A 43227-nucleotide genomic window follows, 5' to 3' on the forward strand; every position below is an offset into this window, starting at 1 on the left:
AAAGCACTGACCCGCACGGTGTTGAGGAAACTCCACCACTCAGCGGGACGTCACCCGGCGCCCAGCGCTGCGAACAACCGGTCTGTCTCCCGCACAACACAACGTGCATCGATCGGGACACACTCCACCTAAATCGAAATCCGAACAAGCAGAGCTCGGGCGACGACGGACGACAGCCCGGAGGATCACCGGTTCATACCATAATTGGACAGCTGAAACCGAGCTGCCGACCCGCCCACGACGAAACGCACAAGCACAGGTCCGGCCTTCGCCCCACGCCCGAACGTCGGCATCGATGCACGGTCAGAACCCGGACAGTCCCCGTCCGCCCGGGCCTAAACGACGCCGTCCGGCACATACCCTCGGGTGTACGCCGGACGAGCTGGTGTCCCGACTCCTTCGCGGGTCTAGCTGCGAGTCACCACCGTGTGGCGATCACGGCCCTCACCGAAGGAGTGCGAGACGAACCCGCGATCCGCGACAACATCGTGAACGAGCTTTCGCTCGTAACTCGACATCGCCGGCAGCTCCGCGGTCTCCGCGCCGCTGTCGAGCTGAGCGATCGCGCTGTCCACAAGTCTTTCGAGCTCACGAAGCCGCTGCTGCCGGGAGCCATCGACGTCAAGGATCAGGCGTGAAAACTCACCGGTCTTCGACTGCACCGCGAGCCTGGTGAGCTCCTGCAACGCGTTCACGGTCTCCGGGGCCGAGAGCACGGCCAGGTTGCTCTCACCCTCCGCGGTCACCGAGATGTAGGAACGACCGTTGGTCACGGAAATCTCGAGGTCGCCGTCCAAATCAGCGATGTCGAGGAACTCCTCGATGAAGTCCGCCGCGATATCGCCCTCGTCAACCGAAGGGGTCGACGTTCCATCGATCGTGGGATCTGACATATCGACTACTTCCTCTCGCTACTGTTTCCGCCGGAGTTCGGCTTCGTGCCGGACTTCTTCGCCCTGGACTTGCTCATCGGCTGCTGCCGCTGCTGCTTCTCGACGACCACGACGGTCTCCTGGGCCGTCCCCTCGTCGACCACGAGCTTGCCCTTTCGTGCCAGGCGCTCCTCGCGCTTCTTCGCCGCCTCGCTGCCCGGCGTCGGCATGTTCCTGATGACGATGAACTGCTGCACCATCGTCCAGATGTTGCTGGTCAGCCAGTAGAACATCACACCGAGGGGGAAGGCGAATCCCGAGAACAGGAAGATGAACGGGAGGATGTACAGCATGATCCGCTGCTGCTTGAACATCGGGCTGGCCTTGGCCTCCTCCGACATGTTCTTCGACATGATCTGCAGCTGCGTGATGAACTGCGATGCGGTCATGAGCACGACCATCACCGCAGCGACGATCATGACGCCGACCTGCGGGGGAGTGGCCTCCATGGCCTTCTGGAAGCTCGTGTGCAGCGGGGCGAAACCACCGAACAACGCCGCATTGCCGAACTGCTCCGCAAGCTGTGAGTTCAGAGGCCCGACGCCCGCTTTACCGGCCTGAGCGGCGTTCAGAACCTGGAACAGCGAGAAGAAGATCGGCATCTGCACCAAGAGGGGCAGGCACGACGCCATCGGGTTGGTTCCGGTCTCGGAGTAGATCGCCATGGTCTCGCGGCGCATCGCCTCCTGGGACAGCTGATCACGCTTGCCGCGGTACTTGTCCTGGACCTTCTTCAGCCGTGGCGCGACCTCCATCATCCGACGCTGGTTCTTGATCTGCTTGACGAACAGCGGGATCAGAGCCGCACGCACCACGATGACGAGTCCGACGATCGACAGCACCCAGGTGAGCCCGCTCGCGGGATCCATCCCCGCGGCAGACAGCAGCCAGTGCCACCCGACAAGGAGTAGCTCGACGACCCATTTCAAGGGCCAGAGGATGATGGAGAAGATATCCATTGTGCGGGTTAGCCCTTCTGATGACCGGCGACGACGAAGCCGGCCGGGGTGATGAGGTAGCGGAAGCGTCGGCGGGGACGGACATCGTCGATTCCACCGGTCGCCCAGGGGTGGCATCGAAGCAGTCGGCGCGCCGTCCACCAGGAACCGACGAGGACACCGTGCAGCTGAACCGATTGCAGTGCGTACGCCGAGCAGCTCGGGTGGTACCGGCACACGTCACCGTAGAGCGGCGAGATGATCCGACGGTAGGCCACGAGGAACGCAACGACGGCGTTGCGGGGCAGAAGCAGCAGCGTACTCATGATCGTGAGGCCAGCGTCCGCGCGCGCGCAGCGGCAGCGGTGACGTCCGCCAACAGGACGTCGTAGCTCGCGGCCGCGGCCGCGGGTTGGGCGCGCACGACGATCTCTGTTCCTTCCGGGACGGAATCGAGAACCGAGTGGGTGGCTGCTTTCAGACGGCGCCGGACACGGTTGCGAACGACCGCACCGCCGACGGATTTCGCAGCGATGAACCCGAACCGTGCGTGGACAGGGTTCGGGTTCATCACGATGTGCGAGACCGTCACAGCACCGACGAGTCGCCGCCCTCGGCGAACGACCCGACGGTACTCGTCGGCTCGCGTCAGCTTGTGGGCTGCGTCGAGCACGACGAGTCGACGACTACGCGGAGAGCTCGGTGCGGCCCTTGCGGCGGCGGTTCGCCAGGATGGCGCGGCCGGCGCGGGTGCGCATACGGAGACGGAAGCCGTGCACCTTGGCACGACGACGGTTGTTCGGCTGGAAGGTTCGCTTGCTCATGATTACTCCACGGGTGAGGCTCCACCACCGACAGTCGGTGGGGACAACTGGGTGCCAAAAGGCATACGTCAACTGACTAAATCTACGACGGCAGCAGCGAACAAGCAAACCCACGAGGCGACCACTCAGGTTTATCCACAGGACCTGCTCCGTGCCTCTTCGCCGCACCGTCCCCCTCCTCGCCTGCGATCTTGCGGCTAGGCGAACAGATCGTTAGCGTGGCACGGCTGGTTATCCCCAAGCCGATCCCTACCCGCAACCGCGTTTCCCACATTCGCGCCTTGGTCGGTGGATAACCTTGTGAGTAAACATTGGGGAGCTATGAGCAACGGGCAAGACCACATCGAGACCATCTGGCAGGACATCGTCGGCGTTCTCGGCACCGACGACCGGATCACACCTCCGCTTCGAGGGTTCCTGAACCTCGTCGTCCCCAAAGGCATCATGGGGGGAACCCTCTACCTCGAGGTGCCGAACGAGTTCACGGCGGGTCAGCTCAACGCCAGGATGCGCGCCTCCCTGATCGAGGCGATCGGCACCATGAGCGAGCAGATCGAGGCCACGAACTACGCCGTCGTCGTCAACCCGGAGATCATCGAGGAGGACACGGCGCCTGTCCTCCCCACACCGGCCAGTACGCCGGCAGCCGGACAGACCGCGTCGACGCCCGTCGTCGCAGCCGAGCCTTCCTCGCCGTCACCCGCTCCACTGCCGTCGCGCGAGAACGACCCGCGGCTCAACAACAAGTACTCCTTCGACAACTTCGTGATCGGGCAGTCCAACCGCTTCTCGCACGCCGCTGCCGTCGCCGTCGCTGAGGCCCCCGCCAAGGCCTACAACCCGCTGTTCATCTACGGCGACTCGGGTCTCGGCAAGACTCACCTGCTGCACGCGATCGGTCACTACGCGATCAGCCTCTTCCCCGGAGTCCGCGTTCGATACGTCTCCAGCGAGGAGTTCACCAACGACTTCATCAACTCGATCGCGAACAACAGGGGCGCAGAGTTCCAGGCCCGCTACCGCGACGTCGACATTCTCCTCATCGACGACATCCAGTTCCTGCAGGGCAAGGCGGAGACGCAGGAGGCGTTCTTCCACACCTTCAACAACCTGCACGACCACAACAAGCAGGTCGTGATCACCAGCGACCTGCCTCCCAAGGCCCTCACTGGCTTCGAGGACCGGATGCGATCACGCTTCGAGTGGGGGCTCATCACCGACGTCCAGGTCCCCGACCTCGAGACCCGCATCGCGATTCTCCGCAAGAAGGCGCAGAGCGAGAAGCTCTCCATCCCGGACGAGGTGCTCGAGTTCATCGCCTCCAAGGTGTCCTCGAACATCCGCGAACTGGAGGGCACGCTCATCCGCGTCACCGCCTTCGCGAGCCTGGGACGCACGCCGATCGATATGTCGCTCGCTCAGACGGTGCTCAAGGACCTCATCACCCTCGACGAGGACAACGTGATCTCGCCGGTCGACATCATCAACACCACGGCCGCCTACTTCAAACTGTCCGTCGACGACCTCTACGGTTCGTCGCGCTCGCAGGCCATCGCGACGTCGCGGCAGATCGCCATGTACCTGTGTCGTGAGTTGACGAACCTCTCGCTGCCGAAGATCGGCCAGCTGTTCGGCAATCGCGACCACACGACCGTCATGTACGCCAACAAGAAGATCGGCGACCTCATGCAGGAGCGTCGCTCGATCTACAACCAGGTGACCGAGCTGACGAGCCGCATCAAGCAGGGACACCGCTTCAACCGGTGATCGAACCGATCGCGCCGCCGTGTTCGCACCCCAGCGCGACGTCCATGCCCGAGGGGTTGTCCACCGACGCCGCTCCTCTTATTAACAAGTACACAGGTGTGGACAAGTTGTGGAAAGCTGTGGAACGCGCCGCCCGAACGTGTTGATGAGCGCGAGATTCTTGTGGAGTCGAAGCCACGATCGGCGTCATGACGCGGCATGTTCACTCAACTCGGCTCACACGCTTCCCACAAGTGACAGGAATGTAGTTCCCTTGTGATTCCTGACGTCGTCGGAGTTATCCACACTCTCCACAACTGTTAAGACCATTACAGATCTTCTAAGAAAAATCCCGCGAGGCAACCTTGGGGGGCCACGCTCGAGGAACTACACGAACTTCGGCACGGGCTAGCATTGTTGTCATCCCGAGCCCACCTCCGACAGTCAGGGGATCACCGTGCGCTTCAGCGTGAATCGCGACGTCTTCAGCGACGCAGTCTCGTTCACCGTCAAGCTGCTTCCGCAGCGGACGACCCTCCCGATCCTGAGTGGTGTGCTGCTGTCAACCACCGAGAGCGGACTGAAGCTCTCGAGCTTCGACTACGAGGTGTCTGCTCAGACCGAAATCGATGCCGACGTCGAGGAGCAGGGAACGGTCCTCGTCTCGGGACGTCTTCTCGCAGAAATCGCGAACCGGCTGCCCAACGCGCCCGTCCAGTTCAGCACCGACGACAACAAGATCAGTGTCAGCTGCGGCCCCGCATCGTTCACGCTCCTCTCGATGCCAGTCGAGGAGTATCCGACGGTTCCGCACGTAGACGGTGAGAGCGGGTTGGTCAAGGCCGAGGACTTCTCGACCGCGGTGTCGCAGGTCGCGGTCGCCGCCTCGAAGGACGACGTCACCCCTGTGATCACGGGCGTGCAGCTTGAGGTCGCCGACAACACGCTCAGCCTCGTGGCCACCGACCGTTACCGCGTCGCCGTCCGTGACATCGAGTGGGACAACGGTGCCGGCTCGGGTGAACCGATCAGCGCTCTCATCCCTGCTCGCACGATCCAGGAGGTCGGCAAGACCTTCGGCCACTCCAGCACGATCTCGGTCGCGTTCACCAACAGCGACGATCGCGAACTCATCGCGTTCTCGGCCGACCGCAAGACGGTCACGTCCCTGCTGATCAAGGGAACGTTCCCCCCGGTCAGACGGCTGTTCCCCAGCGATGTCAGCAACTACGCGGTCATGAACACCGCTGACGTGATCGATTCGGTCCGCCGCGTCTCCCTCGTCCTCGAGCGTGAGGCAGCCCTGCGGTTCAGCTTCACCATCGATGGGCTCACCATGGACGCCGCCGGCTCCGAGAACGCCCAGGCGTCAGAAACGGTCGATGCTCTGCTCACCGGCAACGACATCGTCCTGTCGCTGAAGCCCCAGTTCCTCATCGATGCGCTCAACGCGGTGCGCAGCGAGTTCGTCCGTTTCTCGTTCACCACCTCGGAGAACAGCAACAAGCCCGGCCCCGTCCTCATCACGAGTCAGTCCTCGAAGGACCAGCCGGGGGCGGACAGCTTCAAATACCTGCTCCAGCCGAACCTTCTTCTTCGCTGAGCACACCCCCGCACACACCGCACAACTGGGAGAACACATGCACATCGGTCTTATCGGACTCGGCAAAATGGGCAACAACATGCGCACTCGTCTGCGCAACAACGGCATCGAGGTCACCGGTTACGACCGCAACCCCGACGTCAGCGACGTTGCCAACCTCGTCGAGCTCGCCGAGGCACTTCCCGCACCGCGGACGGTCTGGGTGATGGTCCCGGCCGGAGCCATCACCGACGCCGTCATCACCGAACTCAGCGACGTCCTCGACGCCGGCGACCTGATCATCGAGGGCGGGAACAGCCGCTTCACCGAGGACATCAAGCACAACGAGCTGCTGTCCGCGAAGGGCATCGACTACATCGACGCCGGTGTGTCTGGCGGCGTCTGGGGCGTCACCAACGGCTACGGCCTCATGGTCGGCGGACCCGAGGCGCAGGTCGAGCGAGTGATGCCCGTGTTCGATGCCCTCCGACCCGAGGGACCGCGGGCAGAGGGCTTCGTCCACGCCGGCGGCGTCGGTGCCGGTCACTACGCCAAGATGGTGCACAACGGCATCGAGTACGCGATGATGCAGGCGTACGCCGAGGGTTACGAGCTCCTCGAGAAGCGCAGTGACATCGTCAACGACGTTCCGGGGATCTTCGGAGCATGGCAGCGCGGCACCGTCGTGCGGTCCTGGCTGCTCGAGCTCCTCGTCCTCGCGCTCCAGCACGACCCGACTCTGGCCAACATCGAAGGCTACGTCGAGGACTCGGGCGAGGGACGGTGGACCATCGAAGAGGCCATCGACAACGCCGTTCCCGTCCCGACCATCTCGGCGTCGATCTTCGCCCGCTTCGTCTCGCGGCAGGAAGACTCCCCGGCGATGAAGGCCGTCGCGGCACTGCGAAACCAGTTCGGCGGCCACGCCGTCAAGTCAGCCGAGTAGACGGCTCCACCGTTCGGGGTGGTGCCGCACCACCCCGAACGGAGACCGCGATGATCGTCACGCACCTCAGCCTCAGGGACTTCCGCAACTACGCGGAGGCCGAGCTTGAGCTGCACGGCGGTACCAACCTCTTCATCGGACGGAACGGTCAGGGAAAGACGAACCTGGTCGAGTCGCTCGTCTTTCTCAGCACGCTCAGTTCGCACCGCGTAAGCGGTGACCAAGCGATGGTCCGCGCCGGATGCGAGGCCGCCATCGTGCGGACGACGTTCACCCACGGCGACCGCGAGCTCCTCGCCGAAGTGCAGATCAACCGCTCGGGGACGAACCGTGCCCAGATCAACCGCTCGGCAATCCGGCCGCGGGACCTGCCCTGGTACGTCCGAACGGTCCTCTTCGCTCCGGAGGACCTCGCCCTGGTTCGGGGCGAACCTTCTGGCCGACGTCGATTCATCGACCAACTCTCGATGATCCTCGCACCACGGTTCAGCGCGGTCCTGGCCGACTACGAACGCGTGCTCAAGCAACGGAACACTCTGCTCAAATCCCTGAGGGGCGGGCTGAGCGCCGCGCAGGAGCAGACACTCACGATCTGGGACGAGAAGCTCATCTCCCTCGGTACCGAGATCATCGCCCGACGGGCCGTTCTGGTCGAACAGATCCGCGACCCGCTGCGGCGCGCCTATGCGGCCGTCGTTGACGACGATCACGAACCGACGATCGATTTGAGCCTGAGCATCGACGGGTACGACGTCGATGCGGATGACACCGCGGACCGGGCCGCGAACAGCGCGGTTCCGGACTCGGCACGGATCGAGGCGGGCTTCCGGGCGGCCATGGAGCGCCGCCGACGCGCGGAACGCGAGCGGGGGCTCACCCTGGTCGGACCGCACAGGGACGATCTGCTGTTCGGACTCAACCGGCTGCCGGTCAAGGGATACGCCAGTCACGGTGAGTCGTGGTCGTTCGTCCTGGCGCTCAAGCTGGCGACGGCGGAGCTGTTGCGCAGGGACTCCGATCTCGGGGACCCGGTCCTCATCCTCGACGACGTGTTCGCGGAACTGGACCGTCAGCGACGGCGACGGCTGGCCGAGGCGGTCACGGGGTTCGAGCAGGTGCTGATCACGGCCGCCGTTCGCGAGGACATCCCGGAGGAGCTCCGCGCCGCTCCGATCTTCATCCGCGCCGGTCGCGTGGTCGACGAGGACGCTGTCGATGTCTGACATCGAGGCGGTGAATGAGGAGTGCTCGCGGGTGTACGAGCACATGAAGCTGGTCTTCGGGGGGATCAAGCCCGGTCGTCGCCGCGAGCAGAGGACGCCGCGTCCGGGGAGCGCTCCGTTCGCCCCCGGCCGGGACCCGCACGGCATCAGCGACGTGCTCGGCTCGCTCACCAACTCCCTCGGCTGGGAGACCCAGCTGGCCAAGAGCGACCTGGTCGCCCGCTGGGCCGACGTGGCCGGCGAGCAGACCGCAGCGCATTCGACTCCCGTGGACATCAGCGCGGGAGTCCTCACGGTCCAGTGCGAATCGACAGCCTGGGCCACCCAGCTGAGACTCATGCGCGTCGAACTCCAGACGCAGATCACCACGCGGTTCCCCGAAGCACAGGTCACCACGATCCGCTTTTTGGGACCCAACGTCCCTTCGTTCAAACGTGGCCCCAGATCGGTTCAGGGCCGTGGAGTGCGCGATACCTACGGTTGACTCGGCAAATCAGGTCGAACGGCAAGAAAAAGCCCGGCAAACGGCCGCTCAGCGCGGGGAAACCGTCGATCGCTTGGTAGGCTGAAGTGTCTATCCGTAGACGGTTTGGAGCCTCACAACATATGTCAGAAGAACCGAAGATCGGTCAGGGAAGCGGCGACTACGGTGCCGATCAGATTCAGGTTCTCGAGGGCCTTGAAGCGGTGCGGAAGCGACCGGGAATGTACATCGGGTCGACCGGTCCGCGCGGACTTCACCACCTGGTGTACGAGATCGTCGACAACTCCGTCGACGAGGCGCTGGCCGGCTACGCCGACAACATCGTCGTGACGATCCTGCCGGACGGCGCGGTTCGCGTCGTCGACAACGGGCGAGGGATCCCCGTTGACATCCACCCGATCGAGCAGAAGTCGACGGTCGAGGTCGTGCTGACGATCCTGCACGCGGGAGGAAAGTTCGGCGGCGGTGGATACGCGGTCTCCGGCGGCCTGCACGGCGTCGGCAGCTCCGTGGTCAACGCGCTCTCCCGTCGGCTCGAGGTCGAGGTCCGGCGCCAGGGCTTCGTGTGGCGCCAGCAGTTCAGCACGGGCGGGATCCCGGAGGGCCCCCTGCAGAAGGGCGAGGAGTCGGACGAGACCGGCACCACGATCACCTTCTGGCCCGACGACACTATCTTCGAGACCGTCGACTTCGACTACACGACGCTGCGGACCCGGTTCCAGCAGATGGCGTTCCTCAACAAGGGACTGCGGATCACACTGACCGACGAGCGGGAGAACGCCGAGCCGACCGCCGTGGACGGGGATGCCGTCGTCGATGCCGTCGCCGACGGCTCGTCCCAGGACGAGACCGCCAGGGCACGGCACGACGTGTTCTTCTACGAGCGGGGTCTGGTCGATTACGTCGAGTACCTCAACAGTGCCAAGCGTGCCGAGATCGTCAACGACGAGATCATCTCCTTCGAGTCGGAGGACACGGAACGCAAGATCGCACTCGAGGTCGCCATGCAGTGGACGACCGCCTACAGCGAGAGCGTCCACACCTACGCGAACACCATCAACACCCATGAGGGCGGCACCCACGAGGAGGGCTTCCGCGCGGCACTGACGACGCTCATCAACCGTTACGCGCGCGCGAAGAACCTGCTCAAGGACCGCGACGACAACCTCTCCGGCGACGACGTCCGCGAGGGTCTCACCGCGGTCATCTCCGTGAAGCTCGGCGAACCGCAGTTCGAGGGTCAGACCAAGACCAAGCTGGGCAACACCGAGGCGAAGGCCTTCGTCCAGAAGATCGTCGGCGACCAGCTCGGCGACTGGCTGGAGCGCAACCCGCTGCAGGCGAAGTCGATCATCATGAAGGCGATCGGCGCCGCCACGGCACGGCTCGCCGCACGCAAGGCCCGGGAGACGGCGCGCCGCAAGGGGCTGCTCGAGGGCGGCGGAATGCCGGGCAAGCTGAAGGACTGCCAGTCCAAGGACCCGTCGATCTCCGAGATCTTCATCGTCGAGGGCGACTCGGCCGGCGGCTCGGCCGTGCAGGGGCGCAACCCGGAGACCCAGGCGATCCTGCCGCTGCGCGGAAAGATCCTCAACGTCGAGAAGGCCCGGCTCGACAGGGCGATGGGCAACGCCGAGGTCCAGGCGATGATCACCGCCTTCGGAGCGGGCATCGGCGAGGACTTCAACCACGAGAAGGCCAGGTACCACAAGATCGTGCTCATGGCCGACGCCGACGTCGACGGCCAGCACATCACGACGCTGCTGCTCACGCTGCTGTTCCGCTACATGCGGCCGATGATCGAGCTCGGCTACGTTTACCTCGCCCAGCCGCCGCTCTACCGCATCAAGTGGTCCAACGCCGAGCACGACTACGTCTACAGCGACGCTGAGCGGGATGCCTACCTCACCGACGGCCTCGCCGCGGGCAAGCGCATCCCGAAGGACAACGGCATCCAGCGGTACAAGGGTCTCGGCGAGATGGACTACAAGGAGCTCTGGGAGACCACGATGGACCCGCAGACGCGCACGCTCCTGCAGGTCACCCTGGACGACGCCGCGATCGCGGACGAGATCTTCGCCACCCTCATGGGCGAGGACGTCGACGCGCGCAGGACCTTCATCCAGCAGAACGCGAAGGACGTGCGGTTCCTCGACATCTGATCCACGGACAGAGACGAGCGACCGACAGACAGGGATAAGAAGACATGGCAGACGACACCACAGGCGAGAACACTGAAACCTCGTCGCACCACGGCAAGATCGACCAGGTCGATCTCCAGCTGGAGATGCAGCGCAGCTACCTCGACTACGCGATGAGCGTGATCGTCGGGCGTGCGCTCCCCGAGGTCCGCGACGGTTTGAAGCCGGTGCACCGACGCGTCATCTACGCGATGTACGACGGTGGCTACCGTCCGGACAAGGCGTTCTCCAAGTGCGCCCGTGTCGTCGGAGACGTCATGGGACAGTTCCACCCGCACGGTGACAGCGCGATCTACGATGCGCTCGTCCGCCTGGTGCAGCCGTGGAGCCTGCGCTACCCGCTCGCGCTCGGCCAGGGCAACTTCGGGTCTCCGGGCAATGACGGCGCCGCGGCACCCCGGTACACCGAGACGAAGATGGCCCCGCTCGCGCTCGAGATGGTTCGGGACATCGACGAGGACACCGTCGACTTCCAGGACAACTACGACGGCCGCACCCAGGAGCCGTCGGTCCTGCCGAGCCGCTTCCCGAACCTGCTCGTCAACGGTTCGGTCGGTATCGCGGTCGGCATGGCCACCAACATCCCGCCGCACAACCTGCGCGAGGTCGCGGACGGCGCACTGTGGCATCTGGCCAACCCCGACGCGAGCCGAGAGGACCTGCTCGAGGCGCTGATCCAGAGGATCAAGGGACCGGACTTCCCGACCGGGGCGCAGATCCTCGGCGTCAAGGGCATCCAGGACGCCTACCGCACGGGCCGTGGCTCCATCACGATGCGTGCCGTCGTCAACGTCGAGGAGATCGCCGGACGCACCTGCCTCGTCGTGACGGAGCTGCCGTACCAGGTCAACCCCGATAACCTCGCCATCAAGATCGCTGACATGGTGAAGGAGGGCCGGCTCAACGGCATCGCCGACATTAGGGACGAGACGAGCGGTCGTACGGGTCAGCGGCTCGTGCTCGTGCTCAAGCGCGATGCCGTCGCGAAGGTCGTGCTCAACAACCTGTACAAGCACACCTCGCTGCAGGAGAACTTCGGCGCCAACATGCTCGCGATCGTTGATGGCGTGCCGCGGACCCTCGCGCTCGACGGCTTCATCACCGCATGGGTGGCGCACCAGATCGAGGTCATCGTCCGGCGCACCCAGTACCGCCTGGCCGAGAAGGAGGCCAGGGCGCACATCCTGCGCGGCTACCTGAAGGCGCTCGATGCTCTCGACGAGGTCATCGCGCTCATCCGTCGCTCGCCGAACGTCGAGCAGGCGCGGACCGGTCTGATGGAGCTGCTCGCCGTCGACGAGCTGCAGGCCAACGCGATCCTGGAGATGCAGCTGCGCCGCCTCGCCGCGCTGGAGCGTCAGAAGATCATCGACGAGCACGACCAGATCGAGGCGCAGATCCTCGACCTGAAGGACATCCTCGCCACACCGGCGCGTCAGCGCACGATCGTCGGCGATGAGCTCACCGCGATCGTCGACAAGTACGGCGACGACCGGCGCACCGAGATCATGTACGGCTACGACGGCGACATGAACATGGAGGACCTGATCCCCGAGGAGGAGATGGTCGTCACCGTCACGAGGGGCGGCTACATCAAGCGGACCCGGAGTGACAACTACCGTTCCCAGCACCGCGGCGGCCGCGGAGTGCGCGGTGCGCAACTGCGCGCCGACGACATCGTCGACCACTTCTTCGTCACGACGACGCACCACTGGCTCCTGTTCTTCACCGACCAGGGACGGGTGTACCGGGCCAAGGCCTACGAGGTGCAGGAGGCCGGCCGCGACGCGAAGGGTCAGCACGTCGCCAACCTGCTCGCCATGCAGCCGGACGAGCAGATCGCCGCGATCCTGGACATCAAGGACTATCAGGCGGCCACCTACCTCGCGTTGGCCACCCGCAAGGGCCTCATCAAGAAGACCGCGCTCAGCGAGTACGACACCAACCGCTCCGGCGGCATCATCGCCATCAACCTGCGCAACGGCGACGAGCTCGTCAACGCGTTGCTCGTCGAGGAGGACTCGGACATCTTCCTGGTCTCGCGTCAGGGCATGTCGTTGCGCTTCCAGGCCAGGAACGACGCGCTGCGGCCGCTCGGCCGTTCGACGTCAGGCGTCAGGGGCATGAGCTTCCGCGACGGTGACGAGCTGCTGTCCGCCTCCGTGATCCCCCACGACGACGACGAGGCCCACGGCTGGTACGTGTTCGCCGTCACGGAGGGCGGTTACGCGAAGCGGACCGCGGTCGACCAGTACCGCACGCAGAATCGCGCGGGGCTCGGCATCAAGGTCGCGAAGCTCAACGACGACCGGGGCGAGCTCGCCGGGTCCCTGATCGTCGGATCGGACGACGAGGTGCTCGTCGTTCTCGCCAGTGGCAAGGTGGTAAGGTCTGCCGTGTCCGAGGTTCCGGCCAAGGGCCGCGACACCATGGGGGTTGTGTTCGCTCGCTTCCCCGACAAGGACAAGATCCTGACCGTCGCCCGCAACAGCGAGCGCGCCGTCGCGGACGAGGTGGCTGAGGCTACCGCCGAGGATGCGCGTGACGACGACCCCACCACCCCGTCTTCGGAGTCCTCCCGGGAAGGAACCAACTAAATGAGTAGCGTCGCCGAGAAGCTCGCGAAGAAGTCCTCCAAGAAGTCCTCGACCAAGCAGGTCAGGCTCAAGCTGGTCTACGTCGACTTTTGGTCGGCGGTGAAGATGTCGTTCTTGGCTGCGGTCGCGATCGCCATCGTGACGGTCGTGTTCTTCTTCCTGGTGTTCACCGTTCTCGAGGCGGTCGGCGTGTTCGACAGCGTCAACAGTCTGTACAGCGAGGTCGCGGGGTCGAACCAGGACCTGGCCGGCATCTTCAACATCGGTCGGGTGATGGGTTTCGCCGTCGTCGTGGCAATCCTGAACCTCATCGTCGTGACGGTACTCGGTGCGATCTCGGCTGGACTGTACAACCTCGCCGTGAAGATCAGTGGTGGCCTGCTGGTCGGCTTCACCAACCAGTAGCGGTTGGCCGCCGACAGGCGGAGGGTGTCGATTTGGGACGCCGGAGCATTTCCGGTAATGTCATTCGTGCCCTAACGGGGCTATAGCTCAGGCGGTTAGAGCGCTTCGCTGATAACGAAGAGGTCCCAGGTTCAAGTCCTGGTAGCCCCACTCGAGTACTTCTCGAGGGGACGTAGCTCAATTGGCAGAGCACCTGCTTTGCAAGCAGGGGGTTAGGGGTTCGATTCCCCTCGTCTCCACATCGGCCGGCTCCTTTGGGGGCCGGTTCTGTGTTTAACGAGTGCGTCCGTGCTTCACGAGTGGTTGTGACCACCGATTCAGTGTTGTACGGCTGTTCTCGCTTCTGACGGTCCCCCGGGAGTCTGAACGGCTCTGTGCCGGAGGAGAGGCTCCGAGGGGTCGCTGCGCAGCGTCGCGTGGGCGGCTTGTCGCCACGACCGGAATGCGCGCCCCGGGTCACGAGTGCGATCGCGCGTGTGACTTCCCGGCCTGGGACCCGCTGACCGACAAGGCGCACCGTTAGGGTCCAGTGGTCAGTCGTGCTCCGTCGCCGCCCGGGACGGCGTCCGGGGCGGCTGTGGCAGTCCCCGACGTCTGCCGCCATGGGGCTGGACGACCGCTTGGCTGCGCACCGTCGTCGTCGGGCGGTGTCGTCTGCCGGCCGTGGTGTCTTCCCCTGTTCTGTCCGCTGCCTGCCCTGTCCGTCGGTTGTCGCGTCGATGAAGCTGACGGTTTATCGCCTCCATGAGGCTGACGGCAGAGGATCGACTCATTCCCACCGCGCTTCGCCTTTCGTGTCGCTCGTGCGCGGGCGTTCGACGTTCGCTCGGCGTGGGCCGGCGTCGATACGGAACGGCCACGGCCCCAATGGCTCCGTGGCCCGCCGTGTTTATGCGCTCGACGAGCGTGTGCCGCTCTTTTCCCGTCGGACCTCATAGACCCGGAACAGAAACGCAGATATATGGCTATATTCGAATATAAGTACACGCCGGGTCAGGGATGGCGAAACCGTACCCGTGGACCCTGCACAGGCGCTCCTGCCTCCTCGTTGACCACTCCCGAACGGGGGATGGGGCGTTTCTCGGGGACGCGGTTACAGTAGAGATTCTGTGAGCATGACTCACAATTTATCAGCTCCCCCCATTTGAGCTCGCACCCGAACTGACCCCTCGCTGCATCATGCGGCGACGACGAGTGGAACCCATGCGAATCACACGTGACGAGAGCGAACGCAGTATCGACGGGCTGGACGGCCAGCCCATTGGGCTGAACGGTCGGTGCTCCGCGGGGACGGCTGTCCGCGCGACGCGGAGAGCCGTCACCATCGCTGTCGCCGGCATCCTCGGGATCGCCGTCAGCTTCTCGGGAGCGGCGCCGGCCTCGGCCGACCCGGAAGCGGCGAACGCTCGTGCGGCAGGAGTGGCGACGTCAACGTCGAGCGACCGAGCTGATGGCTCCACTAGCACGGGCGCCGTGACAGCCGATGCGCTCCCTGCCCCGCAGATCGACGGTGTCGTCTGGGACCAGGTCGTCATCGGGGACACCGTCTACGCCGGCGGCAGCTTCACGACCGCCAGGCCGGCCGGTGCCCGCGCAGGCACGGACGAGACACGTCGGACGAATCTGCTGGCGTACTCGCTGAGCAGCGGGAAGCTGATCGAGAGCTTCGCTCCCGAATTGAACGGCCAGGTCAAGACGCTCGCGGCCTCACCCGACGGGACGACCCTCTACCTCGGTGGACAGTTCACCTCCGTCGACGGATCCAACCGCTACCGGATCGCCGCCATCGACGTGGCGACGTCACGGCTCACCTCCTGGCGGCCGACCGCGGATGCGACGGTGAACTCGATCGTCGCGACGGCGGACACCGTCTACGTGGGCGGGGTGTTCAGCAAGTTCCAGCTGCAGCCCCGGACCCGTGCTGCTGCGGTGGACGCACGTACCGGCGTCATCCGCGACTGGGCGCCGGTCGTGGCCGGTGGCACAGTGTCGACGATGGTGCTCTCGCCCGACGGCGACAAGCTCGTGATCGGCGGCAACTTCACCTCGGTGAACTCCGGTGTCAGTGCGACAGGGAGGTCGATCGGCGCGACCAGGGGGATGGCCGCGGTCGATTCCGACGTGGGCTCGAGCCTGGAGTGGAAGGCGAGCTCGGTGGTCAAGAACGGCGGCTCACGCGCATCGATCACCTCGCTCGGAGCAGACGAGAACTCCGTCTACGGATCGGGCTATGAGAACTCGGCGTCGCGTGACGGCAACCTTGAGGGAACCTTCCGCGCCAGCTGGTCGGACGGGAGCCTGCTCTGGCTCAGCGACTGCCACGGAGACAGCTACTCGATCGCGCCGGCAGGAGACACCGTCTACGTGGCGAGCCACGCGCACTACTGCGGCAACCTCTCCGGTGGGGGAATGAGCGACTACCAGCAGCCCGACAAGTACTACCGTGCGACGGCGATGACAACGGAGCCGACCGGCGTGCTCGCCAGGAACAGTGTTGGCACCGGGACCTACGCCAACTTCCAGGGACAGCCGTCGCCGTCGCTCCGCGAGTGGTTGCCGAAGATGAACACGGGCACGTTCACCGGTATGAATCAGGGGCCGTGGGACGTCACAGTGGCCGGCGACTACGTTCTCTACGCGGGTGAGTTCCGTCAGGTCAACGGGAAGGGGCAGCAAGGGCTCGTCCGCTTCAGCACCGATCCGGCATCGGGCAAGAGGGTCGGACCCGAGCTGTCGGGTACGGACATGGCCCCGAGCGTGACCGAGGTCGCCGGATCGGTCGTTTCGCTTTCCTGGCGGGCGAACTGGGACAGGGACGACGAGAGCCTGCGATACCAGGTGATCCGCGACGGCGACGTCGATAACCCTGTGGCCGAGGTCTCGGGTCGATCACACCTCTGGAACCGCCCGATGCTCACCGCCGTCGACCCGTCGGCCTCGCCCCGCACGACTTACGAATACCAGATCCGCACCGTCGACGGCGCGGGGAACGCCACCATGAGCGACAGCAGGAGTTTCACGACGACCACGGCGGGCGAGACGACGCTGACAAGCTACGACGCGGCAGTGCTCAACGCCCAGCCGAAGGACTACTGGTCGCTGAGCGAAGCGCGCGGGACCACCGCGGCGAACTGGGCACGGGGCACGAACCCAATCGCGCTGGGCGATCGAGTTGTGCGGCACGTCGCGGGGTCCGAGGTCAGTGGTGAGGGGCGGGCGACGCGCTTTGGGGCGGGAACGACCTCCACGGGGACCGGCACAGCAACGCTCAAGGAATCAGCGAGCCAGATCGCGATGACGGAACTCTGGGTTCGCACGGAGTCTGATGAGGGCGGGGTACTCGCGGCGTCGGTGTCGACGACGGGCTCGTTCTGGAACAAGCGGGAGGCGTTCGACCGCCTCGTCTCACTCGGGACTGACGGGCGGGTCCGCTTCGGCGGGTCGAAAGTCACGTCCGCCGGTTCAGATCTCGCGTCGTCGGTCGCTGTCAACGACGGTGAGTGGCATCACGTCGTCGCCGGAAGCAGAGACGGAACGGCCGTCCTCTTCGTCGACGGCGAGCTGGCCGACTCCGCACCAGCCGGCGCAGGCAGCGGAACCAGCGGCTCCATGCGTATCGGCGGGGAAACGGTCAGCGGAATCGCTTCCGTCGTCGAGGCTGACATCGACAACGTCGCGAACTACGCGACAGCGATATCCGACCGGATCATCGGAGAGCACTATCGGCTCGGAGCGGTGAAGCCCAATGTGCCCCCGAAAGCGGGGATGACGCTCTCCGCCGACGGTCTGACGCTCAACGCCGACGCGGGGGAGTCGTCCGACGGCGACGGAGAAATCGTCTCGTACACCTGGGATCTCGGGGATGGAGCATCGGCAATCGGAAGCTACATCACGCACGAGTACACCCGAGCCGGGAGCTACGACGTCACCCTCACGGTCACGGACGATGCGGGAGCGACGGCCGAAACGAGCGAACGCGTCACCGTCGCCGCTGATCACGTCCTCGCCGTCGACGAGTTCGACCGAGACACGGCGTCCGGGTGGGGGATCGCCGACGTCGGAGGGGCGTGGGCGACCCGCGGTGCGAGGGCCGATTACGCCGTCGACCTCGAGGGCGGAGCGCAGGTTCGGCTCGCGCCCGGCGCATCGCGGTCAGCGGTGCTGGGTGACGTGGTCTCCGGTGACGCGTCGCTCAGTACTTCCGTCACCTTGAGTGACGCGCCGAGCGGGGCGGGCGTGTACCCGACTCTGATCCTCAGGGAGTCGTCATCGGGTTCGTACACGGTCAGGGCATGGGTCAGGCCGAACGACGATGTCCAGTTGCAGGTGCTCCGGGGGTCCACGGTCGTCGCGCGCGCGAGTGTCGCGGGACTTCGTCCCGGGGCGGGGCAGGCCATGAACCTTCGGGCCACCATCGGAGGGACCGGGAACACGACGATCGCGGCCCGTGCCTGGATCGGCGATGACGAGCCGGAGGAGGGGCCCCTCGCGTTCACCGATTCCGCGGCGGCCGCCGGATCTGAGGGGCTCATCGGTCTCGGCGGCTATCAGTCGGGTTCGGCCACCGGCGAGCAGACGATTCGATTCGCCAGGGTGCAGGTCGACAGGCCTGAGCCCGTAGAGGTCTGCGATGCCACGGCAGGAGCCCGAGACGCGGCTGCGAAGACGGCTCGCGAGTTCACGGAGTCCGAACTCGGTTCGGATGCGAGTTCCCGGGTTGAACCGCAGGGCGAAGACCGTGCAGAGGCCGAAACGAACGAGAGCACCGACGTCGTCCGTGACGCGGGGGGTGCGAGCTCATCCGGGGAGCAGCCGTCCACGAGCGTCGACGGAGCGCCGGACGACACCGGGACGGGGACCCGTGACGCCGGGGCCGTGAGGCAAGAAACGCCGTCACCGGTGGAGAACGTGCCGTCCTCGTCCGATGGCGGTCCGCGGAACTAGCGCTCACGCCGCGCAGCGGAACTCGTCTGAACGACGAGAGGGCCCCCGCTGAGATCGACAGATCTCTGCAGGGGCCCTCTCGCGCAGCTGAGTGACGAATCAGGTGTTGGGGAACAGCGAATCGTCGTCGGCGACCCAGAGCTCGTCGTCCGCGCGGAACGTCTGCCACACCGCGTACGCGATGCCGGCGGCCGCGAGCACACCGGCGCCAATCGCGATAACAGATCCCGCGGAGGGACCGGTCTTCTTCTTGACCGGGGCGGCCTTGCTGACGCGACGCACGGCCTCCTTGACCCTGCGGTCGTTGGCGACCTGCTTGACGTACGGGGAGACGCCTCGCTCGAGCCGGTGACGAGCGGCGTTCACCGCGCGAGCACCCGAGTCGACCTTCGGCTGGATGCGGTGCTCGTACGTGCTCACCACGGCGGGCACGAGGTGCTCGCGTGAGTAGTTGCTGAGCTGAGTGGTCGCATCCTGTGCGACATCGCCAGCCCGGCTGAGGAGCTCCTGCTGGGAGTTCCAGAGCTTGTTGGCCTGCTTCTTCAGCCGCTTGAGCTCCTTCTTGCGCTTACGTGACAGGCTCACCGGGGGACCTCCAAAAGATCTGGTTTGTGTCGAGTCAATCCATCTTGCCACTTGGGCGCTGAGGAACAGCGGGGACATACAGCGTTTGTGCAAGAATTGACGCATGTCAAAGCACACCGCCGTCGCAACCCTCCACACCAACTACGGCGACATCACGGTCAACCTTTTCGGTGACCACGCCCCCAAGACTGTCGCCAACTTCATCGGCCTCGCCACCGGAACCACGGACTGGATCGACCCCACCACGGGCAAGCCGGGAGAAGGCAACTTCTACGACGGAGTGATCTTCCACCGGATCATTCCCGGATTCATGATTCAGGGCGGCGACCGAACCGGAACCGGCACCGGTGGCCCCGGCTACCAGTTCGACGACGAGATCCACCCCGAGCTCGGCTTCGCTGAGCCGTACGTTCTCGCCATGGCGAACGCCGGCAAGATCGCCGGTCGGGGGACGAACGGTTCGCAGTTCTTCATCACCGTCGGCCCGACCACCTGGCTGCACGGCAAGCACACCGTCTTCGGCGAGGTCGCCGACGACGCCAGCCGCAAGGTCGTCGACAAGATGGGCGCCGTGCCCACCGACGGGCGCGACCGTCCGCTCGACGACGTCGTGATCACCGGCATCGACGTCACCCCGGTCTAAGACCGGCATCGGTGATGAGTTCGGTCGGCGGTTCAGCGCGAGACAACTTCTGTTACCGGCACCCTGATCGGCAGAGCTTCGTGCTCTGCCAGCGTTGCGGACGCACGATCTGCGGCGACTGCCAGACCCCCGCTGCGGTCGGCGTGATCTGTCCGGAGTGCATGCGTGAGCAGAAGCAGAACGCCCCCCGCCGACCGAACGTCCTCACCCGCCTGTCCCGCTCGGACAGGCCGATGGTCACGACCATCATCATCGCCGTCACCGCGTTCGTCTGGGTGCTGCAGATCCTCCCCGGAATCGGCGGGGTCGTGACCGACTCCCTGCTGTACGCCGGCGTGTACAGCCATCCCGGATACTTCGAGCCGTGGCGCATGCTCACGGTGCTTCTCACCCACTCGACCAACGGCTTCTACGGTTTGCTGCACATCGGTCTGAACATGTACATGCTGTGGGTGCTCGGATCGATGCTGGAGCCGGCGATCGGTCGGGGTCGGTTCCTCGTCCTGTATCTGTTCGCGGGCTTCTCCGGCTCGCTCGGTGTCATGTTCCTCACCGATCCGCTGACGGCGACCGTCGGGGCGTCGGGGGCGGTCTTCGGCCTTCTCGGTGCGCTCATCGTCATTCAGCGGCGGATCGGCGGGAACACGTCGGGCTTGATCGTGCTGGTGGCCGTCAACTTCGCCATCGGCTTCCTCGGGTCGGGAAACGTCTCGTGGCAGGCGCACCTCGGCGGTCTGATCGGCGGTGCGGCCGTCGGCGCCATCTACGCGTCGACCCGCCAGCGTTCCGACGCCACCAAACAGCGACTGCTTCTCGGCGTTCTGGCCGCGGTGCTGGTGCTGCTGAGCCTCTGGAACCTGCTCTTCGCCACGGCCTGACGCCCGGAGGTCCCTCTCGGTGGTCGACCGCTCTCCACAGCTTGTGGACAGGACTGGGGATAATTACACCGATGTAGTTATCGGAGCGAAGCCCGACATCGCGGGGATCGGAAGGGCCACTTTCCACAGCTGTGGATAACTGTGGGGATAGTTACATCGGTGTGATTCCCGCGGGCACGGTGTAGTGGCGGTTGTGCGATGTGGCGGCCGCACGAGCCGTCCGCGGCGTCCCGAGCGATGGACGTGCTGACTGTGCTGGATGGCTGTGAGAGACCGGGTGCCTGGTGAGCGTCGGGATCCTTCGACGGCGACGACCTCACGTTTGGGCGGTCACGGGCGTCTACTCAGTGAGGCGGACGACGCCGGAATGGGCGGTCACGTCTGCCGGGTGAGGAGGAGACTGATCCGGAGCGTTGACCGCGAATGAGGAGAGGCCCGAGGTGCAGCAACCCTTCGACCGCGCAGTGCGGGAACACGGAGACGTCGTGCTCCGCATCTGTCGGTCCGTCCTGGGCCGGCACGCAGACGCGGACGACGCGTGGTCGGAGACCTTCCTCGCGGCCCTGCGCTCCTGGCCGGAGCTGCCCGAGTCCACCAATGTCCAGGCGTGGCTCGTCCGGGTGGCGAAGCGGAAGTCGATCGACATCATCCGACGTCGTGCTGCCGGAGCCACTCCGGTCGGGGAACTCCCGGAGGTTCCGGAGAAGGCGGCACTGGACCCTGACCGCTTCGAGCTGTGGCTCGCGGTGGACGAGCTGCCGCCACGTCAGCGTGACGCGGTCGCGTACCACCACCTCATCGGGTTGCCATACGCCCAGATCGCGATCATCGTCGACTCGAACGCGGCAGCCGTCCGCCGTGCCGCCGCGGACGGTCTGCGCTCGTTGAGGTCCGATCGGCGACTGTCCCGATACGAGTGGGATTCGGGCGCCGCGGGCCCGGGGGTTCGGGACAGCGGGCTGGCCGTGCCGAATGCGGTCGGTGTCGGTGACGGTGACAGTGACAGTGACGGTGACAGTGACGGTGACAGTAATCGTGGCGATGGAGACGCGGTCACACGGGTCATGGAAGACCGGTCCGCCCGGCCCGGACGGTTCCCGACGGCGCGTACCGGTTCGAGCGAGGCGGACGAAGAAGCGGAAGACCCCGCGACAGGAGATCAGAGATGACGATGCACGAACGGTCGGGAGGCGAGCTGCGCGCGACGTTGCTGCCCACGTCCACGCACACGCTGCACACCCCGCCTACCCACACCCCGCCGCGAACGCACGCGTTGCGGAGTGCGACAACGCACACGCCGCGGATCACCAGCACGCCGCCGGCCGCGCAACCAGCGGCCGCGCAACCAGCGGCCGCGCAACCAGCAGCCGCGCAACCAGCAGCCGCGCAACCAGCAGCCGCCGCGGTCGCGAACGGTGATGCGGACCACCTCGATGCGTTGGGACGACGCCTCGTCACCGCCGCCAGGGCGGAGGGGCTGACGGACGTGCTCTACCGGATGCTCGACACCCCCCTCGGCGGCGTGCTCGTGGCGGCGACGGAGCGGGGACTGGTCCGCGTGGCCTTCGACACGGAGGGCACGGAGCAGGTGCTCGAGACGCTGGCCGCGCGCATCGGCGCCAGAATCCTGTTCGCCCCGGGGAGCTTCGAAGAGACCTCCCGACAGCTGGACCAGTACTTCACCGGTCGTCGGCGCGAGTTCTCCCTCGGGCTGGACCGGCGGCTGTCCACCGGGTTCCGCAGGACCGTGCAGGTCGCGCTGCCAGAGCTCCCCTACGGGACAACCGTCTCCTACGGGAGGCTCGCGGCGACCGTCGGCAACCCCCGAGCCGTCCGAGCCGTCGGCACCGCCTGCGCCACGAACCCGCTGCCCATCGTGGTTCCCTGCCACCGGGTGATCCGCTCCGACGGCCGGCTGGGCGGCTACGTCGGAGGTGAGCAGGCGAAGTCGCGACTGATCGAGCTCGAACGGTCGTTCGCCTGACAACGACGACGCCCGCCCCTGGAGGGACGGGCGTCGAGACGATCACGCGGGGAGGTCAGCGCCAGCGCGTCGCCATGATGAAGCCGATGAACGCGATGCCGAAGCCGATCGCCAGGTTCCAGACGTCGATCGCGGGGATCGGCAGGGTGCCCGCACTGATGTAGTAGACGATGATCCACACGAGGCCGAGCAGCAGGAAACCGAACATCACCGGCTTGAACCAGACGGCGTTGGGTGCCTGTTCGCCGGAACTCGGGGTGTCGACGTCGGCGGGCTTCTGTCTCTTCGTGCGGGCCATGGCCCCCAGTCTAGCCGGAGTGGAGGCCCGGCCAGCGACGCCGGAGCGAATACCCTGGCGCTATGATCGGGGATCATGATCGAGTCCCCGACACGCCGCACGAATCGCGCGTCGCGTCGTCGCCCCCGACCGCGGGTCAGCGTGCTCGGGGTGCTCGGCGAGCTGCTCCTGACGGCCGGTGTCCTCGTCTTCCTGTTCCTGTTCTGGCAGCTGTTCTGGAACGACTGGGTCGTCAGGGGCGAACAGAACGATCGCGGCTCCCAGATCAGCCGCGAGTGGGACGACCAGGCGAGCGACGCCGGGCACGACGACCCCATCATCCCCGAGCAGCCGGACGACGGTGAGGTGTTCGCTCAGCTGCGCGTGCCGCGCTTCGGCGAGGACTACGTGTCCCAGATCGCCGGAGGTGTGAGCAAGGCGGTCACGCTCGACCCCATCGGGCTCGGCCACTACCCGGACACGCAGATGCCGGGCGAGGACGGCAACTTCGCCATCGCCGGCCACCGCAACACCCACGGTGCTCCCCTCAACAAGGTCGCCGAGCTGCAGCCGGGCGACGCCATCGTCGTCGAGACGAAGGACGGCTGGTTCACCTACCGCTACCGGAACACCGAGTACGTCCAGCCCAGCCAGGTCGACGTGATCGCGGCCGTTCCCGGCCACCCCGACGAGGACCCCGTCGACTCGGTCATCACCCTGACCAGCTGCAACCCGTTCATGTCGACGGCGGAGCGGATCATCTCGTACGGCGTGCTCGAGTCGTGGACTCCCCGCGCGGACGGGCCGCCGGCCGCACTGACCGACGGCGTGGAAGGATAGACATGTACGGTGCGCTCTGGCGTTCGCTCCCCGGCCCGGCCTGGGTGAGGGTGATCCTCGTCCTCATCATCGTCGCGGCAGTCGTCGCGGCGCTGTTCACCTGGGTGTTCCCGTGGGTGCAGGAGCTGGTGGACACCCAGGACGTCACCGTGGGAGGGACAACATGAGCAGGGTTCTCGTCATCGACAACTACGACAGCTTCGTCTACACGCTGAACGGCTACCTGCAGGAGCTCGGCGCGGAGACCACGGTCGTCCGCAACGACGCGATCGCGCCGGAGGACGTCCCGGCGACGATCGCCGGCTACGACGCCGTCCTGGTCTCGCCCGGGCCGGGAAAGCCGTCCGACGCCGGCGTCTCGATCGATGCGATCCGCGCCGCTGCGGCGGCGGGAACCCCGCTTCTGGGGGTGTGCCTCGGGCATCAGGCGCTCGCCGAGGCCTACGGTGCGACGGTCACCAACGCCGAGGAGCTCATGCACGGCAAGACGTCGCGCGTGCGCCACGACGGCAGCCCCTTCTACGCCGGGCTCGACGACGAGTTCACCGCGACCCGCTACCACTCGCTCGCGGTCGTCGACGGGACCGTCCCGGACGAGCTCGTGGTGACCAGCAGGACACCGGGCGGGGTCATCATGGGACTGCGGCACCGTGAGCTGCCGCTCTTCGGCGTGCAGTTCCACCCGGAGAGCGTCCTCACCGAGGGCGGCTACCGGATGATCGGGAACTGGCTCGAGCTCGTCGGCCAGGAGGGCGCCGCCGCCCGCGGTGCGACCCTCAGCCCGCTCATCGGCTGAGCGGCTCGCTGAGCCGCTCCGTCGGTCGGTTCGGTTCGGTCCGTCGGTTGATCCGGTCGGTCGTTGCCGGTCAGCCCTCGTCGTCGTCCGGCGCCGGGGTGCTGCCGCCACCGGCGCAGTAGTACAGCTCGACCTCGCTGCCCTGATCGATGTCGCCCGGGGGAATCGACTGACCCGTCACGGGGGAGTTCGGCTCCGCTGCGCAGCTCTGGTCGGGCACGGGCACCACGGTGAGGCCCATCGACGTGCCCTGAAGCGAGTCGGTCGCGGCGCCCAGGGTCTGGCCGGTCATGTCGGGGAGCGCGACCTTGCCGTTGGACACGGTCAGGTCCACCGTCGAGCCCGGCTCGACAGCCTTGCCCTGCGCGGGGCTCGTGCCGGTCACCGTTCCCTCGGGGATCGTCGCCGAGTTGCTGGCGTCCGTCGATCCGACCTCCAGGCCGGCGTCCTCCAGCTCGGCGGTGGCATCGTCGATGCTCATCTCCGTCACGTCGGGGACCGAGACCTTCGCGGTTCCGCTCGAGACGTAGACCTGGACGGTCTCGTTCGGGTCCGTGCGCAGCCCCGCGGCGGGGAACGACCGGATGACCAGGCCCTCCTCGACGTCGTTCGACTCCTCCTCCGTCGGTTCGGCGACGAGGTCCTGCTCGGCGAGGGCCGCGGTGGCCTCGTCGAGGGTGAGGCCGGTGACGTCGGGGACGACGCGGGAGGACACGGCCGGCCCGGGGGAGCTCGGCAGCGAGACCACCCAGATCAGCACCGCGACGAGGACGACCGCCACGACGGAGACGCCGGGCCAGATCCAGGCCACCGGGGGCCGGGACTGCGTCCGCACGGCGCCGGTGTCGGTCGTGAGCTGGCGAAGCGCCTGCTCGGTGCTGGACTGGACCGTCGGTGCCGGGCCGAACAGAGCGGTCGCCGCGTCCTCGCCCGAGGACCGCACGGGAACCTTGCCCTCGCCGGCGAGCTCGAGGTCCGCGCGGAACTCGGACACGGTCTGGTAGCGGTCATAGCGGTTCTTCGACAGCGCGTGCGTGACGACGAGGTCCAGTGCAGGGGAGACCGCGGGGTTGAGGGTCGAGGGGTCCGCCGGGGGCTCACTCACGTGCTGGTAGGCGACGGCGACGGCGGTGTCGCCGCGGAAGGGCACCCGACCGGTGAGCATCTCGAAGAGCACGATGCCCGTCGAGTAGAGGTCGGTGCGGGCATCGACGGTCTCGCCCTTGGCCTGCTCGGGGGAGAAGTACGCCGCAGTGCCGAGGATCGCGGTCGTCTGCGCGAGCGACGAGGAGGTGTCGGACACGGCGCGCGCGATGCCGAAGTCCATGACCTTGACCGAGCCGTTCTTGCCGATCATGACGTTCGCCGGCTTGATGTCGCGGTGCACGATCCCGGCGCGGTGCGAGTATTCCAGGGCGGTGAGGATTCCGCTGGTGATCTCGACGGCGCGCTCGGGTGCGAGGGGGCCGGCCGCGATGAGGACGTCGAGCGGGTTGCCCTCGACGTACTCCATGACGATGTAAGGCTGAATCCTGGTCTGGCCGCCGTCGGCGGTGAGCTCGTCCTCGCCCGCGTCGAAGACCCGCACGATGGTGGGGTGCGACATGCGCGAGGCCGCCTGCGCCTCCTGACGGAAGCGTCCGCGGAAGGTGGCGTCGGAGGCGAGCTCCGGCTTGAGCAGCTTGACGGCGACGGTGCGGCCGAGCCGCGTGTCGGTCCCGCGGTAGACCTCGGCCATGCCACCCCGGCCGATCAGATCACCGAGCCGGTAGCGGCCGGCGATCAGGCGCTGTTCCTCAGCCACCCTCACCCCTCACTTCTGCGATAACTCCGACGTTCAGCTTAGCGGGCGCTATCTGAGAGACCCCGGCCGCGACGGCGCGGCCGGGGTCGGTGCTCATCAGCCCTCGGCGTCGTCCGACGCCGCCGGAACGATGTTCGCGGTCAGGGTCGGCGAGCTCGGGGTGTCGTACTCGGCGTTCGTCCCCGACGACGCGCAGGTGACGACGTAGCTGAACTGCAGCGTGCCCGAGTCCGCCACCGTCGCGGTGAACTGCGAGGTGTTCGATGTGATCAGGTTGTTGGGCACGTCGCTTGTCGCCCCCGACAGGTTCAGGCGGTAGCCGGCGACGCTCGTCCCGCTCGGGCAGCCCGCATACGGGGACCACGCGATCGTCACGCTGCTTCCCGCCTCGACACCACCGTCGACCGTCGGCGAGACGGTCGGCGTCTCGGTCGGTGCGTCGACCGTCGGCATGTCGCCGTACACCGTGACCGTGACCGTGGTGCCCGCCGAGAGCCGGCCGACGGGGTTGATGTCGATCACCGTGTTGACCTGGTCGCTGTTCTGCGCGGCCGAGCCGACCTCGCGATTGACCGACAGGTTGTATGGCGCCGCCTGGAGCGTGTCCCTGACGCTGTCGAACGGCTGGCCGATGAACTCGTCCGCGTTGAGCATCGGGGTGTCGTCGGCGGTCGGGCTCGGCTCCGGCTCGGGCTCCTCCGTCTCCGTCGGGGTGGGCGTCGAGCTCGGCGTTGCGCTTGTCGTCGTCGGTGCCGGCTCCGGCGTGCGATTGCCGAACAGCGTGAACAGCGTGCCGCCGAGCACCAGCAGCAGGATCGCGACGAGAGCGATGAGAGGCCACGTCCACGGACTGCGCTTCTTCTTGGTCTCCTCGCCCTCCTCCTCGCCGTCCTCGCCGTCGACGAGGTCCTGGGAGGCGGTGGCCGTGACGCCGTTGCCTGCGGTCAGCAGCCGGGTCGCGTCGTCGTTGCCCGTGGGCATGAGCGTCGTCGCGGCCCCGGTCGCCAGTCCGGCACCGATCGCGGGCACGGCGACGGTCGCGGCCTCGACGTCGCCGCGGCGCAGCGCCTGAGCGGCACGCGCCACGTGGGCGGCCGAGGAGGGACGGTCGGAGGGCTTCTTCGCGATCATCGAGATGACGAAGTTGCGCACCGGCTCGCTCACCGTCACCGGCAGGGGCGGCGGGGCGTCGTTGATCTGGGCCATCGCGATGGCGACCTGGCTCTCGCCCGTGAACGGTCGCTTGCCCGCGAGCGCCTCGTAGGCGACGATCCCGAGCGAGTAGATGTCCGTCGTGGGGGAGGCGGGGTGGCCGGAGGCCTGCTCGGGCGAGAGGTACTGCACGGTGCCCATCACCTGGCCGGTCGCCGTGAGCGGCACCTGGTCGGCGATCCGCGCGATGCCGAAGTCGGTGATCTTGACGCGACCCTCCGGCGTGATCAGGAGGTTGCCCGGCTTGATGTCGCGGTGGACCAGCCCGGCCGAGTGCGCGGCCTGCAGCGCGGCCGCCGTCTGCGCCACGATGTCGAGCACCTTGTCGGTCGGCAGCACGTGCTCGCGCTCGAGGATCGTCGACAACGGCTCGCCGGGGACGAGCTCCATCACGAGGAAGGCGCTGCCGTCCTCCTCGCCGTAGTCGAACACGTTCGCGATGCCCTCGTGGTTGACCAGGGCCGCGTGACGCGCCTCGGCGCGGAAGCGCTCGAGGAAGCCGGGGTCGCCGAGGTATTCGTCCTTGAGGATCTTGAGCGCGACGGTGCGCCCGATGACCAGGTCGGTCGCCTTCCACACCTCGCCCATACCGCCGATGGCGATGCGGGATTCCAGCTCGTAGCGTCCCCCGAAGGTGAGTCCTGCCGTGGGTCTCATTTGTTCAGCACCGCCTCTATCACTTTCTTCGCAATCGGCGCGGCAACGATGTTGCCCGAGCTGTGATGGCCCAGGTTCGCATCATTCTCGATCACCACCGCCACAGCGACCTCAGGGTTCTCCGCGGGCGCGAATCCGGTGAACCACAGCGTGTACGGATCGTCATCACCGTTCTGCGCCGTGCCCGTCTTCCCGGCCACATCGACACCCTCTATCTTGGCATTACTTGACTGACCGTTCGCCACACCGTTGACCATGACCTCGGTCAGCATGTCGGCCACCTCGGGCGAGAACGCGGTCGAGAACTCGCTCGGCTGCGTGGTCTCCAGCGCCTGCAGGTTGCTGCCGGTCACACGGTCGACAAGCGTCGGGGACATGACCTTCCCGTCGGCGGCGACGGCCGCGGAGACGAGCGCCATCTGCAGGGGGGTGGTCCTCACGTTCATCTGGCCGAAGGAGCTCAGCCCGGTCTCGGCGTCGCTGTTCGTGTTCGGGTAGCTGGACGCGGTGGTCTCGGTGGGGATGTCGAAGGCCTGGTTGAAGCCGAGCTTCTCGGCCATGGCCTTGATCGTGTCGTCGCCCAGCCGCATGCCCAGCTCGGCGAGCGGGACGTTGCAGCTCTGGCGGATGGCCTCCCTGATGGTGACCGTGTCGCCGCTTCCGCAGCTCGTCCTCGTCCAGTTGTAGACCGTCGCGGAGCTGCCGGGAAGCGTGAGCGACACCGGGTTCGGCAGGGTCGAGTCGGGCGTGTACTCGCCGGTGTCGAACGCCGCGGCCGCGACGACGACCTTGAATGACGAGCCGGGAGGATTGAGGTTTCCGCCGGTGGCTCGGTTGATGAGCGGTTGCGAGGGGTCGTTGATCAGCTCGTCGTAGGCCGCGATCACGTCCTCCGAGTTGTGGCTCGCCAGACGGTTCGGGTCGTAGCCGGGGCTCGTCGTCATCGCGAGGATGCGGCCGCTCGACGGCTCGACCGCGACGATCGCGCCCTGCAGATCGCCGAGCGCGTCCGAGGCCGCCTGCTGGACGTCGGGGTCGATGCTCGTCTCGACGGCCGCGCCGGCGGGGGCCTGATCCGTGACGATGCGGTTGAGGGAGTCGAGGAACTGGGTGTTCGACGTCCCGGAGAGGTAGTCGTTCATCGACTGCTCGAGGCCGCTCGAGCCCTGCGTCTGGTTGAAGTAGCCCGTGATCGGGGAGTAGAGCTCGCCCTCGGGGTAGCTGCGCGCGAACTCGTACTGGTCGTCGCTCGGCACGGACTCGGCGATGACGGTGTCCCCGGCCAGGATCGGCCCGCGCTCCACGCCGTAGCTGTCATAGAGGGTGCGGGTGTTGCGGCCGTCCGCGGCAAGCTGATCCGCCTGGAACACCTGGATGAGGGTCGTCGAGACCATGAGCGCGGTGAACATCGCCAGGACGACGATGCTGATCCGCTTCAACTGGGTGTTCATGATGCGGCCCCCACCATCGGTCCCGGTTTGCGGACGCTGTCACTCAGGCGGAGCAGCAGGGCGACGATGATCCAGTTCGCCACGAGCGAGGACCCGCCGGCCGCCAGGAACGGCGTGGTCAGACCGGTGAGCGGGATGACGCGCGTGACACCGCCGACCATGATGAACACCTGAAGCGCGATGGTGAAGGAGAGCCCCACGGCGAGCAGCTTCATGAAGTCGTCCTGCGCCGTGAAGCCGATGCTCAGGCCACGGGCGACGATGATCAGGTAGAGACCGAGCAGCGCCATGACGCCGGCGAGGCCGAGCTCCTCGCCGAGACTGGCGAAGATGTAGTCGCTCTCGGCGAGGGGCGTGATCGCCGGCTGGCCCTGTCCGAGGCCCGTGCCCACGAGCCCGCCGTGCGCGAGGCCGAAGATGCCCTGGACGAGCTGGTGACTCCCGCCCCAGGCCTCGTACTGGTCGGGGTTGAAGGCGTCGAGCCAGTTGCGGAACCGGCCGTTCACGTAGCTCAGCGTCTGGCTGGCCACGACGGCGCCCCCGACGAAGAGGGTCATGCCGATCAGGACCCAGCTGGTGCGTCCCGTGGCCATGTAGAGCATGATCACGAACATGCCGAAGTAGAGCAGCGCGGTGCCGAGGTCGCGCTGGAACACGATGACGGCCATGGACAGCAGCCAGATCACGAGGATCGGCCCGAGGTCGCGCAGCCGGGGGAAGCGCATGCCGAGGAAGGTCTTGCCCACCATCGACAGGCTCTCCCTGGTGCGCACCAGGTAGCCGGCGAAGAAGATGGCCAGGGCGATCTTCGCCACCTCGCCGGGCTGGAAGCTGAGCACGCCGCCGATGCTGATCCACACGCGGGCCCCGTTGACGTTGAGACCCAGCCCGGGGATGAGCGGCAGCAGCAGCATGACGACGGCGATGAAGCCGAACACATAGGTGTAGCGGTGCAGCACGCGGTAGTTCTTCAGCAGGGCGACGACGAGGACGGCGGCGACCATCGCGATCGCGCTCCACACGATCTGGCGGGTCGACGCGGCGCCCCACCCCGTCAGCTTCTCGGCGATGTCGATGCGGTAGATCTCGGCGATGCCGATCCCGTTCAGCGCCACCGCGACGGGCAGGAGCACGGGGTCGGCGTTCGGCGCCCACACCCGGAGCCCGCCGTGCAGCACGAGCACGAGGACCGCCAGCCCGGCGACCGCCACGAGCGGCCCCGGCTGGACCTCGCCGATCGCGCCGAGCTGGACGAGCACCATCGCCGCACCGTTGACCACGAAGGCGAACAGCAGCAGGAGGAGCTCACGGTTGCGCAGGCGGCTGGGCCTCTGGATGCGCCGCATGGTCGCGAGGACGCCCGTCTCGACGCGGAACTCCGGGCTCGCCTCGTCGCCGGGGCGCGCGGGGGTGTCGACGCTCATCACTCCTCACCTCCGGCGGTCATGCGCAGTCGGGAGACCACGTCCTGTGCCTCGGCGAGCGAGCCGACGCTGATCGACGAGACCACCTGCTGCCGATCGTACGTGGACAGGTCGGCGAGCGGGACCTCGGTGTCCTGGTACTCGCTGGAGAGGGTGACGGGACCGAGGTCCTGCTGGATCCCGCGGTAGATCATCACCGTCTGCTCGGAGGGGTCGGCCGTCACGAAGTAGCGGGACTGGGTCCACGCGTAGCCGAGCAGGGCGACGAGCACGATCGCGAGGACGGCGACGACGCCGCCGACGGCCCAGGTGATCCGCCTGCGCTTGACGCGGCGGGCGTCCTCCTCGATGAGCTCGTCGTAGTAGCCGTCGTTCTCCGGCTCGAAGTGGCTGGGCCCGAGGGCGGCGGTCTTCGCCGAGCGCAGGCGGAACGCGGGGAGAAGCCCCGTTCGTGCTGCGGGGGCCTTCTCCGCCTCGAAGGCGATCGGACGCGCGGCGGAGCCGACGACGGAGCCGATGGGGGCCTGGTCGGGCTCCTCCTCACCGACGTCGTAGATGACGATGGTGACGTTGTCGGGAGCGCCGTGGTCGAGCGCGTCCTTGAGCAGCCGGTCCCCGACACGCGCCGCCGGCTCGTCGGACGCGAGCGCGCGCAGCATGGTCTGGTCGGTCACGACGCCGGAGAGGCCGTCCGAGCAGAGCAGCCAGCGGTCGCCCGGCTTGGTGCCGAGGATGAGCGTGTCGATCTCCGGGTGGGCGTCGACGTCGCCGAGGACGCGCATGAGCACGGAGCGGCGCGGGTGCACGAGCGCCTCCTCCGGCGTGATCCTTCCGGCGTCGACGAGCTTCTGCACGAAGGTGTGGTCGGTGGTGATCTGGCTGATCTCGCCGTCGCGGTAGAGGTAGATGCGCGAGTCGCCGATGTGCGCGATCGCGACCCGGTCGCCGACGACAGCGATCGCGTCGACGGTCGTGCCCATGCCCATGAGCTCCGGGTGGTCGACGACGGTGTCCGCCAGCCGTGTGTTGGCCGCGATGATCGCGGTCTGGAGCGCGATCTCCGCCTCCTCGGCGCTGGAGTACTCGACGTCGGCCTCGATGATGCGCTTCAGCGCGATCGCGGACGCCACGTCACCGCCGGCGTGGCCCCCCATGCCGTCGGCGACGACGAACAGGTGGTGCCCCGCGTAGCCGGAGTCCTGGTTGTTCGCACGGACGCGCCCCACATGGGACACGGCTGCGCTGCTGGAGAAATGGGCCATCGATCAGTGCCGCAGCTCGAAACTCGTCGCGCCGACCTTCACGGGGACACCGAGTGGAACGGGCGTGGGCGAGCTGATGCGCTTGCCGTTGAGGAAGGTGCCGTTCGTCGAGTCGAGGTCCTGGATCATCCAGCCGTCGTTCCACAGGACCAGCCGCGCGTGGTGCGTCGAGGTGTAGTCGTCTTTGAGCACGAGTGTGGAGTCTGAGGAGCGCCCGATCGTGATCGGCTCACGCCCGAGCGGGATGCGTTCGCCCGCCCTCGTGCCGGCGACGATGACCAGGGTCGACGCCGTGGCCGAGGTGGCCGAGCCCTCCGGCGGCTGCGGAGCGGTGGAGGGCTTCCGCTTGGCTGCGGGGGCCGGTGCCGGGGCGGCGGCCGTCGCCTGCTGGCCCTTGCGGGCCTTGAGCCCGAAGAGCTCGGTCCGGAGCGAGTAGACGATCGCGAAGACGAAGAACCACAGCAGGACGAGGAAGCCGATCTTCATGACCAGCAGGGTGAGTGTGCTCACGCGCGGCCTCCCGTTCGTGCGAGGTCGCCGTCGTCGGCGAGGAGTCGGAAAACGATGCGGGTCCTGCCGATGACGATGACGCCGCCCGGCTCGAGCGCGGCCTGGGAGATGCGCTGGCCGTCGAGTGTCGAGCCGTTGGTGGACCCCAGGTCGTGCACCTGGGCGTTCGAGCCGTCCCAGAGGATCTCGACGTGGCGCCTGCTCGTCCCGGAGTCCTGGACGGTGATGTCGGCGTCGCTTCCGCGTCCGACGACCGTCCTGCTCCGGGTGATCGGGTGCTGCACGCCGTTGATCTCGAGGACCGGCTTCCAGCTGACGTTGCGGCGCGTCACCTGGCCCGCGTCGATGCGGAGCATGCCGTCGCTGAGGTCGTCGTCCGCCTCCAGCGAGATCGTGAGCGGACCGGTGAAGGTGTACCCCTGTGCCCTGGCATGGCGGGCGGCGTCCGTCAGCAGCTCCTCGAGCAGGGCGTCGCCGATCCCGATGAGGCGCTCGGCGTCGCCGCGGGACAGCCAGACGGTGAGGTTGTGCGGGGCGAGGATGCGATCGCGGCTGACGACCGCTGCGCGGGTGTCGAGCTCGCTGCGCACGGCGGCGGCGATCTCGACCGGCTGGACACCGGAGCGGAAGGTCTTCGCGAACGCGCCGTTGACGGCACGCTCGAGACCGCGCTCGAAACTGTCCAAGAGGCCCACGTCACTCCTTGTGTTCTGGTGGTGGCTGAGGCGTAGCAAGGGCCATCGTAGCGGGAGCGACTGAAGATGCGACGCACCGGGTCGAGCCGAATGGCGGTGCGCGCGCGCCGCGTGCTATTCTCGACGGGTTGCCTCCATGGAGGCGACGATACTCGCGCGAGTGGCGGAATAGGTAGACGCGCTGGCTTCAGGTGCCAGTGCCCGCAAGGGCGTGGGGGTTCAAGTCCCCCCTCGCGCACGAATGGGAAATGGTCTCTGATCAGGAGTTTTGAACTCCGGATCGGGGGCCATTTTCGTTGGAAGTGCTAGAAAAAGTGCTAAGCCTCTGGATGATGTGCCCCGTGCGGGCCTTGCAACCTCCGGGGATGACTGTCGGCTGCCCGGCGCGGCCTGAGAAGATAGGGGCATGACCGAGGCAGCAACCCGAGCGATCGAGATGGCCGATGCAGGTGAAGTGTTGACTCTGCAACGGGCCGCTTACGCGACCGAGGCGCAGTTGTACGGCGACCCGTTTCTGCCTCCACTTGTCCAGTCGCTTGAAGAGCTTCGAGACGAACTCACGAGCAGTGATGGACTGGTCGGGGTTGCGAGCGGTCGGATTGTGGCGTCTGTGCGGTGGGTGGTCGACAGCGATGTCGTGCGTATCGGCCGGTTGATCGTCGCGCCCGACCAGCAACGTCAGGGGTGGGGCACCCGGCTGCTGAACCTTGCTGAGCGTGAGGCCGGTGCGAGGACTGCGGAACTGTTCACCGGGCATCTGAGCGAGGGGAACATCCGTCTCTACCAGCGTGAGGGGTATGTCGAGTCTCGCCGCGAGAGGATCAACGACGATCTTGAGTTCGTCTATCTAACGAAACCGCTCCGGTAGCTCTGGGGTCACGTTCCTCGGAGATGGTTGGCGAAGCGGTCGACGGCCGACCTCTGCATGGTCGGGGTGACGTGGGAGTAGATGTTCATCGTCGTGGTGATCGTTGAGTGGCCCAAGCGCTCTTGCACGACCTTGGAGTGCTCGCCGAGTTCGAGCAGCAGGGTCGCGTGGGTGTGACGGAGCCCTTTGATGGTGACGCGGTTCATGGTGTCGTACTTCTTGGTGAGCCAGTTCATGCGGCGATCCCAGCGGCTGGTCATCGCGTCGGGTGAGCGGAGCTTGCCGTCGTCGTCGCCGAATACGTAGGCGTCGGCCTTGGCAAGGGTGAACGAGAGTTCCGCGCGTGCGACCTTGTAGGACGCGAGCACTTTCAGGGTGTCTTCGTCCACGTCGATCACGCGCGCGTTGCCGGTCTTCGTGGTCTTGGTCTTTGTCCAGTCGTCGGTATCGACCGCGCGGCGGATGCTGACCCGCATCGTCTTGATGTTGAGGTCGCTCCATTTCAGGGCGAGGGCTTCGCTTCTGCGCATGCCCGTGTAGGCGATGAGGCGCCATAGCGGGAACAGCTCGTCTTCACGCTCGTCGCGGTTCCAGGTGAGGAACGTCTGCAACTGCTCGGCCGTCCACGTAACGATCTCGGGTTTCTGTGCCCGCACCTCGCTCGTGGTCGGGGCCTTGACGGTGCGCTTCTTCTTCGCCGGGTTCACCGTCAGGTGTCCGTCGTCGATCGCGGCATCGAGGATCGCACCGAGCACGACATGCACCTTGTGAACCGAGTTCGCGGACAGCGGCTTGCCTTTGCCGTACTCGTCCTTGCGGCCGTGGTCTTCGAGGTCGCGGTAGTGACGGGCGATCCTCGTGGCGGTGAGCTTGTCGAGCCGGAGAGTGCCGAGCTGGGGCTTGATGTGGTTGCGGATGATCTTCTTGTATCCCTTGATCGTGGACGCTGCGAGCTTCAACCCGGCCGCCCACTCATCGGCGTATACACCCACGGTTGGCACCTTGTTCCCGAACTTCTCGTTCTGCTTGCGCTGCTTCAACGCCTCCTGCAAGGCATCGTTCGCCTCGTCGGTGCTGGTGAACCCGGAACGGGTGAGACGGCGCGATCCCATCTCGGGATACTCGGGGTCTTTGAGCACGTAGATCTGGAACCGCCACCGCTTGCCATTGTCCGTCTGGTACTCCTGGATCGAGCCGGGATGCCGGGAACGCGAACGACGCTGCTGCTTCTCACCTCCGCCGTTCTGCTCGGGGGCGGATGGTTTCTTGACGGTCATGACAGGCTGCTCCTTGCTGTTGTCGTGCCGGGCTGGTGGGTGTCGGCGTAGTTGTCGATGTAGTCGGCGGCGTTGAACACGCGCCCCTCCGGGTCGAGTTGCACACCCCGCTCCCGGATCACCCGCGCACGGGCTCGCGCCGCGTCCAGGCGCTCCTGGTAGGCGGCGATGGTCTTCGGGTGCGCGCTCGGCCTCTCCGGGTCATCCTTGTTCGGGGCGGTCATGCTCGCGAGGGTGGTTTCGAGGTGGTGGATGCGGTCGGTGCAGATCACCCATTCCTGCTGCCAGTAGTTGAACAGGCCCTCGTCGGTGAGCACGAGTTCTCCGCGCATCCACCGGTCGATCTCCTCCGGCTCGAACTCCTCGGGCACCCCGGTGAGCGTCGTCTGCCCCTCGGGTGGTGTGAGGAGGGCTGCGGGGGTGGTGCGCAGCAGGTACGCGATGACAGTGAGGTCGTCCACGTCTACCCGGCGATCCCCGGCCTCCAGTTTGCTGATCCCCGACGGGGAGAGCTTGCGGCCCGCGACGGCGATCCCGTCGGAGAGCGTGCGCAAGTCCATCCCGATTGCTTGCCGGGCGGCGCGGATGTTGTTCGCGACGTGGGTGTTCGTGATTCCTGCGGGGTTGCCCCGCACCCGTTCTGTTTCCATACAAGAAATCTACACTGCGATACTTGACAGCGCAAGACCCGTGGATCTATTCTGGTGGGCACCTTCTCGCGCGTGGATTGGAACGGATGGTGTGATGATGCGGCAGAGCACTCTCGATCTGGAAGACCTGCGCAAGCGGCGCAGTCTCGTCATCACCCGCAAGGAAGCCGCCGAAGCGCTCGGCGTCGATCCGCGCACGATCACCACGAGCATCAACGAGGGTACGATCCCGTCGGTGAGGCTGGGACGTCGTGTCGTGATCCCGCGCGAGAAGTTCCTCGCCCTGTTCGCCGATGACACACCTGGCCGCGAGTCTTGAACGCCCCGGGTGCGGGTGTGCCGATTCGGCACCGCCGTGCCCTGGGCATGGTCAGGGTGCGGCGGTAGACTGAGAGTTCAGGAACGGAGGAACAGCCGATGAGCCAGACCATCCTGACCGCCCCTGCCCCGCAGGCCCGGCCGGACTACACGGGAATCTCCGATGCCATGCTCTACGACATCGCCCGCCACAACGCCTCGGTACTGTCCGCAGGACTGCTGAACCTGGCCCGCAACGCCAAGGACGATGAGGACCGCGGCCACTGGGTTGCCAGGCGTCGCCTCGTGAAGCAGCAGGCGCGCGTGCTGAATCCGGAGGATCGGGCCGAGATCATCGCGCAGAACGAGGTGTGGCGACTCGAAAACCTCGCCCTCCCCGCCACTGCATGACCGAAACGGTCGGCAGCAGTGCCTGGTTGCGCCGGGTCTTCGAGGAGGAGGCCCGGGATGACCTGTTCACAGGTCACGCCCCGCAAGAGCAGCCGGTGCTCGTGCTCCTGGGCGGGCAGCCCGCAGCGGGCAAGACGCGCGCCCAGCACGCGATCCTCGCCGAGCACGCCGCGGATGATCTGGTCGAGATCACGGGAGACGACCTCCGCGAGTACCACCCCGAGTTCCGGCGGCTCTCCTTGCGGGCCCCGTTCGAGATGCCCGCGGCGACCGCTCCCGTCTCCGGCGGGCTCGTGAAGCTCGCCCTGGATCACGCACTCTCGCATCGCTACTCGGTGCTGTTGGAAGGCACCTTCCGCGCCCCGGCCATGGTCACCGGCACCGCGACACGGTTCGCGGAAGCCGGATACCGGGTCGAAGTCGTCGCCGTCGCGACCCCGGCTCCGGTGTCGCGACTGTCGGCCGAGATGCGATCTCTCGGCGACGGCCCGAACGAGCCCGGCCGCTGGACACCGCCCGAAGCACACGAAACCGCCCTCGCCGGGTCGGCCGGGGTGCTCTCCGCTCTTGAAGCGCTCCCGCACATCGCGCGAGTGCGGGTGTTCTCCCGCGAAGCCCAGCTTTTCGACAACCAACGGGATGCCGCCGGGGAATGGGAAAAGGAGCCGGTCGCCGCGCACACCCTCCGGCACGAGCAGCAGCGCCCGCTGCCACCCGGCACGGCCGCTCAGTGGTTGAAGGACTACTCAGCCGTCTACACGCGAGCGAAACGCAGACCGGGCTACCTCGGCACGCAGACCGCCCCGACATATGCTCGCCTGCAAGACGACGCGGCACAGATGCTCCGTATCCTCTCCGGCCGGGCGATGGCACCGGAGTTCCTGCTCCACGAGCATCAGCGCCGCCAGCTCAATCTGGAACATCGCCTCCCACCCGGCACGTTCCCGCCGAGGCCACCCCGCAACCTCGGACAACCGACGACGGGCGAGCGTCACGGTGTCGACCGGCGCGGCCCGAGCCTCGGCAGATGAGGGAACGCGCCCGCAGCCGTTCCACGTGCGAAAGCCTGCTGTTCGCAGCGCAGACCTACAGGCTGAGCCCTGGCCCCGGCCGGTGAGGGGTCGCGGGGTCGTGGGCGCGTGTCGTGTCACGCAGTTGCCGCGCTCGCGCTTCCCGCGCCTCCTTCGCAGCCTTGACAGCGGCGGCGCGGGCGTCGAGGTACTGCCCGGCCTCCGTGGGAGTCATCGCGGTGAGCTTCGCGGCTTCGGCGCGGTCGCGCCGCGCTTTCGCCGCCCAGGTGGTGGCGTCACGGGCGGGCATGTTGAGTTCAGCGCGCACGGGGTCAGTTCTGGCGCGCTCGGCCCCGTAGACGAGCGCGGCGAGCCGCTGTCTCACCCGCCGCTGCTCGGCGTCTACTGCTGGGAGGCGTTCACGTGCAGCGGTCGCGTTCTGGTCAGCTTGGGTGATGCGCGGATCGATGTCCGTGCGGCGGGTGGCTGCGGCGTCTGCCCACTGCTCGATGTTCCCGGTGTAGAGCGTGCTCGGGTTTCCCCATTCGCGGGTGAGGTGGGCGCGGGCGGCAGTGAGTTGGTGCTGTGCGGCGGCGTGTTCTTTCCGGGCGCTCCGCCGCGCGAACAGCCCCGCTGCCCGCACGCGCTGCCCGGCCCGCTCCTGCGCGTCGGCCAGGCGCAGGACTCCCTGTGCGTCCGTCAAAGCCGCTGCTCGGAGCGGGCCGTGGATGCTCTCGCGCAACTGCTCAGCAGCCTGGGTCGCCGCCTGCGCGGTGGCTTCGACCTCGGCGCGTTCCTGCTGGTGCTGCGTGCTGAGTCGGTCGAATCGCTCCGCGAACTCCGTGAACCGGGTGGCGCGCTGCTCGGCCTGCTCAGCACGCTCGGTCAGGCGTGCGATCGCCGTGCGCACCCGCCGGGCCGGGCCGTCCGCCACGAGGCCTGCGACTGCTTCGGCGGCGCGCTGGGCGGCGTCTTCAAGGCCGCGGTCGGCGCGGTCGCGTTCCAACGCCGCCACGAATTGTGCCCGCGCTTCGGCTTGGTTCTCGGCCACGGCGTGCAGCAGGTTCGTCTCGCGGCCGCGCGTCATGCCGACGTAGACGCTCGCGGCGCTGGCCTGGTCGGTGAGGAGCGTGTGCGACCCGGTGACGGTCGTGCCCTGCACGCCGTAGGAGGTGGCCGCATAGGACAGGTGGGCGTGCTCGGTCACATAGTCGGCGGGGAGGCGGACGGTGCGCTGCCGCTTCCGACCGTTGCCCGCCTCGCGCACGCTCAGCGACCCGTCGTCTGCGACGTGCTGCACGATCCATTGCTGCCGGTTCGCGACGCCAATGCTGGTGTTGTTCTTGCGGGTTTGGATGAGGTCGCCTGCGCCGATGGGAAGGCCGTCGCTGCCGTCCACGGTCGTTGTGTCGTGGACCTCACCGCACGCGACTCGTTCGTCACGGATACTCGAGTTCACGGTACGGGCCTCGTCGTTCGTGCTGACGGTGACCGCTTCGCCATCGTGCCGGTACCGGGCGATCTGCTCCCTGGCCTCGTCACTGCTCGCGTGGAGGCGCACCAGCCCCAGTGCTGCGAGCTGGTCGAACACCTCGCCGGGGTTCTTCCCGTCGCGCATCCGCAACGTGAGGTCGGCGTAGGCGGGGTCGGTGAAGCGGTGCACCTCGGCCATGTCGAACGTGCGGCCCCGGAGCTGCGCGGCCATATCGAGTACGCCGCCGCGCCCGACTGCGGCGAGCTGCGCGCGATCTCCGACCAGCGCGACCGTCGCCCCGGCTTCGGCGCACACCGTGAGCAGGGCGATTGCGGTGTCTTGGTCGAGCATTCCGGCCTCGTCCACGATCACCCGCTCACCGCGGGCGAGCCGAGCGTCTTGGGAGGGTCCGCGATAGGTGCGTCCAGTCTCCGGGTCGGTGTCGCCGGGGGTGAGGCGTGACCATACGCCGTCGCGGTTCCAGCGCCACCCGTGCGCATGCACGAGCGCCGCGACACTTGCGGTGGGTACGCCGAGTTCTTGGTGCGCGACCTGCGCGGCGCGCAGCGTCGGCGCAAGAACCCGCGCCGCGCGCCCGTGTTGCGCCGCGACTTCGATTGCCACCCCCAGCATCGTCGTCTTCCCTGCGCCTGCTGCGCCCTCCACGATCACCAGCGGATCGGCAGCGACGGCAGCGGCGGCGCGCTCCTGCCCCGCATCAATGCCCCGCGCCCCTGCTTCCTCGCGCACGTTCGGGTGCTGCGGCTCACGCTTCGGCACTCGTGCAGCGATCAGGTCGCGCAGTTCCGTCTCGGCCTGCACCACTCGCAGGCTCGTGAGATGCGCCACATGCTCGGGTGTTGCAGAGTCGGGGGCGAGGACGGAGAAGCAGTCTTCCCGTGCGAGGCGTGTTGCAAGGGTGATGAGGTCGCGCAACTCCTCACCGGTTGCGCGCACTCCGGCCTCGGTGATGATCTGCGTTGCGTGCTCCTGCACGGTGTGTTGCGTCCACACGGATGCGCCAGCGGCGCAACGGTTAAGTGCGCGTGAGGCGATCTGCTGCACCGATAGCTCATCGAGTGATACCGGCGCTGGGCGCGCAGGCCGGCGCAATGTCGTGGGGTCGTAGCCGGCTTCTCGTAGCTCGGTGAGCCAGGCTTCTTCTTCGCGCAGGGTTGCGGGTTTCTTCGCGGGCCGCTCGTGCGCCCACGCCTGCGCGGTGAGCCGAGAGAACACGACCGGCCCCATCGTTTCGCCGGGGTGTGCGGCGTTCCATTCTGCTTCGAGGCGTTCGAGGTTCCGACGCACTTGCTCTCCCCGTTTGCTCATTAGGGCGTTGAACGGTTCCAGCTCGACTACTTCGCCGGTGACCGGGTCGAGGGTGAGGCCGTGCCGATCCAGCACCTCCGCAAGCTCCGGGTGTGCCGCGATCACGGCGGTGCCCAACGCGCGGATCGCACCCTGCTGTCGGAAGACCGCAGCGGTATCGAGCGCCCGCCACTTCCCGGCAGCCCACACCCTCGTTCCGATCTGCATGTGGATGTGCCGGTGCGGGTCACCGGCCCGGGAGGTGCGGTGCGTGATGCCGACGACCTGCATATGCTCGATCGGAACCACCTCCTGCTTGCCGCGCGGGCCGACCCGCGTCACCGAATGCAACGCCAACCACCGCCGAATCTCCGCCAGCGCATCCTGCTGCGCACGATCCAACGCCTCAGACACCTCGGGGTGCAGCACTGCCGCGATCGACAGTGATTTCGCGCCGTTGATCGTCATCTCCGCGAACCTGGGCGACCCCAAGCGATCCTGCCCGGCAAGACGCGGCGTGCCCATCCGCTCACCCGTATCCGGGTGCATCCAGTCCACCCACCCGGCGTACTCCTCGTTCGACAACGGCCGAACCGTCACCGCCGTTCCGCTCGCGTCGAGCACGGCGTACTCGACGCCCGCTCCATCGCTGAGGTAGTAGTCATCGGCGCGGCTGCGGTCGGCCTCGACATAGCGCAGCGCATCGGCCCCGGTGCCCCGGAACAAGATCACGCCGCCATGCATTGCCTTAGCCTCCGAATGTTTCTAGTATAGAAACTGAAGTATCTACCATGGTAGCATACGTTCATTCAGGGGAGAAGTGTCGGAGAAACGTGGACCAGAGCTCTGGGGTGCTGGCATCCGCTCTGCTTCCGGGGCCTCGGCGGTGCTTGGAAGCCTCGGGCGAGGGTAGTGCCGTCAATAAAGCGGTCAGATATTGCCACTCGGATGGGAGGTCGTGATCCGATGTCACAAAGTGGCGCGCCCAGACAACGAACACAATGAAGCAATCGTTTATCAGAAGAAGCAGAAAGATTGAGATATGAGTATCAACGATGGAGCCTCTCGGAGGCCGGTCGGCATCCGGGGAGTTGCCGTGGTCGGCGCTGCTCTGCTCCTCGTGGGCGCGACAGCGACACCGTCCTTCGCGGCTGAGGAAGATGGTTCAAGCGACGCAATCGAGGTGATCGCAAGCATCGCGCCCGAATCCCTCGAAGCCGTCTCGACAGACGAGGGCATCGTCGTCGCAGATGACAAGGCCCTGCAGGAGGACGAGTTCGGGCGGTCCGTGGTCGAACAGCCGATGCTTGACCCGACCAACCCGGACAGCATCGTCAAGGTCGACATTCCCGTCAACCCGTCGGACGGTATCGCCTTCAAGCAGGATGGTGCCGATGAGATCGTGATCGGCCTGCCGAACGCTCACCAGGCCGACGAAGCCGACTACGGCAACCTGGGTCTCGCAACCTACGACAACAACGACGGCTCCACCACCGTTCCGATTCCCCAGCCCGACGGTACCCTGCAGATCACCACGGTGATCGACGGCCCTGCGGCTCCGACACGGTACGCGTATCCCATCACCTTGCCCGCTGGCGGTCAGCTCGTCGACGCGGGAGATGGCTACTTCGCGATCCTCGACTCCGCGGGGTTGCCTGCGGCGATGATCGAGCCGGCATGGGCGCTCGACGCGAACGGCGAAGCGGTAGACACGCACTACGAGATCGCCGGAAACGAGATCGTGCAGATCGTCAACCACGGTGACGGTGACTCCTATCCGATCGTCGCTGATCCGGCCGTGAAGGGCAAGTACATCTCGAAGGTGAAGATCAACACCGTCCCGCAGGGGAAGACGGTCGCCGTGTACCCCGTGAACAGCTGGACTATCACCGCGTTCGACAACTACTGGCAGGAGTACAAGCTCTACGTCAGTTCGACCTACGAGGGCACGAAATACAAGAACCAACTGCAGTGCCACTGGGATTTCGCGCCCTTCAAGACCCCCTGGAACCTGGATTCCTGGCGTCCAAACGTCAGCTGAGTATTCGCGCTTCTGAGGGCCGCTGATATTGGGGTTCGGGGCCACCCTGCC

The 43227-nt window shown here is 66.7% G+C and carries 38 protein-coding genes and 3 tRNA genes; 24 read left to right on the forward strand and 17 right to left on the reverse strand.

Features of this window, described 5'->3' with window-relative positions; genetic code table 11:
- Positions 1–407 precede the first annotated feature (407 nt).
- From FM119_RS07200 to rpmH, 5 genes are read right to left on the reverse strand one after another with little or no spacing between them, the layout of a single operon-like run.
- Positions 408–893: a Jag family protein gene (locus FM119_RS07200; RefSeq protein ID WP_087137010.1), complete on the reverse strand. Its 486-nt coding sequence runs from the start codon at positions 891–893 to the stop codon at positions 408–410.
- Positions 894–898: 5 nt separating this feature from the next.
- Positions 899–1891, reverse strand: a complete 993-nt coding sequence (gene yidC / locus FM119_RS07205) for a membrane protein insertase YidC (RefSeq protein ID WP_087137011.1) — start codon at positions 1889–1891, stop codon at positions 899–901.
- Between the two features lie 8 nt (positions 1892–1899).
- A complete protein-coding gene (gene yidD, locus FM119_RS07210; protein ID WP_087137012.1) occupies positions 1900–2196 on the reverse strand; it encodes a membrane protein insertion efficiency factor YidD in 297 nt (98 codons plus the stop codon).
- Complete coding sequence (gene rnpA / locus FM119_RS07215) at positions 2193–2543, reverse strand: ribonuclease P protein component (RefSeq protein WP_087137013.1); 351 nt, start codon at positions 2541–2543, stop codon at positions 2193–2195. Before rnpA ends, yidD begins: the two co-directional genes overlap by 4 nt.
- 13 nt (positions 2544–2556) lie before the next feature.
- Positions 2557–2694 (reverse strand): 50S ribosomal protein L34, encoded by a 138-nt coding sequence (rpmH, locus tag FM119_RS07220; RefSeq protein WP_026940492.1) that lies wholly within the window; start codon positions 2692–2694, stop codon positions 2557–2559.
- Between the two features lie 321 nt (positions 2695–3015).
- On the opposite strand from rpmH, the gene dnaA reads away from it, so the two are divergent.
- The 11 genes from dnaA to FM119_RS07275 all read left to right on the forward strand — a co-directional run bounded on the left by dnaA (position 3016) and on the right by FM119_RS07275 (position 18822).
- Positions 3016–4461 (forward strand): chromosomal replication initiator protein DnaA, encoded by a 1446-nt coding sequence (gene dnaA, locus FM119_RS07225; RefSeq protein ID WP_087137014.1) that lies wholly within the window; start codon positions 3016–3018, stop codon positions 4459–4461.
- 436 nt (positions 4462–4897) lie between these two features.
- Positions 4898–6043: a DNA polymerase III subunit beta gene (dnaN, locus tag FM119_RS07230; RefSeq protein WP_087137015.1), complete on the forward strand. Its 1146-nt coding sequence runs from the start codon at positions 4898–4900 to the stop codon at positions 6041–6043.
- Positions 6044–6080: 37 nt separating this feature from the next.
- Positions 6081–6968 (forward strand): phosphogluconate dehydrogenase (NAD(+)-dependent, decarboxylating), encoded by an 888-nt coding sequence (gnd, locus tag FM119_RS07235; RefSeq protein WP_087137016.1) that lies wholly within the window; start codon positions 6081–6083, stop codon positions 6966–6968.
- 50 nt (positions 6969–7018) lie between these two features.
- Positions 7019–8191: a DNA replication/repair protein RecF gene (recF, locus tag FM119_RS07240; protein WP_087137017.1), complete on the forward strand. Its 1173-nt coding sequence runs from the start codon at positions 7019–7021 to the stop codon at positions 8189–8191.
- Positions 8184–8675: a DciA family protein gene (locus tag FM119_RS07245; protein ID WP_087137018.1), complete on the forward strand. Its 492-nt coding sequence runs from the start codon at positions 8184–8186 to the stop codon at positions 8673–8675. The genes recF and FM119_RS07245 overlap by 8 nt, the downstream gene beginning before the upstream one ends.
- 122 nt (positions 8676–8797) lie before the next feature.
- Positions 8798–10837, forward strand: a complete 2040-nt coding sequence (gene gyrB, locus FM119_RS07250; protein ID WP_087137019.1) for a DNA topoisomerase (ATP-hydrolyzing) subunit B — start codon at positions 8798–8800, stop codon at positions 10835–10837.
- Between the two features lie 44 nt (positions 10838–10881).
- Positions 10882–13473, forward strand: a complete 2592-nt coding sequence (gene gyrA / locus FM119_RS07255; protein ID WP_087137020.1) for a DNA gyrase subunit A — start codon at positions 10882–10884, stop codon at positions 13471–13473.
- Positions 13474–13878: a DUF3566 domain-containing protein gene (locus tag FM119_RS07260; protein ID WP_087137021.1), complete on the forward strand. Its 405-nt coding sequence runs from the start codon at positions 13474–13476 to the stop codon at positions 13876–13878. It abuts the gene before it with no gap.
- Positions 13879–13954: 76 nt separating this feature from the next.
- Positions 13955–14028, forward strand: a tRNA-Ile gene (locus FM119_RS07265).
- Between the two features lie 16 nt (positions 14029–14044).
- Positions 14045–14117 (forward strand) — tRNA-Ala (locus tag FM119_RS07270).
- A 964-nt stretch (positions 14118–15081) separates the two neighbouring features.
- Positions 15082–18822 carry a PKD domain-containing protein gene (locus FM119_RS07275; RefSeq protein WP_179205252.1) on the forward strand — a complete coding sequence of 1247 codons (3741 nt, stop codon included), beginning with the start codon at positions 15082–15084 and terminating at the stop codon, positions 18820–18822.
- 99 nt (positions 18823–18921) lie between these two features.
- On the opposite strand, the gene FM119_RS07280 is transcribed toward FM119_RS07275, so the two are convergent.
- The gene (locus tag FM119_RS07280; protein WP_087137023.1) at positions 18922–19407 is read right to left on the reverse strand and encodes a hypothetical protein; all 486 of its coding nucleotides are present in this window, start codon (positions 19405–19407) and stop codon (positions 18922–18924) included.
- 103 nt (positions 19408–19510) lie between these two features.
- Between FM119_RS07280 and FM119_RS07285 the strand changes: the two genes are divergently transcribed.
- The 4 genes from FM119_RS07285 to FM119_RS14215 all read left to right on the forward strand — a co-directional run bounded on the left by FM119_RS07285 (position 19511) and on the right by FM119_RS14215 (position 22912).
- Positions 19511–20050 (forward strand): peptidylprolyl isomerase, encoded by a 540-nt coding sequence (locus FM119_RS07285; RefSeq protein WP_087137024.1) that lies wholly within the window; start codon positions 19511–19513, stop codon positions 20048–20050.
- A 161-nt stretch (positions 20051–20211) separates the two neighbouring features.
- Positions 20212–20928, forward strand: coding sequence for a rhomboid family intramembrane serine protease (locus FM119_RS07290; protein WP_245827358.1), 717 nt, complete (start codon positions 20212–20214; stop codon positions 20926–20928).
- Positions 20929–21392: 464 nt separating this feature from the next.
- Positions 21393–22097, forward strand: coding sequence for an RNA polymerase sigma factor (locus tag FM119_RS14360; protein ID WP_338065668.1), 705 nt, complete (start codon positions 21393–21395; stop codon positions 22095–22097).
- A complete protein-coding gene (locus FM119_RS14215) occupies positions 22094–22912 on the forward strand; it encodes a methylated-DNA--[protein]-cysteine S-methyltransferase (RefSeq protein WP_245827360.1) in 819 nt (272 codons plus the stop codon). Before FM119_RS14360 ends, FM119_RS14215 begins: the two co-directional genes overlap by 4 nt.
- Positions 22913–22967: 55 nt before the next feature.
- On the opposite strand, the gene FM119_RS07305 is transcribed toward FM119_RS14215, so the two are convergent.
- Positions 22968–23210, reverse strand: a complete 243-nt coding sequence (locus tag FM119_RS07305; RefSeq protein WP_087137027.1) for a cell division protein CrgA — start codon at positions 23208–23210, stop codon at positions 22968–22970.
- Between the two features lie 75 nt (positions 23211–23285).
- Here FM119_RS07305 and FM119_RS07310 point away from each other — a divergent pair, with 75 nt between their 5' ends.
- The 3 genes from FM119_RS07310 to FM119_RS07315 are packed head-to-tail and all read left to right on the forward strand — an operon-like array spanning position 23286 to position 24825.
- Positions 23286–24029: a class E sortase gene (locus FM119_RS07310; RefSeq protein ID WP_087137028.1), complete on the forward strand. Its 744-nt coding sequence runs from the start codon at positions 23286–23288 to the stop codon at positions 24027–24029.
- Between the two features lie 2 nt (positions 24030–24031).
- Positions 24032–24196 carry a DUF4175 domain-containing protein gene (locus tag FM119_RS13600; protein WP_143822646.1) on the forward strand — a complete coding sequence of 55 codons (165 nt, stop codon included), beginning with the start codon at positions 24032–24034 and terminating at the stop codon, positions 24194–24196.
- On the forward strand, positions 24193–24825 hold the full coding sequence (locus FM119_RS07315) for an anthranilate synthase component II (protein ID WP_087137029.1): 633 nt from the start codon (positions 24193–24195) through the stop codon (positions 24823–24825). Before FM119_RS13600 ends, FM119_RS07315 begins: the two co-directional genes overlap by 4 nt.
- Positions 24826–24895: 70 nt before the next feature.
- Here FM119_RS07315 and pknB read toward each other — a convergent pair whose 3' ends face one another.
- The 7 genes from pknB to FM119_RS07350 form a co-directional block, all read right to left on the reverse strand.
- On the reverse strand, positions 24896–26629 hold the full coding sequence (gene pknB, locus FM119_RS07320; RefSeq protein ID WP_087137030.1) for a Stk1 family PASTA domain-containing Ser/Thr kinase: 1734 nt from the start codon (positions 26627–26629) through the stop codon (positions 24896–24898).
- A 96-nt stretch (positions 26630–26725) separates the two neighbouring features.
- On the reverse strand, positions 26726–28498 hold the full coding sequence (locus FM119_RS07325; protein WP_087137031.1) for a serine/threonine-protein kinase: 1773 nt from the start codon (positions 28496–28498) through the stop codon (positions 26726–26728).
- Entirely contained in the window at positions 28495–29949 is a 1455-nt protein-coding gene (locus tag FM119_RS07330) for a peptidoglycan D,D-transpeptidase FtsI family protein (protein ID WP_087137032.1), read from the reverse strand. The genes FM119_RS07325 and FM119_RS07330 overlap by 4 nt, the downstream gene beginning before the upstream one ends.
- Positions 29946–31373, reverse strand: coding sequence for an FtsW/RodA/SpoVE family cell cycle protein (locus FM119_RS07335; protein ID WP_087137033.1), 1428 nt, complete (start codon positions 31371–31373; stop codon positions 29946–29948). Before FM119_RS07335 ends, FM119_RS07330 begins: the two co-directional genes overlap by 4 nt.
- A complete protein-coding gene (locus FM119_RS07340; protein ID WP_087137034.1) occupies positions 31373–32635 on the reverse strand; it encodes a PP2C family protein-serine/threonine phosphatase in 1263 nt (420 codons plus the stop codon). Before FM119_RS07340 ends, FM119_RS07335 begins: the two co-directional genes overlap by 1 nt.
- A 3-nt stretch (positions 32636–32638) precedes the next feature.
- Positions 32639–33145, reverse strand: coding sequence for an FHA domain-containing protein FhaB/FipA (locus FM119_RS07345; RefSeq protein WP_087137035.1), 507 nt, complete (start codon positions 33143–33145; stop codon positions 32639–32641).
- Entirely contained in the window at positions 33142–33840 is a 699-nt protein-coding gene (locus FM119_RS07350; RefSeq protein ID WP_087137036.1) for an FhaA domain-containing protein, read from the reverse strand. Before FM119_RS07350 ends, FM119_RS07345 begins: the two co-directional genes overlap by 4 nt.
- 154 nt (positions 33841–33994) lie before the next feature.
- On the opposite strand from FM119_RS07350, the gene FM119_RS07355 reads away from it, so the two are divergent.
- Positions 33995–34078 (forward strand) — tRNA-Leu (locus FM119_RS07355).
- Positions 34079–34246: 168 nt separating this feature from the next.
- A complete protein-coding gene (locus FM119_RS07360) occupies positions 34247–34708 on the forward strand; it encodes a GNAT family N-acetyltransferase (protein WP_046747995.1) in 462 nt (153 codons plus the stop codon).
- A gap of 8 nt (positions 34709–34716) precedes the next feature.
- Here FM119_RS07360 and FM119_RS07365 read toward each other — a convergent pair whose 3' ends face one another.
- Both FM119_RS07365 and FM119_RS07370 read right to left on the reverse strand, forming a co-directional pair.
- Positions 34717–35985: a tyrosine-type recombinase/integrase gene (locus tag FM119_RS07365; protein WP_087137037.1), complete on the reverse strand. Its 1269-nt coding sequence runs from the start codon at positions 35983–35985 to the stop codon at positions 34717–34719.
- Complete coding sequence (locus FM119_RS07370) at positions 35982–36635, reverse strand: helix-turn-helix domain-containing protein (RefSeq protein ID WP_143822647.1); 654 nt, start codon at positions 36633–36635, stop codon at positions 35982–35984. Before FM119_RS07370 ends, FM119_RS07365 begins: the two co-directional genes overlap by 4 nt.
- A 94-nt stretch (positions 36636–36729) precedes the next feature.
- Between FM119_RS07370 and FM119_RS07375 the strand changes: the two genes are divergently transcribed.
- The 3 genes from FM119_RS07375 to FM119_RS07385 all read left to right on the forward strand — a co-directional run bounded on the left by FM119_RS07375 (position 36730) and on the right by FM119_RS07385 (position 38374).
- The gene (locus tag FM119_RS07375) at positions 36730–36954 is read left to right on the forward strand and encodes a helix-turn-helix domain-containing protein (protein ID WP_218778736.1); all 225 of its coding nucleotides are present in this window, start codon (positions 36730–36732) and stop codon (positions 36952–36954) included.
- A 98-nt stretch (positions 36955–37052) separates the two neighbouring features.
- Positions 37053–37343, forward strand: coding sequence for a hypothetical protein (locus tag FM119_RS07380; protein ID WP_022873884.1), 291 nt, complete (start codon positions 37053–37055; stop codon positions 37341–37343).
- Positions 37340–38374, forward strand: a complete 1035-nt coding sequence (locus FM119_RS07385; protein ID WP_087137039.1) for a zeta toxin family protein — start codon at positions 37340–37342, stop codon at positions 38372–38374. Before FM119_RS07380 ends, FM119_RS07385 begins: the two co-directional genes overlap by 4 nt.
- Before the next feature lie 55 nt (positions 38375–38429).
- Here the strand turns inward: FM119_RS07385 and mobF are convergent, their stop codons facing one another.
- Positions 38430–41879 (reverse strand): MobF family relaxase, encoded by a 3450-nt coding sequence (gene mobF, locus FM119_RS07390; protein WP_087137040.1) that lies wholly within the window; start codon positions 41877–41879, stop codon positions 38430–38432.
- A 298-nt stretch (positions 41880–42177) separates the two neighbouring features.
- Between mobF and FM119_RS07395 the strand changes: the two genes are divergently transcribed.
- A complete protein-coding gene (locus tag FM119_RS07395; RefSeq protein WP_087137041.1) occupies positions 42178–43176 on the forward strand; it encodes a DUF2599 domain-containing protein in 999 nt (332 codons plus the stop codon).
- Positions 43177–43227 lie beyond the last annotated feature (51 nt).

Source organism: Mycetocola reblochoni REB411 (genome assembly GCF_900163835.1).
In the GTDB taxonomy this organism is placed as follows: domain Bacteria; phylum Actinomycetota; class Actinomycetes; order Actinomycetales; family Microbacteriaceae; genus Mycetocola_B; species Mycetocola_B reblochoni.

Coding starts and splice junctions, on each gene's coding strand:
- FM119_RS07200 (WP_087137010.1), bottom strand. CDS start 893: ATGTCAGATCCCACGATCGATGGAACGTCGACCCCTTCGGTTGACGAG.
- yidC (WP_087137011.1), bottom strand. CDS start 1,891: ATGGATATCTTCTCCATCATCCTCTGGCCCTTGAAATGGGTCGTCGAG.
- yidD (WP_087137012.1), bottom strand. CDS start 2,196: ATGAGTACGCTGCTGCTTCTGCCCCGCAACGCCGTCGTTGCGTTCCTC.
- rpmH (WP_026940492.1), bottom strand. CDS start 2,694: ATGAGCAAGCGAACCTTCCAGCCGAACAACCGTCGTCGTGCCAAGGTG.
- dnaA (WP_087137014.1), top strand. CDS start 3,016: ATGAGCAACGGGCAAGACCACATCGAGACCATCTGGCAGGACATCGTC.
- gnd (WP_087137016.1), top strand. CDS start 6,081: ATGCACATCGGTCTTATCGGACTCGGCAAAATGGGCAACAACATGCGC.
- recF (WP_087137017.1), top strand. CDS start 7,019: ATGATCGTCACGCACCTCAGCCTCAGGGACTTCCGCAACTACGCGGAG.
- FM119_RS07245 (WP_087137018.1), top strand. CDS start 8,184: ATGTCTGACATCGAGGCGGTGAATGAGGAGTGCTCGCGGGTGTACGAG.
- gyrB (WP_087137019.1), top strand. CDS start 8,798: ATGTCAGAAGAACCGAAGATCGGTCAGGGAAGCGGCGACTACGGTGCC.
- gyrA (WP_087137020.1), top strand. CDS start 10,882: ATGGCAGACGACACCACAGGCGAGAACACTGAAACCTCGTCGCACCAC.
- FM119_RS07260 (WP_087137021.1), top strand. CDS start 13,474: ATGAGTAGCGTCGCCGAGAAGCTCGCGAAGAAGTCCTCCAAGAAGTCC.
- FM119_RS07275 (WP_179205252.1), top strand. CDS start 15,082: ATGCGAATCACACGTGACGAGAGCGAACGCAGTATCGACGGGCTGGAC.
- FM119_RS07285 (WP_087137024.1), top strand. CDS start 19,511: ATGTCAAAGCACACCGCCGTCGCAACCCTCCACACCAACTACGGCGAC.
- FM119_RS07290 (WP_245827358.1), top strand. CDS start 20,212: ATGCGTGAGCAGAAGCAGAACGCCCCCCGCCGACCGAACGTCCTCACC.
- FM119_RS14215 (WP_245827360.1), top strand. CDS start 22,094: ATGACGATGCACGAACGGTCGGGAGGCGAGCTGCGCGCGACGTTGCTG.
- FM119_RS07305 (WP_087137027.1), bottom strand. CDS start 23,210: ATGGCCCGCACGAAGAGACAGAAGCCCGCCGACGTCGACACCCCGAGT.
- FM119_RS07310 (WP_087137028.1), top strand. CDS start 23,286: ATGATCGAGTCCCCGACACGCCGCACGAATCGCGCGTCGCGTCGTCGC.
- FM119_RS13600 (WP_143822646.1), top strand. CDS start 24,032: ATGTACGGTGCGCTCTGGCGTTCGCTCCCCGGCCCGGCCTGGGTGAGG.
- FM119_RS07315 (WP_087137029.1), top strand. CDS start 24,193: ATGAGCAGGGTTCTCGTCATCGACAACTACGACAGCTTCGTCTACACG.
- FM119_RS07325 (WP_087137031.1), bottom strand. CDS start 28,498: ATGAGACCCACGGCAGGACTCACCTTCGGGGGACGCTACGAGCTGGAA.
- FM119_RS07330 (WP_087137032.1), bottom strand. CDS start 29,949: ATGAACACCCAGTTGAAGCGGATCAGCATCGTCGTCCTGGCGATGTTC.
- FM119_RS07335 (WP_087137033.1), bottom strand. CDS start 31,373: ATGAGCGTCGACACCCCCGCGCGCCCCGGCGACGAGGCGAGCCCGGAG.
- FM119_RS07340 (WP_087137034.1), bottom strand. CDS start 32,635: ATGGCCCATTTCTCCAGCAGCGCAGCCGTGTCCCATGTGGGGCGCGTC.
- FM119_RS07360 (WP_046747995.1), top strand. CDS start 34,247: ATGACCGAGGCAGCAACCCGAGCGATCGAGATGGCCGATGCAGGTGAA.
- FM119_RS07365 (WP_087137037.1), bottom strand. CDS start 35,985: ATGACCGTCAAGAAACCATCCGCCCCCGAGCAGAACGGCGGAGGTGAG.
- FM119_RS07370 (WP_143822647.1), bottom strand. CDS start 36,635: ATGGAAACAGAACGGGTGCGGGGCAACCCCGCAGGAATCACGAACACC.
- FM119_RS07375 (WP_218778736.1), top strand. CDS start 36,730: ATGATGCGGCAGAGCACTCTCGATCTGGAAGACCTGCGCAAGCGGCGC.
- FM119_RS07380 (WP_022873884.1), top strand. CDS start 37,053: ATGAGCCAGACCATCCTGACCGCCCCTGCCCCGCAGGCCCGGCCGGAC.
- FM119_RS07385 (WP_087137039.1), top strand. CDS start 37,340: ATGACCGAAACGGTCGGCAGCAGTGCCTGGTTGCGCCGGGTCTTCGAG.
- mobF (WP_087137040.1), bottom strand. CDS start 41,879: ATGCATGGCGGCGTGATCTTGTTCCGGGGCACCGGGGCCGATGCGCTG.
- FM119_RS07395 (WP_087137041.1), top strand. CDS start 42,178: ATGAGTATCAACGATGGAGCCTCTCGGAGGCCGGTCGGCATCCGGGGA.